General features: G+C 71.4%; 50 protein-coding genes and 1 riboswitch. Of the genes, 14 read left to right on the top strand and 36 right to left on the bottom strand.

The genetic code is table 11. The annotated features are described in order from the left end of the window. Positions 1 to 126: 126 nt before the first annotated feature. Positions 127 to 1572 (top strand): aldehyde dehydrogenase family protein, encoded by a 1446-nt coding sequence (locus KUM38_RS09735; protein WP_217128897.1) that lies wholly within the window; start codon positions 127 to 129, stop codon positions 1570 to 1572. 76 nt (positions 1573 to 1648) lie between these two features. Here the strand turns inward: KUM38_RS09735 and KUM38_RS09730 are convergent, their stop codons facing one another. Then, positions 1649 to 2371: a DUF4190 domain-containing protein gene (locus KUM38_RS09730; protein ID WP_217128896.1), complete on the bottom strand. Its 723-nt coding sequence runs from the start codon at positions 2369 to 2371 to the stop codon at positions 1649 to 1651. A gap of 115 nt (positions 2372 to 2486) precedes the next feature. On the opposite strand from KUM38_RS09730, the gene KUM38_RS09725 reads away from it, so the two are divergent. The 3 genes from KUM38_RS09725 to KUM38_RS09715 all read left to right on the top strand — a co-directional run bounded on the left by KUM38_RS09725 (position 2487) and on the right by KUM38_RS09715 (position 5663). After that, positions 2487 to 3602 (top strand): adenosine deaminase, encoded by a 1116-nt coding sequence (locus KUM38_RS09725; RefSeq protein WP_217128900.1) that lies wholly within the window; start codon positions 2487 to 2489, stop codon positions 3600 to 3602. Between the two features lie 19 nt (positions 3603 to 3621). Further along, positions 3622 to 4332, top strand: coding sequence for a glycerophosphodiester phosphodiesterase (locus KUM38_RS09720; protein WP_217128895.1), 711 nt, complete (start codon positions 3622 to 3624; stop codon positions 4330 to 4332). A gap of 149 nt (positions 4333 to 4481) precedes the next feature. Then, the gene (locus KUM38_RS09715) at positions 4482 to 5663 is read left to right on the top strand and encodes a serine hydrolase (protein ID WP_217128894.1); all 1182 of its coding nucleotides are present in this window, start codon (positions 4482 to 4484) and stop codon (positions 5661 to 5663) included. Here the strand turns inward: KUM38_RS09715 and KUM38_RS09710 are convergent. Both KUM38_RS09710 and KUM38_RS09705 read right to left on the bottom strand, forming a co-directional pair. Continuing rightward, entirely contained in the window at positions 5629 to 6150 is a 522-nt protein-coding gene (locus tag KUM38_RS09710; RefSeq protein ID WP_217128893.1) for a hypothetical protein, read from the bottom strand. The genes KUM38_RS09715 and KUM38_RS09710 overlap by 35 nt on opposite strands. 107 nt (positions 6151 to 6257) lie before the next feature. Then, the gene (locus KUM38_RS09705; protein WP_217128892.1) at positions 6258 to 7697 is read right to left on the bottom strand and encodes a gamma-aminobutyraldehyde dehydrogenase; all 1440 of its coding nucleotides are present in this window, start codon (positions 7695 to 7697) and stop codon (positions 6258 to 6260) included. Positions 7698 to 7904: 207 nt separating this feature from the next. Between KUM38_RS09705 and KUM38_RS09700 the strand changes: the two genes are divergently transcribed. The 7 genes from KUM38_RS09700 (at position 7905) to KUM38_RS09670 (ending at position 14605) form a co-directional block, all read left to right on the top strand. Next, positions 7905 to 8423: an Lrp/AsnC family transcriptional regulator gene (locus KUM38_RS09700; RefSeq protein WP_217128891.1), complete on the top strand. Its 519-nt coding sequence runs from the start codon at positions 7905 to 7907 to the stop codon at positions 8421 to 8423. 2 nt (positions 8424 to 8425) lie between these two features. Next, a complete protein-coding gene (locus KUM38_RS09695; protein WP_217128890.1) occupies positions 8426 to 9799 on the top strand; it encodes an aspartate aminotransferase family protein in 1374 nt (457 codons plus the stop codon). Between the two features lie 217 nt (positions 9800 to 10016). Further along, the gene (locus tag KUM38_RS09690; RefSeq protein WP_217128889.1) at positions 10017 to 10766 is read left to right on the top strand and encodes an ABC transporter ATP-binding protein; all 750 of its coding nucleotides are present in this window, start codon (positions 10017 to 10019) and stop codon (positions 10764 to 10766) included. Then, positions 10748 to 12088: a hypothetical protein gene (locus tag KUM38_RS09685; RefSeq protein ID WP_217128888.1), complete on the top strand. Its 1341-nt coding sequence runs from the start codon at positions 10748 to 10750 to the stop codon at positions 12086 to 12088. Before KUM38_RS09690 ends, KUM38_RS09685 begins: the two co-directional genes overlap by 19 nt. Positions 12089 to 12199: 111 nt before the next feature. After that, positions 12200 to 12607, top strand: coding sequence for a VOC family protein (locus tag KUM38_RS09680; RefSeq protein ID WP_217128887.1), 408 nt, complete (start codon positions 12200 to 12202; stop codon positions 12605 to 12607). A 26-nt stretch (positions 12608 to 12633) separates the two neighbouring features. After that, positions 12634 to 13755, top strand: coding sequence for an LOG family protein (locus tag KUM38_RS09675; RefSeq protein WP_217128886.1), 1122 nt, complete (start codon positions 12634 to 12636; stop codon positions 13753 to 13755). Between the two features lie 148 nt (positions 13756 to 13903). Further along, complete coding sequence (locus tag KUM38_RS09670) at positions 13904 to 14605, top strand: LAETG motif-containing sortase-dependent surface protein (RefSeq protein WP_217128885.1); 702 nt, start codon at positions 13904 to 13906, stop codon at positions 14603 to 14605. A gap of 66 nt (positions 14606 to 14671) precedes the next feature. Here KUM38_RS09670 and KUM38_RS09665 read toward each other — a convergent pair whose 3' ends face one another. From KUM38_RS09665 to rpsB, 10 genes are all read right to left on the bottom strand, one after another. After that, positions 14672 to 15469 carry a maleylpyruvate isomerase family mycothiol-dependent enzyme gene (locus tag KUM38_RS09665; RefSeq protein ID WP_217128884.1) on the bottom strand — a complete coding sequence of 266 codons (798 nt, stop codon included), beginning with the start codon at positions 15467 to 15469 and terminating at the stop codon, positions 14672 to 14674. 24 nt (positions 15470 to 15493) lie between these two features. Then, complete coding sequence (locus KUM38_RS09660) at positions 15494 to 16513, bottom strand: ABC transporter ATP-binding protein (protein WP_217128883.1); 1020 nt, start codon at positions 16511 to 16513, stop codon at positions 15494 to 15496. Then, positions 16514 to 18115: an iron ABC transporter permease gene (locus KUM38_RS09655; RefSeq protein WP_254396938.1), complete on the bottom strand. Its 1602-nt coding sequence runs from the start codon at positions 18113 to 18115 to the stop codon at positions 16514 to 16516. Between the two features lie 47 nt (positions 18116 to 18162). After that, entirely contained in the window at positions 18163 to 19245 is a 1083-nt protein-coding gene (locus KUM38_RS09650; protein WP_217128881.1) for a thiamine ABC transporter substrate binding subunit, read from the bottom strand. A gap of 80 nt (positions 19246 to 19325) precedes the next feature. Continuing rightward, positions 19326 to 19431, bottom strand: a riboswitch (TPP riboswitch). Between the two features lie 35 nt (positions 19432 to 19466). Beyond that, on the bottom strand, positions 19467 to 20579 hold the full coding sequence (gene rlmN, locus KUM38_RS09645) for a 23S rRNA (adenine(2503)-C(2))-methyltransferase RlmN (protein WP_217128880.1): 1113 nt from the start codon (positions 20577 to 20579) through the stop codon (positions 19467 to 19469). 283 nt (positions 20580 to 20862) lie between these two features. Then, entirely contained in the window at positions 20863 to 21861 is a 999-nt protein-coding gene (locus KUM38_RS09640; RefSeq protein ID WP_217128879.1) for a phosphatidate cytidylyltransferase, read from the bottom strand. Between the two features lie 125 nt (positions 21862 to 21986). Further along, on the bottom strand, positions 21987 to 22544 hold the full coding sequence (frr, locus tag KUM38_RS09635) for a ribosome recycling factor (RefSeq protein WP_190098075.1): 558 nt from the start codon (positions 22542 to 22544) through the stop codon (positions 21987 to 21989). A 121-nt stretch (positions 22545 to 22665) separates the two neighbouring features. Next, a complete protein-coding gene (pyrH, locus tag KUM38_RS09630; protein ID WP_030866081.1) occupies positions 22666 to 23424 on the bottom strand; it encodes a UMP kinase in 759 nt (252 codons plus the stop codon). A gap of 191 nt (positions 23425 to 23615) precedes the next feature. Continuing rightward, on the bottom strand, positions 23616 to 24452 hold the full coding sequence (gene tsf / locus KUM38_RS09625) for a translation elongation factor Ts (RefSeq protein WP_217128878.1): 837 nt from the start codon (positions 24450 to 24452) through the stop codon (positions 23616 to 23618). A gap of 156 nt (positions 24453 to 24608) precedes the next feature. Further along, on the bottom strand, positions 24609 to 25511 hold the full coding sequence (rpsB, locus tag KUM38_RS09620; RefSeq protein WP_217128877.1) for a 30S ribosomal protein S2: 903 nt from the start codon (positions 25509 to 25511) through the stop codon (positions 24609 to 24611). 282 nt (positions 25512 to 25793) lie between these two features. Between rpsB and KUM38_RS09615 the strand changes: the two genes are divergently transcribed. Continuing rightward, entirely contained in the window at positions 25794 to 26399 is a 606-nt protein-coding gene (locus tag KUM38_RS09615; RefSeq protein WP_217128876.1) for a M23 family metallopeptidase, read from the top strand. Positions 26400 to 26425: 26 nt separating this feature from the next. Here KUM38_RS09615 and KUM38_RS09610 read toward each other — a convergent pair whose 3' ends face one another. The 17 genes from KUM38_RS09610 to KUM38_RS09530 form a co-directional block, all read right to left on the bottom strand. Further along, positions 26426 to 26983 carry a TetR/AcrR family transcriptional regulator gene (locus tag KUM38_RS09610; protein ID WP_217128899.1) on the bottom strand — a complete coding sequence of 186 codons (558 nt, stop codon included), beginning with the start codon at positions 26981 to 26983 and terminating at the stop codon, positions 26426 to 26428. 91 nt (positions 26984 to 27074) lie between these two features. Further along, the gene (gene whiG / locus KUM38_RS09605; protein ID WP_217128875.1) at positions 27075 to 27917 is read right to left on the bottom strand and encodes an RNA polymerase sigma factor WhiG; all 843 of its coding nucleotides are present in this window, start codon (positions 27915 to 27917) and stop codon (positions 27075 to 27077) included. Between the two features lie 282 nt (positions 27918 to 28199). Continuing rightward, positions 28200 to 29360, bottom strand: a complete 1161-nt coding sequence (gene dprA, locus KUM38_RS09600; RefSeq protein ID WP_217128874.1) for a DNA-processing protein DprA — start codon at positions 29358 to 29360, stop codon at positions 28200 to 28202. Beyond that, positions 29357 to 30982: a YifB family Mg chelatase-like AAA ATPase gene (locus tag KUM38_RS09595; RefSeq protein ID WP_217128873.1), complete on the bottom strand. Its 1626-nt coding sequence runs from the start codon at positions 30980 to 30982 to the stop codon at positions 29357 to 29359. Before KUM38_RS09595 ends, dprA begins: the two co-directional genes overlap by 4 nt. Position 30983: 1 nt before the next feature. Next, the gene (locus KUM38_RS09590) at positions 30984 to 31403 is read right to left on the bottom strand and encodes a YraN family protein (protein WP_217128872.1); all 420 of its coding nucleotides are present in this window, start codon (positions 31401 to 31403) and stop codon (positions 30984 to 30986) included. A gap of 79 nt (positions 31404 to 31482) precedes the next feature. Beyond that, positions 31483 to 31791: a DUF2469 domain-containing protein gene (locus KUM38_RS09585; protein WP_003965949.1), complete on the bottom strand. Its 309-nt coding sequence runs from the start codon at positions 31789 to 31791 to the stop codon at positions 31483 to 31485. A 53-nt stretch (positions 31792 to 31844) separates the two neighbouring features. After that, positions 31845 to 32372, bottom strand: coding sequence for an NUDIX hydrolase (locus KUM38_RS09580; RefSeq protein WP_217128871.1), 528 nt, complete (start codon positions 32370 to 32372; stop codon positions 31845 to 31847). Further along, positions 32362 to 33138 (bottom strand): signal peptidase I, encoded by a 777-nt coding sequence (gene lepB, locus KUM38_RS09575; RefSeq protein ID WP_217128870.1) that lies wholly within the window; start codon positions 33136 to 33138, stop codon positions 32362 to 32364. The genes KUM38_RS09580 and lepB (KUM38_RS09575) overlap by 11 nt, the downstream gene beginning before the upstream one ends. A 33-nt stretch (positions 33139 to 33171) precedes the next feature. Further along, entirely contained in the window at positions 33172 to 34173 is a 1002-nt protein-coding gene (gene lepB, locus KUM38_RS09570) for a signal peptidase I (RefSeq protein WP_217128869.1), read from the bottom strand. Then, on the bottom strand, positions 34085 to 35152 hold the full coding sequence (gene lepB, locus KUM38_RS09565; protein ID WP_217128868.1) for a signal peptidase I: 1068 nt from the start codon (positions 35150 to 35152) through the stop codon (positions 34085 to 34087). The genes lepB (KUM38_RS09570) and lepB (KUM38_RS09565) overlap by 89 nt, the downstream gene beginning before the upstream one ends. After that, the gene (gene lepB / locus KUM38_RS09560) at positions 35145 to 35876 is read right to left on the bottom strand and encodes a signal peptidase I (RefSeq protein WP_217128867.1); all 732 of its coding nucleotides are present in this window, start codon (positions 35874 to 35876) and stop codon (positions 35145 to 35147) included. The genes lepB (KUM38_RS09565) and lepB (KUM38_RS09560) overlap by 8 nt, the downstream gene beginning before the upstream one ends. Positions 35877 to 35921: 45 nt before the next feature. After that, complete coding sequence (gene rplS, locus KUM38_RS09555) at positions 35922 to 36272, bottom strand: 50S ribosomal protein L19 (protein ID WP_004924850.1); 351 nt, start codon at positions 36270 to 36272, stop codon at positions 35922 to 35924. 133 nt (positions 36273 to 36405) lie between these two features. Continuing rightward, a complete protein-coding gene (gene trmD / locus KUM38_RS09550) occupies positions 36406 to 37239 on the bottom strand; it encodes a tRNA (guanosine(37)-N1)-methyltransferase TrmD (RefSeq protein WP_217128898.1) in 834 nt (277 codons plus the stop codon). Further along, a complete protein-coding gene (gene rimM, locus KUM38_RS09545; RefSeq protein WP_217128866.1) occupies positions 37239 to 37790 on the bottom strand; it encodes a ribosome maturation factor RimM in 552 nt (183 codons plus the stop codon). Before rimM ends, trmD begins: the two co-directional genes overlap by 1 nt. Before the next feature lie 109 nt (positions 37791 to 37899). Beyond that, positions 37900 to 38139, bottom strand: a complete 240-nt coding sequence (locus tag KUM38_RS09540) for an RNA-binding protein (RefSeq protein ID WP_003973401.1) — start codon at positions 38137 to 38139, stop codon at positions 37900 to 37902. A 2-nt stretch (positions 38140 to 38141) separates the two neighbouring features. After that, positions 38142 to 38561 carry a 30S ribosomal protein S16 gene (rpsP, locus tag KUM38_RS09535; protein WP_217128865.1) on the bottom strand — a complete coding sequence of 140 codons (420 nt, stop codon included), beginning with the start codon at positions 38559 to 38561 and terminating at the stop codon, positions 38142 to 38144. A gap of 396 nt (positions 38562 to 38957) precedes the next feature. Continuing rightward, positions 38958 to 39557, bottom strand: coding sequence for a hypothetical protein (locus KUM38_RS09530; protein WP_030866134.1), 600 nt, complete (start codon positions 39555 to 39557; stop codon positions 38958 to 38960). Positions 39558 to 40142: 585 nt separating this feature from the next. On the opposite strand from KUM38_RS09530, the gene KUM38_RS09525 reads away from it, so the two are divergent. Continuing rightward, positions 40143 to 40991 (top strand): methyltransferase domain-containing protein, encoded by an 849-nt coding sequence (locus tag KUM38_RS09525; RefSeq protein WP_217128864.1) that lies wholly within the window; start codon positions 40143 to 40145, stop codon positions 40989 to 40991. A gap of 60 nt (positions 40992 to 41051) precedes the next feature. Here the strand turns inward: KUM38_RS09525 and ffh are convergent, their stop codons facing one another. The 5 genes from ffh to KUM38_RS09500 form a co-directional block, all read right to left on the bottom strand. Beyond that, positions 41052 to 42602, bottom strand: coding sequence for a signal recognition particle protein (gene ffh, locus KUM38_RS09520; RefSeq protein WP_217128863.1), 1551 nt, complete (start codon positions 42600 to 42602; stop codon positions 41052 to 41054). Between the two features lie 160 nt (positions 42603 to 42762). After that, entirely contained in the window at positions 42763 to 45204 is a 2442-nt protein-coding gene (locus tag KUM38_RS09515) for a [protein-PII] uridylyltransferase (protein ID WP_217128862.1), read from the bottom strand. A gap of 28 nt (positions 45205 to 45232) precedes the next feature. Beyond that, positions 45233 to 45571, bottom strand: coding sequence for a P-II family nitrogen regulator (locus KUM38_RS09510; RefSeq protein ID WP_004924863.1), 339 nt, complete (start codon positions 45569 to 45571; stop codon positions 45233 to 45235). Further along, positions 45568 to 46908, bottom strand: a complete 1341-nt coding sequence (locus KUM38_RS09505; RefSeq protein WP_217128861.1) for an ammonium transporter — start codon at positions 46906 to 46908, stop codon at positions 45568 to 45570. Before KUM38_RS09505 ends, KUM38_RS09510 begins: the two co-directional genes overlap by 4 nt. Positions 46909 to 47257: 349 nt before the next feature. Next, a complete protein-coding gene (locus KUM38_RS09500) occupies positions 47258 to 48754 on the bottom strand; it encodes a hypothetical protein (RefSeq protein WP_217128860.1) in 1497 nt (498 codons plus the stop codon). 446 nt (positions 48755 to 49200) lie between these two features. On the opposite strand from KUM38_RS09500, the gene KUM38_RS09495 reads away from it, so the two are divergent. After that, entirely contained in the window at positions 49201 to 49866 is a 666-nt protein-coding gene (locus KUM38_RS09495) for a bifunctional DNA primase/polymerase (protein ID WP_217128859.1), read from the top strand. 257 nt (positions 49867 to 50123) lie between these two features. On the opposite strand, the gene ftsY is transcribed toward KUM38_RS09495, so the two are convergent. Beyond that, on the bottom strand, positions 50124 to 51326 hold the full coding sequence (gene ftsY, locus KUM38_RS09490; protein ID WP_217128858.1) for a signal recognition particle-docking protein FtsY: 1203 nt from the start codon (positions 51324 to 51326) through the stop codon (positions 50124 to 50126). Positions 51327 to 51618 lie beyond the last annotated feature (292 nt).

The following is a 51618-nucleotide window of genomic DNA, read 5'->3' as shown; positions in this document are numbered from 1 at the left end:
AAACCGTAGAATCCCCACGCCCCCACCACTACGACTCGGCCAAACTCCACCCCCCGCCCTCCGCCCTACCGTGGACCCAGCAACCCACCCACACACACCCCAACGCGGAAGGGCCGGAACCCGCACATGACTTCCACCACCGCCTTCTGGCTCGCCGGCCGCCAGGCCACCGGCGAGACCACCTTCGACGTCACCTCCCCCTGGGACGGCCACACCGTCGGCACGGTGAGCGTCCCGACCGACGCCCAGGTCGAAGAGGCCGTCTCCGCCGCGTACGCCGTCCGCGAGGACTTCGCCGCCACCCCCGCCCACGTCCGCGCCGCCGCCCTCGACCACGTCAGCCGCCGCCTCGCCGAGCGCACCGAGGAGATCGCCCGCCTGATCTCCGCCGAGAACGGCAAGCCGGTCAAGTGGGCCCGCGGCGAGGTCGGCCGCGCGGTCTCCGTGTTCCGTTTCGCCGCCGAGGAGGCCCGCCGCTTCAACGGCGGCGAGGCCCAGCGCCTGGACACCGACGCCGGCGGCCAGGGCCGGCTCGCCTTCACCCGCCGCTTCCCCAAGGGCGTCGTCCTCGGCATCGCGCCGTTCAACTTCCCGCTGAACCTGTGCGCCCACAAGATCGCCCCCGCGATCGCCGCGGGCGCGCCCATCATCCTCAAGCCCGCGCCCGCCACGCCCCTCTCCGGTCTGATCCTCGGTGAGCTGCTCGCGGAGACCGAGCTGCCCGCCGGTTCCTGGAGCATCCTCCCGGTCCCCAACGACCGCATGCCCGCCCTGGTCCAGGACGAGCGGCTGCCGGTGATCTCCTTCACCGGCTCGGAGACGGTCGGTTACGCGATCATGGACTCGGTGCCGCGCAAGCACTGCACCCTGGAGCTGGGCGGCAACGGCGCGGCCGTCGTCCTCGCCGACTTCGCGAGCGACGAGGACCTGGACCGGGCCGCGCAGCGCATCGCGACCTTCTCCAACTACCAGGGCGGCCAGTCCTGCATCTCCGTGCAGCGCGTGATCGCCGACGCCTCCGTGTACGACCGTCTGCTGCCGCGCATCGTCGCCGCCGTCGAGGCGCAGGTCACCGGTGACCCGAACGACGACGCGACGGACGTCGGCCCGCTGGTCAGCGAGGCCGCGGCGCAGCGCGTGGAGTCCTGGGTCGACGAGGCCACCGCCGCGGGTGCGAAGCTCCTCACCGGCGGCAAGCGCGACGGCGCCTCCTACGCGCCGACCGTGCTCACCGACGTACCGGCCGACGTGACGATCTCCCGCGAGGAGGTCTTCGGACCGGTGCTGACCGTGCAGAAGGTGGACGGCGAGGCCGCGGCCTTCGCCGCCGTCAACGACTCCAAGTACGGCCTCCAGGCGGGCGTGTTCACGCACGACCTGCAGACCGCCTTCCGGGCCCACCGGGCGCTGGAGGTCGGCGGTGTGGTCATCGGCGACGTGCCCTCCTACCGCGCCGACCAGATGCCGTACGGCGGCGCCAAGCAGTCCGGTGTGGGCCGCGAGGGCGTGCGGTTCGCGATGGACGACTACACCTACGAGCGCGTGATGGTCCTGACGGGCCTCGCGCTCTGACCCATCCGGAGAAGGCCGACGGCCCCGAGCCCCGTACAGCGGGCTCGGGGCCGTCGGTCCCTGACGACGGACGCGGTCAGCGGAAGGCGGGGGCGGTGGCGGTGGCGGCCGGGCGGTGGGCGCCGTAGTAATCCTCGTCCTCCCAGCCGTCCTCCTCGCTGTTGATGGCGGCCACGACGCCGATCGCTATCAGGACGATCACGGCGATGCCGAGGACGAGGCCGATGATGCCCGTGATCAGGCCGGCCTGGGCCTGCCCGTGGTTGTCCGCCAGGCCCTGCTCGGCCTTCTGCCGGCCCTTGATGCCGAAGACGACGGCGAGGATGCCGAGGACGACGGAGACCACGCCGTACAGGCAGAACAGGCAGCAGGCCAGGATGCCGAGCACCATGGCCGCGACGCCCATGCCGTTCTGCCGCTGCATCGGCATGCCGGGCCAGCCGTAGCCCGGCGGGTAGCCGGGGTATCCGTAGCCGCCGGGTGCGCCGGGGCCGGTGGGCGCGACGGGCGGCGGAGGCAGCGCGGAGCCCTGGGGGGCGAACGGCGTGGTGCCGCCCGGGGGCATGCCCCCGGCGGGCGGGACGAAGCCCGCGCCCGGCATCCCGGCGACGGTGGGCTGGTCGTGCACGGAGGGCGGCTGCGGCGCGGACAGTCCGTCGGCGACGGTCGGCGTGCCCGGTGCCTGCGGCGGCCGGCCGGCGCCGGACGTGCGGTCCTTGTCCGGTGAGGTCCTGTTCTCCGGGGCCGCCCAGGGGTCGCCTGCTCCCGTGTCCCCGCCCGGCTGCGTCGCGTCCGTCATCTGGAGTTCCCCCCTGGCCCTCGATCGTCCGGCCATGCTACGGCTCCGCCGCCCCGCACCGCCCCGCACCCCCTCCGGCGACCACCTACGATGATCCCGAGTCACCGATCAGCCGATCATCCGCGTCCCGCCGCCCGTGCGGCCCGGGGCGCCGTTCCGGGGAGGAACCTTGACCGACCGTCTCGTCGAGCCGCGCGTCCCACGCGACCTGCACGCCTTCATCGCCGGGCTGCCCAAGGCCGAACTGCACGTGCACCACGTCGGGTCCGCCTCCCCCCGCATCGTCTCGGAGCTGGCCGCCCGCCACCCCGACTCCAAGGTCCCCACCGACCCCGAGGCCCTGGCCGACTACTTCACCTTCACGGACTTCGCCCACTTCATCGAGGTGTACCTGTCCGTCGTCGACCTCATCCGCACCCCCGAGGACGTACGGCTGCTGACCTACGAGGTGGCGCGCGAACTGGCCCGGCAACAGGTGCGGTACGCCGAGCTGACCATCACCCCGTTCTCCTCCACCCGGCGCGGCATCGACGAACGTGCCTTCATGGACGCCATCGAGGACGCCCGCAAGGCGGCCGAGACCGAGCTCGGGACCGTGCTGCGCTGGTGCTTCGACATCCCCGGCGAGGCCGGACTGGAGTCCGCCGAGGAGACCACGCGGCTCGCCACCGACGACCGGCTGCGCCCGGAGGGCCTGGTCTCCTTCGGTCTCGGCGGACCCGAGATCGGCGTGCCCCGCCCGCAGTTCAAGCCGTACTTCGACCGCGCGATCGCCGCCGGGCTGCACTCCGTGCCGCACGCCGGCGAGACCACCGGACCGGAGACGGTGTGGGACGCGCTGAACGAACTGGGCGCCGAGCGCATCGGGCACGGCACCAGCTCGGCCCGCGACCCCAAACTGCTCCAGCACCTGGCCGAGCGGCGCATCCCGCTGGAGGTGTGCCCCACCTCCAACATCGCCACCCGCGCGGTGGCCACGCTCGACGAGCACCCCATAAAGGAGTTCACCCGGGCCGGTGTCCTGGTGACGATCAACTCCGACGACCCGCCGATGTTCGGCACCGACCTGAACAACGAGTACGCGGTCGCCGCGCGGCTGCTGGAGCTCGACGAGCGGGGACTGGCCGGCCTGGCGAAGAACGCGGTCGAGGCGTCGTTCATGGACCCGGCCGGCAAGGCGCGGCTGGCCGCCGAGATCGACGCCTACACCTCGTCCTGGCTCGCCTCCTGACCACCCGCGAAGGGCCGCCATGCAGAACGTGACCGCCGTGGCCCACCGCGGCGACCCCTACCGTGTCCGCGAGAACACCCTCGCCTCGCTGCGGTCCGCGCTCCACCGGGGCGCGGACGCGGTCGAGATCGACGTACGCCTCACCCGGGACGGCGTCCCGGTGCTGCTGCACGACGACACGCTGAAGCGGCTCTGGGAGCACGACCGTCCGTTGCTGTCGCTGTCGTGGGAGGAGGTGCGCGGGGTCACGGACGACGGGGTGCCCACGCTCTCCGACGCGCTGGCGGCGACGGACGGCGGCCGGGTGATGATCGACCTGCCCAGCACGCCGGACGTCCGCGCGGTGCGCCGGGTCGTGGACGCCGTGCGCGAGCGGGACGCCCAGGACCGCGTCTACTACTGCGCCGGCGCCCCCGCCATGCTCGCCGTACGGGCGGCGGACCCGTCCGCCGAGATCGCGCTCACGCGCACGACCCTGGCACCGGCCCGCGCCGGTCTGCTGGAGGCGATCCGGCCGCGTTGGCTGAACTACCGCTTCAGCCTGGTCGACCGCGCCCTGGCGGACCGTGTCCACCACGCGGGCTACCTGCTCTCCGTCTGGACCCCGGACACCCGTCGCTCCATGCGCCGCCTGCTGGCCCTGGGCGTCGACTCGATCACCACCAACCGCATCGACGTCCTGTGCGCGCTGCGTGACACCGGGGGCCGGCCGGGGCGGCGGGCACCTTAGGGGCAACCCCTGACAACTTCCCTGTCCGTCCAGGGAAGTTGATCGGGGGCGCACCAGGGCGGGCGCCCTCCCCGACGACGATCCGGAGGTGACCCGCACGGCCGGAGGATGATCACGTCCTTCCGCCGAACTCCCCCGAGGAGCAGCCGATGCGCCCCCGCCGTCGCACCACCCTTCTCGCCGCCTCCCTCGTCCTCGCCCTGGGCGCGGGCCCGCTCGCCGCGCCCGCGTTCGCCTCACCCGCCCCGTCGGCGCCCGTGTGCGGTACCGCACCGTCCCACCAGGCGTTGTGCGAGGCGATCGAAGGGCTGCCCGACAAGAGCACCACGGCCGCGCTCGTCCGGCTGGGCGGCACCGAGGGCGCCTGGCACGGCAGTTCGGGGGTGCGGGACCTGGTGAGCGGCCGGGCGGCCGACCCGGACGCGCGGTTCAGGGCCGGCTCGACGACCAAGGTGGTGACGGCCGCCGCCGTCCTCCGGCTGGCGGCACAGGGCGAGGTCGACCTCGACGCGTCGGTCGAGCGCTACCTCCCCGGGTTGCTCGGCCCCGAGTTCACCACGCCCGTCACCGTACGGAACCTGCTGAACCACACCAGCGGCATCCAGCCGGGCGTCAGTTGGGGGAACACCTTCGAGGAGCAGTACGCACACCGCTACGACACGCTCACCCCGCGGCGGGTCGTGAAGTCCGCGGTCGCCAAGGGACCGGCGTTCGACGCCGGTGAGCAGCAGCAGTACCTCAACATCAACTACACGATCCTCGGCATGCTGATCGAGAAGGTGACCGGGCGGCCGTACGCCTCCGGGGTGGCGCGGCTCGTGCTGCGCCCCGCCAAGATGTGGCACACGTACTTCCCCGGCACCGACCCCCGCATCCGCGGACCGCACAACCACGGCTACCAGGCGGTTTCCCAGCCGGACGGGACGACCCGGCTCGTCGACGTCACCGAGTGGAACGTGGCCGACCGCTGGGCGGCCGGGGACATGATCTCGACCACCGCCGACCTGGAACGGCTCGTCACGGCCCTCTTCAGCGGACGGATCGTGCCCGAGCCGCAGCTGCAGGAGATGTTCACGGTCCCGACGGGTATCACGGGCGCCTCCTACAGCGCGGGCCTGCAGCGTTACGAGCACCAGGGAACGACCTACTGGCTCAAGAGCGGTGCCCGCCCCGGCTACAGCACGGCGATCGCCGCGACCGAGGACCTGAGTTTCACCCTCGTGTACTCGCTCTCCGACACCGACGCGAAGGACACGACACCGAACCCGGTCGCCAAGCGCATCGAGGCGGCCGCCCTCAAGCAACGGGTGCCGGCGCCGCGTTCGGCGTGAGCGCCTCCAGCCGCTTGATCTTCTCGCGTACGACGTACAGCGGGATCACGCCGAACACGCCGAACGCCATGTCGATGACGCTCCACCAGAAGGGGATGCCGCGGACCGGGCCGCAGATCAGCGCGAGCGGGATGATGCCGGCACAGGCGATCATGCCGAACTCGATGACCCAGATGTTGCGGACGGGGTCGCGGTAGGGGCCGTAGAAGGCGACGGCGATCACGAGGTGCGCGAAGGCGAGCCAGTCGGTGCCGTAGAGGAGGAAGGGGTACTCGGCGTCGGCGGTGTCGAGCCCCTGGCGTACGCGCTCGATCCAGTCCATGAGGGCGGGGAGGTGCTCCGGCGCGGACAGGGACCGGAGCAGGTCCTCGGTCCAGCGCAGTTCGTGCACCAGCGGGAAGGCCGTGGCGCCGCTGAGCACCAGGCAGACGACGAAGAAGACCAGCCAGGCGCGAATGCCCTTGAGCAGGGCGGCTCTGTCGCTCATGGCAGCAGCGTACGCCGAGAGTTGAACATGTTCAAAAACGGGGTCCGCCCCTGGAGACACGTCGGCCCCGGACGGTGCCGCACCGTCCGGGGCCGACGCTTCGGCGCCTATCCGTCGAGGGACGTCATCACGTGCTTGACGCGCGTGTAGTCGTCGAAGCCGTACGCCGAGAGGTCCTTGCCGTAGCCCGACTTCTTGAAGCCGCCGTGCGGCATCTCCGCGACCAGCGGGATGTGCGTGTTGATCCACACACAGCCGAAGTCCAGCTTCTTGGACATGCGCATCGCGCGGGAGTGGTCCTTGGTCCACACCGAGGAGGCCAGCGCGTACTCGACGCCGTTGGCGTACTCGACGGCCTGGTCCTCGTCGGTGAAGCGCTGGACGGTGATGACCGGGCCGAAGACCTCCTTCTGGATGATCTCGTCGTCCTGGTTCAGGCCGGAGACGACGGTCGGGGCGTAGAAGAAGCCCTGCTCGCCGACGCGCTTGCCGCCGGCCTCCACGCGCGCGTGCGCGGGCAGCCGCTCGATGAAGCCCTCGACCTGCTTGAGCTGGTTGGGGTTGTTGAGCGGACCGAACAGGACGTCCTCGTCGTCGGGCATGCCGGTCTTGGTGTCGGCGGCGGCCTTGGCGAGCGCGGAGACGAACTCGTCGTGGATCGACTCGTGGACGAGGACGCGCGTGGCGGCCGTGCAGTCCTGGCCGGCGTTGAAGAAGCCCGCGACCGAGATGTCCTCGACCGCCTTGGCGATGTCGGTGTCCTCGAAGACCACGACCGGGGCCTTGCCGCCCAGCTCCAGGTGGACCCGCTTGACGTCCTTGGCCGCGGACTCGGCGACCGACATGCCGGCGCGCACCGACCCGGTGATGGACGCCATCGCCGGGGTGGGGTGCTCGACCATCAGGCGGCCGGTGTCGCGGTCGCCGCAGATGACGTTGAAGACGCCCTTGGGAAGGATCGAGCCGAGGATCTCGGCGATCAGGACCGTGGAGGCCGGGGTGGTGTCCGAGGGCTTGAGGACGACCGTGTTGCCCGCGGCGATCGCCGGGGCGAACTTCCACACGGCCATCATCATCGGGTAGTTCCAGGGCGCGACCTGCGCGCAGACGCCGACCGGCTCACGGCGCACGATGGAGGTCAGGCCCTCCATGTACTCACCGGCCGACCGGCCCTCGAGCATCCGCGCCGCGCCCGCGAAGAAACGGATCTGGTCCACCATCGGCGGGATCTCCTCGGTGCGGGTCAGCCCGACGGGCTTGCCCGTGTTCTCCACCTCGGCCGCGATGAGTTCCTCGGCGCGCTCCTCGAAGGCGTCCGCGATCTTCAGCAGGGCCTTCTGGCGCTCGGCCGGGGTGGTGTCGCGCCAGCCGGGGAACGCCTCGGCGGCGGCCGCCATCGCGGCGTCCACATCCGCCTGCCCGGACAGCGGAGCGGTCGCGTACGCCTCGCCCGTCGCGGGGTTGACCACCTCGGTGGTCCGGCCGTCGGCGGCGTCCCGGAACTCACCGCCGATGTAGTTGCGCAGACGACGCAGCTCGGTGCTCACTGCAGGCCCTCCTGGTGTTCCTCGTGGGTGTCCGAGGTGTCTGGAGTATCGAGAAATGTCGAGTGTCCAACCTCTGAGACACCCACCCTAAACCGATGGCTGACGTTTTCAACACCCCCACCCGCCCTACTCCTGCGAAATCCGCAAGCTCGGACACCGCAGACAACGAATTTCATCGATCGAGCCTTGCAAAACTGTCGATACGTCGTGCACAGTGGCCCCGTGGCCAGTCGAAGCGCAGACCCGAGGGACTCCCGCGAGTCCAAGAACGGCGGCGGTCCCCAGTTGGACGCCGTCTCCCTCGCCATCATCGAGCAGCTCCAGGAGGACGGCCGCCGGCCGTACGCCGCCATCGGCAAGGCCGTGGGCCTGTCGGAGGCGGCCGTGCGCCAGCGCGTCCAGAAGCTCCTCGACCAGGGCGTGATGCAGATCGTCGCCGTCACGGACCCGCTCACCGTGGGCTTCCGCCGCCAGGCGATGGTCGGCGTCAACGTCGAGGGCGACGTGGAGGCCGTGGCCGACGCGCTGACCGCCATGGACGAGTGCGAGTACGTGGTGATGACCGCGGGCTCCTTCGACCTGATGGTCGAGATCGTCTGCGAGGACGACGACCACCTGCTGGAGGTCATCAACCGACGCATCCGGGCCGTGCCCGGAGTGCGCTCCACCGAGAGTTTCGTCTACCTCAAGCTCAAGAAGCAGACCTACATGTGGGGAACCCGATAACCGTGAGCACCGACCGCACCGAGGACCTCAGCAAGTCCGCGTACGACCACCTGTGGATGCACTTCACCCGCATGTCCTCGTACGAGAACTCCCCCGTCCCCACCATCGTCCGGGGCAAGGGCACCCACATCTACGACGACAAGGGCAAGCGCTACCTCGACGGCCTCGCCGGCCTGTTCGTGGTGCAGGCGGGCCACGGCCGTCAGGAGCTCGCGGAGACCGCCTCCAAGCAGGCCCAGGAGCTGGCCTTCTTCCCGGTGTGGTCCTACGCCCACCCCAAGGCCGTGGAGCTGGCGGAGCGGCTCGCGCACGAGGCGCCGGGCGACCTCAACAAGGTCTTCTTCACCACCGGCGGCGGCGAGGCGGTGGAGACCGCCTGGAAGCTCGCCAAGCAGTACTTCAAGCTGACCGGCAAGCCGACGAAGTACAAGGTGATATCCCGCGCGGTGGCCTACCACGGCACCCCGCAGGGCGCCCTGTCCATCACCGGTCTGCCGGCGCTGAAGGCCCCGTTCGAGCCGCTCGTCCCGGGTGCGCACAAGGTGCCGAACACCAACATCTACCGGGCGCCGATCCACAGCGGTGACCCGGAGGCGTTCGGCCGCTGGGCCGCCGACCAGATCGAGCAGCAGATCCTCTTCGAGGGCCCCGACACGGTCGCGGCCGTCTTCCTGGAGCCCGTGCAGAACGCCGGCGGCTGCTTCCCGCCCCCGCCCGGCTACTTCCAGCGGGTGCGCGAGATCTGCGACCAGTACGACGTGCTGCTCGTCTCCGACGAGGTCATCTGCGCCTTCGGTCGGCTCGGCACGACGTTCGCCTGCGACAAGTTCGGCTACGTCCCGGACATGATCACCTGCGCCAAGGGCATGACCTCGGGCTACTCCCCCATCGGCGCGTGCATCGTCTCCGACCGCCTGGCCGAGCCCTTCTACAAGGGCGACAACACCTTCCTGCACGGCTACACCTTCGGCGGCCACCCGGTCTCCGCCGCGGTCGGCATCGCCAACCTCGACCTGTTCGAGCGCGAGGGCCTGAACCAGCACGTACTCGACAACGAGGGCGCCTTCCGCGCCACCCTGGAGAAGCTGCACGACCTGCCGATCGTCGGCGACGTCCGCGGCAACGGCTTCTTCTACGGCATCGAGCTGGTCAAGGACAAGAACACCAAGGAGTCCTTCGACGCCGACGAGACCGAGCGCGTCCTGTACGGCTTCCTGTCGAAGAAGCTCTTCGAGAACGGCCTGTACTGCCGGGCCGACGACCGCGGCGACCCGGTCGTCCAGCTCGCCCCGCCGCTGATCTCCGACCAGGAGACCTTCGACGAGATCGAGCAGATCCTGCGCGCGACCCTCTCGGAGGCGTGGACCAAGCTGTAGGCCGTTGGAGGTTCCGATCTTCCTTCTGGATGATCAACACCAGCCCCGGTGTCGCCCGTTCGAGTGAGAAACGGGCGTCCGGGGCCGCGTGCTGTCCGGCCTCCCGCCGTGGCCTGCCTAGCGTGCCAGTGACCGATCGGCCCTGCCTTCGTTCCCCCGGACGGGGGACTTACCCGAAGAGCGCACGGCATTTCCGATCCGAACCGAGGTGTACGCCATGGTGGCCCCACCGGACAACGACGTGCTCTGGGCGCGAGCCCTGCACCACCGGTACGACGACGGCTCACCCGGACTGAGCGGGGTCTCGCTCGGCGTCCGGGAGGGCGAGATCCTCGCCGTCGGCGGCCCGCGCGGCAGCGGCAAGACGACACTGCTGCGCTGTCTGTCGGGGCTGCTGCCCGCACGCAGCGGCGAGATCTGGTTCAACGACGTGCCCGTGCACACCATGCGCCCCGCCGCCCGCGAGCGGCTGCGCCGGGACCACTTCGGCTGGATCGACCCGGACCCGGTGCTGGTGCCCGAGCTGAACGTCTGGGAGAACGCCGCCCTGCCGCTGATGCTGCGCGGCACCGGCCGGCGCCGCGCCAGGACGGCGGCCCTGGAGTGGCTGGAGCGCCTCGACATCGGTGACAGGGCCCGCAAGCACCCCGGGGAGCTGACGCAGGCCGAGCGGCAGCGGGTGTGCGTCGCCCGCGCCCTCGCCCCGGCACCCTCGGTGCTGTTCGCCGACGAGCCGACCGCCCCGCTGCACCGCGTCGACCGCGTCCACGCGCTGCGCACGCTCACCACGGCGGCCCGCTCGCACGGCATCGCCGTGGTCCTCGCGACCCACGACGCGCAGACCGCGGCCCTCGCCGACCGCACGGTGTCGCTGCTCGACGGGCGGCGCGTGCGCACCGTCCATCTGCCGCCGATCCCCGGGACGGCCGAGACGGAAGGCCGGGCGGCGTGCTCGCTCTCCGTCTGACCCGAGGCGCCCGTCCCGCCGTCCAGCTGCGCCGTCTCCTGGTCGTGGCCGCGTCCGCGGGCACGGGCTTCCTGCTGCTCAGCGCCCTCGGCCACGCGCTGAGCCACCCCGACCCGTCCGCCTCGGTGCTCCGGCTGGCCTGGTGCGCGGTCCCGATGGCGGCCACGGTGCACTTCGCGGTCGCGGTCGCCCGCACCGATCCGGGCACCCGGCCCCGGCCCGGTCTGTCGGCGATCGGTCTCGGTCCCGTCCGGCTGATGGCGATCTCCGCGGCCACCACGGCGCTGTCCTGCCTGCTGGGCTCGGCGCTGGCCCTGCTGGTCTTCCTCCACCTGCGCGGCGACCTCACCGGCACGCCCTTCGACGGCGCCGCGACGGACTTCCTCGCCGTCGGCCGGCCGCTTCCGCTGCCCGCCGCCCTGACGCTGCTGTCGCTCGTACCGCTGAGCGCGTCGGCGGCCGCGGCGGTGGTGCTGCGGCCGCGTGAGCCGGCGGCGGGGACGGACCGCGCGGGACGGGCGTACAGACGGTTCGGCGCGTACCGGCGTACGGCGGTGCGCGAGTCGTTCGGGGCGTACGGCCGGTTCGGCAAGCAGCTGGGGGCGGCGGCGCGAGGCCGGCGTACGGCCGAGGCGGCACCGGAGCCGGACGGCGCCGCGAACGGTCCCGACAGCGCCACGGACGGTTCCGACAGCTCCGCCGGCACCCCCGCCGACGCCCGGCCCGCCGCGCCGCTCACGCCGCCGTCCGGACTGCCGTGGGGGGTCACGGTGCTGGCGGTGGGTCTGGCCGCCGAGGCCTTCGCGAGCCGTACGGGCGGCGGGGGCGCGCCGGGGGAACAGCCCTCCGCGCTGCTCGGTCTGGTCCTGACCGCCGTCGGTCTGGCCCTGGCCGGTCCCGGCCTCGCCCATCTGTGCGGCAGGCTGCTCCAGACGGCACGGCCCGGCGCGCTGCGCCTGCTGGCCGGGCGGGTCCTCATGACCGAGGCCACGCGCATCGGACGCCCGCTGGGCGTGGTCTGCGCGGTGCTGTCGGCCGCGTACGTCATGACCTCGCTGCACGACCGCGAGGACGCCTTCGACGGCCCGCTCGCCGTGCTCGGGGTGCTGCTGGTGGCGGGCTGCACGACGGCGACGCTGCTGACGGCCGCCGTCGAGGCCAAGCAGGCCCGCGCCGAGACCACCGCCGCGCTGCGGCGCCTCGGGGCGGCCACGGGGACGCTGCGCCGGGCCGCCGTGCTCCGCGCGGGCGCGCTGCTCGCCCTGTTCGGGCCGCTGACCCTGGTCGTGGCCGAGCTGTCGGCGTGGCCGCTGTCCCGCTGAGGCACCGTCAGGGAAACGGTCCGAAAAAAATCTCCACGGACCGATGAGTTCCGCGCGGGCCCCCGGTCTACCCCCACGAACACCACGGAACCGAATGGGAGAGACCCCGCCATGTACCAGCAGATGATCTTCGTGAACCTGGCCGTCAACGACCTCGACGCCTCGAAGAAGTTCTTCACGGAGCTCGGCTACTCGATCAACGCGCAGTTCAGCGACGAGACCGCCGCGTCGGTCGTGATCAGCGACACGATCGTCGCGATGCTGCTGACCAAGCAGAAGTACGCGGAGTTCACCAAGAAGGAGATCGTGGACGCCACGAAGAGCAGCGAGGTGCTGCTCGCGCTGAGCGCCGAGAGCCGCGAGAAGGTCGACGAGCTGGTGGAGAAGGCCGTCGCGGCGGGCGGCTCGGTCACCGGCGAGACCCAGGACCACGGCTTCATGTACGGCCGCGCCTTCGACGACCTCGACGGCCACACCTGGGAGGTCATCTGGATGGACCCGGCCGCGGTGCAGGGCTGACGCGCACACGGGCCTAGCATGGGCGGGTGCAGACGAGTCCCGCCCATGCCGTCCATCACGGGGACCGCGAGATAGAGACGCTCGAGGAGTTCGACGCGATCGTCTCGTCCCGCGGCACGCTCTCCGGATTCCGTGTCCAGTCCGTCGACCTGACCGACCGGACAAGGGAGTTGCTCACCACCGACACCACCGGGGCCGTCTTCCTCGGCTGCCGGATGCGTCCGGACGCGACGGAGAAGCTCCGCGCCGACGGCGCCCTGGTCCTCCCGCCCGTCCCGGGCCTGCCCTTCGACCCCTACCGGGGGCATCTCTACACGCCCGGCGACCTGTTCGCCTCGCTCGACAAGGGCTACGAGGCGACCCCGGACGCGCTGGCCTACGCCTGGTTCCAGCGGACCAAGGCGGACGGCGACATCTTCGCCTCCATGCTGCGCGCGGTCCACGACGACTCCATGTCCGACGCCCTGGACGAACTCCTGCGCGGGGCGCGGGTCGTGGGCGTGATGGGCGGTCACGCGATGGCCCGCGGCACCGAGGAGTTCCGGGGCGCGGCCCGTCTCGGACGGGCGCTGACCCACGCCGGTTTCACGGTGGCGACGGGCGGCGGTCCGGGCGCGATGGAGGCGGCGAACCTCGGCGCCTACGCGGCCCCGTACGACGACGCCGTGCTGGACGAGGCCTGCGGACTCCTCGCGTCCGCGCCCTCGTTCACGCCGTCGATCACCGACTGGGCGCGCGCCGCCTTCGAGGTGCGCGCCCGCTGGCCGAAGGGCAACCACTCGATCGGCATCCCCACCTGGTTCTACGGCCACGAACCGCCGAACGCCTTCGCCTCGCACATCGCGAAGTACTTCGCCAACGCCACCCGCGAGGACGGGCTGCTGGCCCGCTGCAACGCGGGCGTGGTCTTCCTGCCGGGCGCCGCCGGCACCGTGCAGGAGATCTTCGACAACGCGACGCCGAACTACTACGAGTCGCGCGGCGAGCCCACGCCCATGGTGCTGGTGAACCGGGCCCACTGGACGGAGCGGCTGCCGGCCTGGCCGCTGCTGCGGTCGCTCGCGCGGGAGCGTTCCATGGAGGCCCGGATCGCCCTGGTCGACCGGATCGAGGAGGCCCCGGAGGCCTTGAAACGTCTGGGCGGTTAATAAGAAGGCAAAGTCCGGGTCCACTGTAGGCATATGCGTTGACACTACTTATGCGGCGCTTATAGACCTGGGAGCCGCATGGGAATGCTGATGACCCATCAGCATTCCGTCAACCCCCCGCAATTGCATATTCCCGTAAAGGACAAACGTGGCAGTTCTGTCCGTATCCCGCCGCACCGTCGCGCGCTCCGTGCGCGCCCTCGGTGTCGTCTCCGCGTCCGCCGCCCTCGCGATCGGCGTCGCCGGCAACGCGGCGGCCTGCGACATCAGCGAGTTCTCGGCCGACGCCAAGTGCGTCGGTGACAAGGGCGTCATCACCGTCACCGACGTGGACCCGGCCGGCGTCCCCGCCACCATCACCGTGTTCCTGCAGAACAACGGCGCCGACATCAAGAAGATCGGCGAGCAGGTGGTCAAGGGCTCCCGTGAGGGCACCACCATCACCTTCGAGGAGGACTGGAAGCCGAACGCCGAGTACCGCGTCCACGTCGACGCGAAGCCCTACGTCGACGAGGACATCAAGCCGAACCTGGTCACTCCGGCGACGGCCTGCAAGACGGAGGAGAAGCCCCCGGCCGAGGAGGAGCCCAAGCCGACTCCGTCGGAGTCCTCCTCCACCCCGGCCGAGGAGACCGGCACGCCGACCCCGTCGGCGTCGGAGAGCGAGAGCACCGCTCCGGCGGACACCTCGAGCAACGCGCCCTCCCCGGCCGGTGAGTCGAACCTCGCCGAGACCGGTGCCGACTCCAACACCGGTCTGATCGCCGGCGTCGCGGCCGCCCTGGTCGTGGTCGGCGGTGGCGCGGTCTTCTTCGGCATGCGCCGCCGCGGGGCGAACAGCCAGCGCTGACGCCTCACGCACACCGTGGTGGCCCGCCCCCTTTCCCGGGGGCGGGCCACTTCCGTCGCCGGCCGCTCAGCCGAACGTCGCCCGCTCCAGCCAGGACTCCAGCAGCTTCCGGTCACCGAGCACGTCGAGTCCGGGGGCGTCCAGCGGCAGCCGGCGGTAGAAGGCGAGGAGCACGGAGGTGAGCGGGCCGCGCAGGGCGACGGTGGCCTTCTCGTGGCCGCGCCGCCAGGAGACACCCTCCTCGTCGAGCTCGATCACCCACTCCGAGTGGACCTCCGGCCGGGTCTCGGTGGCGTGCAGATGGATGGTGCGCCGGGGCCCACGCAGGTCGTGCACCGTGTCGTCCGGCAGCGTCCGCTGCGCCCACTCCACGATCTCCAGCCACTCGTCGACCGCGTCCGCGGCGATCTCGGGCGCGACCTCGTACGGCAGCCCGGCGGCCAGGGTGGCGTCCGCGCGGTGGACGGTCACCTCGTGCGTCATGCGGCGGGCCCAGAACCCGGCGTTGTGGATCCCGGCCCAGCTCCACACCTTCGCGTCCGGCCCGGCCTCGCGCAGCGCGCCGACGACCAGTTCGCCGGACTCCGCCAGCCAGGCGTCCAGCGCACCGGGATCGCCCCACGCCCCGGGCCCGTCGAACCCCGGCACCCGGTCCTCGGGGACGTCGTCCTCGGCCCCGGTCCGCACCATGACGTCCACCCAGCGCAGGGCTCCGCCGAGATGCCGTACGAGCTGTTCCAGGGACCAGTCGGGCGTGGTGGGCACGGTGCCGGACAGATCGGCGCCGGACGTCACGACCGTCCGCAACCGCCCTACCTGGTGTGCGATTTCCTCGCAGTAGCGGTCATGTGTGAGTGGTGTCATGCCGCTCACCCTAGGCAGCCACGCTCATCCCAGCACGACGATTTCCGCCGCGTCGAACTCCACGCCGACCTCGTCCCCGGCCTCCGGCGCGTCCCTGAGCGCGCAGGCCGCCTCCAGGCGGGGGGCGTCCTCGGGCTGGAGGTGGACGGCGACATGGGTGCCGCGGAAGGTGCGCGCGGCCACCGTGCAGCGCAGGCCCTCACCGGCCGGAACCAGGCGGACACCGGCGGGGCGGACGAGAAGGGGGCGCGTGCCCTGCGGGGCGCCTTCCGGGACGGGGAGCTTGCCCCAGGGGGTCACCGCGGCATCGTCGCCCACCGTCGCCTCGACGACGTTCTCGAAACCGAGGAAGCGGGCCACGAACGCGTCGGCCGGACGCTGCCACACCTCGAGCGGCGTACCGGACTGGGCGATCCGGCCGTCCCGCATCACCACCACCCGGTCGGCCAGCGCGAACGCCTCACCCTGGTCGTGCGTCACGGCGAGCACCGTGGTGCCCAACCGGCCGAACAACTCGCGCAGTTCGACGACAAGACGCTCCCTGAGCGACCGGTCGAGCTGCCCGAGCGGCTCGTCGAGCATCAGCAGCCGGGGGCTGGGCGCGAGGGCGCGGGCGAGCGCCACGCGCTGCTGCTCGCCGCCGGACAGCGCGGCGACGGCGCGTCCGGCCGCGTCCGGCAGTCCCACGAGGTCCAGCAACTCCCGTACCCGATCGGCCTGTTCGGTGCGCGACACGCCGTGCATCCGCAGCCCGAAGGCCACGTTGCCGCCCACGTCCCGCTGCGGGAAGAGCTGGTGGTCCTGGAACATCAGCCCGACGCCGCGCTTGTGCGCCGGCACACCCGACTGGTCCCGTCCGTCGAGCGACACCCTCCCGGAGTCGAGCGGCTGCAACCCCGCCACCGCCCGCAGCAGCGTCGACTTGCCGCTGCCGCTGGGGCCGAGCACGCACACGATCTCGTGCTCGGCGACCCCCAGGTCGACGGCGTCCAGCACCGCCCGCCCACCGAAACGGACGGTCGCGGCCTGAAGGCTCAGCAGCATCTAGAACTCCCCGGTCCGGTCGGTCCGCAGCCGCTCCAGCACGAGCAGCGCCACCGCGCACACGATCATCAGAATCGTCGACAGGGCCATCGCCTGGCCGTAGTTGAGGTCTCCGGGCCGCCCCAGCAGCCGCGCCACGGCGACGGGCAGCGTCGGATTCTCCGGCCGCGCGATGAACACCGTCGCCCCGAACTCGCCCAGCGACACCGCGAACGCGAATCCGGCGGCGATCAGCAGCGCCCGCCGCACCAGCGGCAGGTCCACCTCCCGCCACGCCCGCCACGGCGACGCCCCGAGCACCGCCGCCGCCTCGCGCAGCCGTACGTCCACGGCCCGCAGCACCGGCAGCATCGTCCGTACGACGAAGGGGACGCCGACCAGCGCCTGTGCGAGCGGGACCAGGATCCAGGAGGCACGGAGGTCCAGCGGCGGCTCGTCGAGGGCGATGAGGAAGCCGAAGCCGACGGTCACCGCGGACACGCCGAGCGGCAGCATCAGCAGCGCGTCGAAGCCGCGCACCAGCCGTCCCGCGTCCCGCCGGGTCAGCGCCACGGCCGCGAGCCCGCCGATCACCACGGCGATGGCGGTGGCGGCGACGGCGTACTCCAGTGAGTTGCCGACCGCCTCGATCGGCGCGACGAGGAACACTCCCCCGTCGTCCTCGGTGAGCGTCCGGTAGGAGGCGAGACCCGCGTCGCCGAAGGACCGTTCCACCAGCACCGCGAGCGGCAGCAGAAGCAGTACGGCGACGGTGGCGACGACCGAGCCCAGCAGCGCCCACTGTCCGGCGCCGCGCGGCCGGCGTGCGGTCACCGAGGCGTCCACCAGCCGCAGCGCGGTCTCCCGGCGCCGTACGGTCCAGGCGTGCAGGGCGAGGATCGCGCCCACGGCGACGAACTGGATCATCGTCAGGACGGCGGCCGTGGACAGGTCGAAGATCTCCGAGGTCTGCCGGTAGATCTCCACTTCGAGGGTGGAGAAGGTGGGACCGCCGAGGATCTGCACCACACCGAAGGAGGTGAAGGTGAACAGGAAGACCATCAGCGCGGCCGCCGCCACGGCGGGCGCGAGCGCGGGCAGGGTGACCGACCGCCAGGCCGCGAACCGCGAGGCGCCGAGCATCCGCGCGGCCTCCTCCTGCCGCGGGTCGAGCTGGGACCAGAGCCCGCCCACCGTGCGTACGACGACGGCGTAGTTGAAGAAGACGTGCGCGAGCAGGATCGCCCACACCGTGGTGTCCAGCCGCAGTCCCCACAGTTCGTCGAGGAGCCCGCCGCGTCCGACGAGCGCCATGAACGCCGTACCGACGACGACCGTCGGCAGCACGAACGGCACGGTGACCACGGCCCGCAGCACCTGCTTGCCGGGGAAGTCGAAGCGGGCGAAGACGTACGCGCCGGGCAGGGCGATCAGCAGGGTGAGGGCGGTGGAGACGAGGGCCTGCCAGGTGGTGAACCACAGCACCTGCCGGACGCCGGACTGCGCCAGTATGTCCCCGATCCGCCCGAGCTGCCAGGTCCCGTCGGTCCTCAGTCCGCGCGCGACGATCGCGGTGACGGGATAGGCGAAGAAGACGGCGAAGAACGCGACGGGCACGGCCATCAGGCCGAGCCGCGCCGCGCTCCCACGCCGCCTCGCCGCGGTCCGCGTCACTTCAGTACGAGCGAGGTCCACGACTTGACCCACTGGTCACGGTTGTCGGCGATCTTCGCCGGGTCCATGGTCTCCGGGTCCTTCGCCTGCGGCCCGAACTTCACGAACTCCTCGGGCACCTGGGCGGCCTCCCGCACCGGGTAGACGAACATGTTGAGCGGCATGTCGTCCTGGAACGGCTTGCTGATCAGGAAGTCGAGCAACGCCTTGCCGCCCTCGGGGTTCCGCGCGTTGCTCAGCAGCCCGGCGTACTCGACCTGACGGAAGCAGGTGTCCTCGGCGACACCGGTGGGCGCCGTGGTCGGCTTCGGGTCAGCGTAGATGACCTCGGCGGGCGGCGAGGAGGCGTACGACACGACGAGCGGCCGGTCGGCCTTGGCCTGCTTGCCGCCGGCCGAGCCGGAGAACTCCTCGTTGTAGGCCTGCTCCCATCCGTCGACCACCTTGACGCCGTTGGCCTTGAGCTTCTTCCAGTAGTCCTGCCAGCCTTCGTCCCCGTACTCGGCGGCCGTCCCGAGCAGGAAGCCGAGGCCGGGCGAGGAGGTGGAGGCGTTCTCGACGACGAGGAGGTCCTTGTACGCGGGCTTGACCAGGTCGTCGAAGCTCTTCGGCGGGGTCAGGTCGTGCTCGTCGAACCACGCCTTGTCGTAGTTGACGCAGACGTCGCCGCTGTCGACGGGGGTGACCCGGTGCTTGTCCTGGTCCACCCGGTACTCGTCGAGGATCAGATCGGAGCCCTTCGCCTCGTACGGCTGGAACAGCCCGTTGTCGAGGGCGCGGGAGAGCAGGGTGTTGTCGACGCCGAAGAAGACGTCGCCCTGAGGGTTGTCCTTGGTCAGGATCGCCTTGTTCACGGCCTGCCCGGCGTCGCCGTCCTCGAGGACCTTGAGCTTGTAGCCGGACTGCTTCTCGAAGGCGGCGACGACGTCCTTCGACACGGCCCACGAGTTGTGGCTGACGAGGGTCACGGTCTTGGACCCGCCACCGCTCGCGTCGTCGTCGCCGGACGACCCGCACGCGGACAGCGTGACCAGCCCCAGCCCGACGGCCAGGACCGTGACCTTCTTGGTGATGCCCACTTGATTCCTCCTGGAGTGACCAGGAAGAGACGCGGCCCCGCCCGGGACCCCTCTGCGGAGTCCCGGGCGGGGCGCAACAGCTCGAGTGATGACCGATCTCCCTACCCAGAATGACCTGGGCCAGGTTCGGAGGGTCTGCGGCCGGTGCCGCACTCTCAGCGCTGTGGCGCTCCCCTGTCGGAATATGAAGATGTGCTTACCTCTGGCTTACGCGAGTCACATTACCTCTCGCTCGCGGCGAGCTGACCACACGCCCCGTCGATCTCCTGTCCACGGGTGTCCCGGACCGTCACCGGCACACCGTGCGCGGCGATCGCCTCCACGAACGCCTTCTCGTCCTCGGGACGGGAGGCGGTCCACTTGGAGCCGGGGGTGGGGTTGAGCGGGATGAGGTTGACGTGCACGGGTCGGCCCTTGAGCATCCGTCCGAGCCGGTCACCGCGCCAGGCCTGGTCGTTGATGTCCCGGATGAGGGCGTACTCGATGGACAGCCGCCGCCCCGACTTGGCCGCGTACTCGAACCCGGCGTCGAGCACCTCGCGCACCTTCCACCGCGTGTTCACGGGGACGAGGGTGTCGCGCAGTTCGTCGTCGGGGGCGTGCAGCGAGATGGCGAGACGGCACTTGAAGCCCTCGTCGGAGAACCGGTGGATCGCCGGGACGAGACCGACGGTGGACACGGTGATCCCGCGCTGCGACAGCCCGAGCCCGTCCGGCTCGGGGTCGGTGAGGCGGCGGATGGCGCCCACGACCCGGTTGTAGTTGGCGAGCGGCTCGCCCATGCCCATGAACACGATGTTGCTGAGCCGCGCCGGACCACCCGGGACCTCGCCGTCCCTGAGCGCCCGCATCCCGTCCACGATCTGGTGCACGATCTCGGCGGTGGACAGGTTGCGGTCCAGCCCGGCCTGCCCGGTCGCGCAGAACGGACAGTTCATGCCGCAGCCCGCCTGGGAGCTGATGCACATGGTCACCCGGTCCGGATAACGCATCAGCACGGACTCGACGAGCGTCCCGTCGAACAGCTTCCACAGCGTCTTGCGGGTGGTGCCCTGGTCGGTCGACAGATGCCGTACGACCGTCATCAGCTCCGGAAGCAGCGCTTCCTGGAGCTTGCCGCGCGAGCCGGCGGGGATGTCGGTCCACTGCTCCGGGTCGTGCGCGTACCGCGCGAAGTAGTGCTGCGAGAGCTGCTTGGCGCGGAACGGCTTCTCACCGGCCGCGGCGACCGCCTCCTTGCGCTCGGCGGGCGTGAGATCGGCGAGGTGACGCGGCGGCTTCTTCGCTCCGCGGGGGGCGACGAAGGTGAGCTCACCGGGAACGGGACGGGCCACGGTCGGGCAACTCCTCAGGACGACGGGGCCTGGCAACTCCGCACGGGCGGGGACGACGGCACCTCTGTGCCTGGGCCAGGAGACGACCCGCGCGGGGGGCGGGGACGTACGAAAGGGCCCGCAGTACACCGCGAGCCCTTCCAGAGTACCTGTTCGCCGTCAACCCGATCCGACGAAGATCACCAGCAGCAGCCACACCACCGGAGCCGTCGGCAGCAAGGAGTCCAGCCGGTCCATGCCGCATCGACGTGCGGCTACCGCCGCATGGCGCCGTGGCCTTCCCTCAGCCGGAGCCGACGAACACGACGAGCAGCAGCCAGACCACCGGAGCCGTCGGCAGCAGGGAGTCCAGCCGGTCCATGATGCCGCCGTGCCCCGGCAGCAGCGTGCCCATGTCCTTGATGCCCAGGTCCCGCTTGATCATGGACTCGCCCAGGTCGCCCAGTGTGGCGCTGGCCGCGACCGCGAGGCCCAGCAGCAGGCCCTGCCACCAGCTGCCGCCGTCGATCAGGAACTCCATGCACAGCGCGCCGACGACCATCGCGAAGGCCACCGCGCCCAGCAGGCCCTCGCGGGTCTTGCCGGGGCTGATGCGCGGGGCGAGCTTGGTCCTGCCGAAGCGCCAGCCGACCGCGTACGCGCCGGTGTCGCTGACGACCGTCAGCAGCAGGAAGGTCAGGACGCGCCAAGCGCCGTCGTCGGCGGTGAGCATCATCGCGACGAAGGTCGCCAGGAACGGTACGTAGAACACCGCGAAGACGCCCGCCGTGACGTCCTTGAGGTAGCCCTCGGGCGGCGCCGTCATGCGCCAGACCAGCACCGCCAGCGCGGTGAGCGCCACGGCGACCCACGCGCCCTCGGCCCCCCGGACGTACCCGGCGACGACCATGGCCGCACCGCCCAGCGCGAGCGGTACCAGGGGCGCCTTGATGCCCTTGCGCTCCTGCAGCCGCGACGTCAGCTCCCACAGGCCCACCACCACGGCGACCGCGACCACGCCGACGAAGACCGCCTTGACGACGAACAGCGACGCGACGATCACCACGCCGAGTCCGACGCCGACGCCTATCGCGGCACCGAGATCCCGCCCCGCGCTCTTCTTCTGCGGTGCGGGCGCCGGCTGCGGGGCGTCGGGCATGGGCTCCGGATTCTGCGGCACCTCCCCCGGAAGGGGGCGGGCCCGCGTCGGCTCGTCTCGGAACAGGGGGCCGCTCAGCCGAGCGGTCCCCCGGTCCACATCCTGGTCTCCGCCGTGTTCGGGTACGTCGGGCACGATGGGCATGGGACGCGTGTGCTGCGCGTTGTGCGCATCGTACGCGGGACCCGCCGGAGCGGCCCCCCAGCCTTGCCCGTGGTCGGACGGCCCCCAGTACCCGGTCTGCGGCGTCCCCCAGGAAGAGTCGTTCATCAGACCTCGAGCAGCTCCGCTTCCTTGTGCTTCAGGAGCTCGTCCACCTGGGCGACGTACTTCGCGGTGGTGTCGTCGAGCTCCTTCTCCGCACGGCGGCCCTCGTCCTCGCCGACCTCGCCGTCCTTGATCATCTTGTCGATGGCGTCCTTGGCCTTGCGGCGCACGGAGCGGATGGAGACCTTGGCGTCCTCACCCTTGCCCTTGGCGACCTTGATGTAGTCGCGGCGGCGCTCCTCGGTGAGCTCGGGGAACACCACCCTGATGATGTTGCCGTCGTTGCTCGGGTTGACGCCCAGGTCGGAGTCGCGGATCGCCTGCTCGATGTTGCGCAGCGCGCTCTTGTCGAACGGCGTCACCACGGCCATGCGCGGCTCGGGCACGGAGAACGAGGCCAGCTGGTTGATCGGCGTCGGCGCGCCGTAGTAGTCGGCCACGATCTTGTTGAACATCGCCGGGTGCGCACGGCCGGTGCGGATCGCGGCGAAGTCCTCCTTGGCGACCACGACGGCCTTCTCCATCTTCTCCTCGGCCTCGAGGAGGGTCTCTTCGATCACCACTTGCTCCTGCGTGTCTTGAGTAGGCCCGGCCGCGGCTCCTTTTCAGGGACGGCGGCCGGCTGCGTCGCGTCTTCTTCCTGCACGGTTCCCGACCGGCAGGACATTGTCCATCCCCCGGTCAGTTGCGGCCGGCTTGGTCGCCCACCAGCGTGCCGATCTTCTCACCCTTGACGGCGCGGGCGATATTGCCCTCCTTCAGAAGCTCGAAGACGACGATCGGGAGGCTGTTGTCACGGCAGAGCGTGACGGCCGTGGCGTCGGCGACCTTCAGGTCCCGGGTGATGACCTCGCCGTAGCCGAGCGCGTCGAACTTCACGGCGTCGGGGTTGGTCTTCGGGTCGGAGTCGTAGACGCCGTCCACACCGTTCTTGCCCATGAGCAGCGCCTCGGCGTCGATCTCCAGGGCGCGCTGGGCGGCGGTGGTGTCGGTGGAGAAGTACGGCATGCCCATTCCGGCACCGAAGATGACCACACGGCCCTTCTCCAGGTGCCGTACGGCGCGCAGCGGGATGTAGGGCTCGGCGACCTGACCCATGGTGATGGCGGTCTGCACGCGGCAGTCGACGCCCTCCTTCTCCAGGAAGTCCTGGAGGGCGAGGCAGTTCATCACGGTGCCGAGCATGCCCATGTAGTCGGAGCGTGCGCGGTCCATGCCGCGCACCTGGAGCTCGGCGCCGCGGAAGAAGTTCCCGCCGCCGATGACGATCGCGATCTGCGCGCCGTCCCGTACGACGGCCGCGATCTCACGCGCGATGGCGTGCACCACGTCGGGATCGACGCCCAGGCCTCCGCCACCGGAGAAGGCCTCTCCGGACAGCTTCAGCAGAAACCGGCCGCTTACTTTGCCGTCGTCGCTCTTCTCAGCCTTGGTGGTCATCGTCGGATCCCGCCTCTTTCACGTGTTGCACATACGAAGAAGGCCATTGCCGGTGGGGCGTGGTTCGCATCCCATGCGGCAATGGCCTCCTCGTCAGATCTGCTGTCGTCCGGCACGCGCGCGTGCGTGGACGCGTGTCCGAACGACTGCTGTCGACCCTATCGGGGTCGCGCGCCCGTCGCGGTACGGACTCAGATGCCGACCTTGATGCGCGTGAAGCGCTTCAGGGTGACACCGGCCTCGTCCAGGACCTTCTGGACGGACTTCTTGTTGTCCAGCGCGTAGGGCTGGCCGAGCAGCGTGGCGTCCTTGAAGAAGCCGTTGAGGCGACCCTCGACGATCTTCGGCAGGGCGGCCTCGGGCTTGCCCTCGGCGCGGGTGGTCTCCTCGGCGACGCGGCGCTCGGACTCGACGACCTCGGCCGGCACGTCCTCCTTGGAGAGGTACTTCGGCGCGAAGGCGGCGATGTGCTGGGCGACGCCCTTGGCGATCTCGGCGTTCGGCTTGTCGAACTCGACCAGGACACCGATCTGCGGCGGCAGGTCGGGCATGGTGCGGTGCATGTACGCCGTCACGTAGCCGTCGGCGAACTGGGCGAAGCGGTCCAGGACGATCTTCTCGCCCAGGTTGGCGTTGGCCTCGTCCACGAACGCCTGGACGGTCTTGCCGGCCTCGATCTCGGAGGCGAGCAGGGCCTCGATGTCGGCCGGGGAGGTCTTGACGACGTGCTCGGCGATGGCGGTGGCCACGGCCTGGAACTTGTCGCCCTTGGCGACGAAGTCCGTCTCGCACTTCAGCTCGACGAGGACGCCGGAGGAGTTGTCGTCGGCGATGATCGAGACCACGGCGCCGTTCTCGGCGGAGCGGCCCTCGCGCTTGGCGACGCCCTTCTGGCCCTTGATGCGGAGCGCCTCGACGGCCTTCTCGACGTTGCCCTCGGCCTCGTCCAGCGCCTTCTTGCAGTCCATCATGCCGGCGCCGGTGAGCTCCCGGAGCTTCTTGACGTCGGCGGCGGTGTAGTTCGCCATGAGTCTGTGAGTCTTTCTCGAAGTCTGGAGGTTCGGAGATCTGCGGGATCAGGACCTACTCGAGAGCAGGTGTGCGACGCGCCGCCGATCTACGGGTGAACGGCGGGAGCGGATCCGATGTCACCGCTCCCGCCGTCATCGCCTGTGACGGGGCGGTCAGGCCTGCTCGGCCTCGGCGGCCGGGGCGGCCTCGGCGGCCTCGGCGGGAGCCTCAGCCGGCTTCTCGACCTCGGCCTCAGCCGGCTTCTCGGCCTCGGTCTCGGCCGGAGCAGCCTCCTCGGCCTTCTTCTCGCCCGCGAGCAGGTCGCGCTCCCACTCGGCCAGCGGCTCGCCGGCGGCCTTCTCGCCCTTGCCGGCCTCGGCGACACCGGAGCGGGACATCAGGCCCTCGGCGACGGCGTCGGCGATCACGCGGGTGAGCAGGGTGACGGAGCGGATCGCGTCGTCGTTGCCCGGGATCTTGTAGTCGACCTCGTCGGGGTCGCAGTTGGTGTCGAGGATGGCGACGACCGGGATGTTGAGCTTCCGGGCCTCGCCGACCGCGATGTGCTCCTTCTTGGTGTCCACGATCCAGACGGCGCTGGGCACCTTCTGCATCTCGCGGATACCGCCGAGGGTCTTCTCCAGCTTGGCCTTCTCGCGGGAGAGGACCAGCAGCTCCTTCTTGGTGAGGCCGGAGGCGGCCACGTCCTCGAAGTCGATCTGCTCGAGCTCCTTGAGGCGCTGCAGACGCTTGTAGACGGTCGAGAAGTTGGTGAGCATGCCGCCCAGCCAGCGCTGGTTGACGTAGGGCATGCCGACGCGGGTGGCCTGCTCGGCGATGGCCTCCTGCGCCTGCTTCTTCGTGCCGACGAACATGACCGTGCCGCCGTGGGCGACGGTCTCCTTGACGAACTCGTAGGCGCGGTCGATGTACGACAGCGACTGGAGCAGGTCGATGATGTAGATGCCGTTGCGCTCCGTGAAGATGAAGCGCTTCATCTTCGGGTTCCAGCGACGGGTCTGGTGACCGAAGTGGACGCCGCTCTCCAGCAGCTCCCGCATCGTGACGACGGCCATGGCCGTATCTCCTTGAATTTCTCGGTTGTGCCGCGGATGCCGGACGGCTCCCGCGCCTGACGCCCACGACGCGCCGTTGCCACGAAGGACCGAGGGGCGCTGACATCCGGAGCCCGGCCGTGGCCGGTCCTGATGTCGGGGCGTGCGAAGTCGACCCGGTGGCCCGGGTCGCCACCAGAAGTGTACGGGACCCGCGAGGCGCCGGGTGACGCCGTTGTCCACAAAAGGCCGGTGGTCCACAGGTCCGGGCGGTGATCACGGATGTCCGGAAGGCTCCGCGGCATGCGAAAGAGTGCATTCACGAGGGCGTGTACGCGACTGGTCCTTCTGGTGGTCCTGACCCTGGCGGCGCTGCTGGCCCCGCCGCCGCCGGGTCTGTCCGCGGCGGGGGCGGGGGCGGTGACCCCGACGGGCGAGGACGCCGGGACGCCGGCCGTCGGACGGGCGTGGCCGGTGGGGGTACGGCCGCGGGTGCTGCGCGGCTGGGAACCGCCGGCGACGGTGTACGGGCGCGGGCACCGGGGCGTGGACCTGGCGGCTCCACCGGGGACGCCGGTACGGGCGGTGGCCGCGGGCCGGGTCTCCTTCGCGGGCCGGGTGGCCGGAAAGGGTGTCGTCTCGGTGGAGCTCACCGGCACGGGCGACCCCCCGTTGCGCACCACCTACGAACCGGTCCGCGCGTCGGTGACCGAGGACGACGAGGTGACGGCGGGCGAGGTGATCGGCACGGTGGCCCCCACGGGCTCCCACTGCACGGCCCCGTGCGTCCACTGGGGCCTGCTGAGGGGTGACACCTACCTGAATCCGCTCACCCTGCTGCCCCCGTGGCTCCTGCACAGGGGTCCGTCGAGACTGCTGCCGGTACTGGGGGTGCCGGTGCCGGAGTGAGGGCCCGGGGCCCGGGAACGCGCCCGTCAGCCCCGTACGCCGCGGAGTGCCATCGAGACCGCCGCCTCCGTGATCGCGTCCGGGTGCTCCGCCGCGCCCAGCTCGATGCGGCGCACGGCGGCGTCGACCACGCCCTGGAGGAGCATCGCCGCGAGGCGGGGCTCCGCGTGGCCCAGGCCGGCCAGGGCCTCGACGATCATCGCGACGAGACCGCCGTGGGCCGCGCGGATCTTCTCGCGCGCACCCGCGTCGAGCTCGCTCGCGGAGATCGCGACCACGGCGCGGTGCCGCCGGTCCCCGACCAGTTCCAGCTGCTTGCGGACGTACGCCTCGATCTTGGCCTCGGCACCGGCGGCGGTCGCCATGGCCGCCTCGACCTCCGCCGCCCAGACCGGGAAGTCGACCTCGCACAGCTCCTCGACCACGGCGGCCCGCGAGCGGAAGTACTCGTACACGGACGAACGCGCGAGACCGGTGCGCTCGGCGAGGGCCGGGAAGGTCAGCGCCTCCGTACCGCCCTCGGACAGCAGGGAGCGTGCCGCGTCCAGCAGGGCGGCTCGCTGCATCGACCGGTGCTCGGCCACGGAGGCCGCTCGAATCCTTGGCACGTCATCCACTTTACGGACGCCCCGCCCGCGGCGGCCAGAGGATCGGCCGGCTCTCCGCCGGAACGGCTCAGCGGCCGAAACCCGCCAGCTTCGCGCGCAGCTGCAGCACGGACTTGGTGTGGATCTGACTGACCCGGCTCTCGGTCACGCCCAGCACGTTGCCGATCTCGGCGAGGGTGAGCCCTTCGTAGTAGTACAGGGTGACCACCGTCTTCTCCCGCTCGGGCAGTGTGTTGATGGCCCGCGCCAGGAACCTCCGCAGCTCCCGGTCCTCGGCCACCTCCACCGGATTGTCGGCGGCGGTGTCCTCCAGGGTGTCCATGAAGCTCAGCTGGTCGCCGCTGTCGCCCCCGGCGTGCAGCAGCTCCTCCAGGGCGACGACGTTCGCCAGCGACAACTGGCTGAAAACCGCGTGCAGCTCGGCCACCGTGATGCCCATCTCGTCGGCGACCTCGCTCTCGGAGGGGGTGCGCCGCAACCGCGCCTCCAGCGTGGCGTAGGCGCGCTCCACGTTGCGCGCCTTCTGCCGTACCGAGCGCGGGATCCAGTCCAGTGCCCGCAGCTCGTCGATCATCGCGCCCCGGATACGGGTGATCGCGTAGGTCTCGAACTTGATCTCGCGGTCGACGTCGAACTTCTCGATCGCGTCGATCAGCCCGAAGACCCCGGAGGAGACGAAGTCCGCCTGGTCGACGTTGGGCGGCAGCCCCACACTGACCCGGCCGGCGACGTACTTCACCAGCGGCGAGTAGTGCAGGATCAGCTGCTCCCGCAGCCGTTCGTCCCCCGTCGCCTTGTACGACCGCCACAGCTCGTCGAGCGTCGAGGGAGCGGGCGGTCGCACGCTGCCACCGTCGCGGGCGGCTGGGGGGATCGCCGCCCGGTCGGACCCGGAGGTGTGCTGGGGCATTCGTCGCCTTGTGCCGTTCTGCCGTGGACTGGTGCTGCCTGGGTGCGCCGTCTGTCCGATGTCTGGGTGCCTGTCCTTGCCTGTCCGTGTCGGGATCCTCGTGAGCGTAGCGTGACTGCGGCGTCGCGGTGTGCGAAGAAGCGAGGTAGGACCGTGCGCAGATTCGTTCCGGGTGCCGTCCCGCCGGGGCACACCCGTCGCTCTGAGTGATCGACGGGGTAGCCCAACTGGCGTGAATTTCAAGGGGTGTGGGGGTTCCCCCGGACGGCCGAACACGCTGTGTCAGCGAGGCTCGGGACCGTCCCGGACCGGCGTCATCGCCTGGCGCGTCAACTTCCAGCCGTCGTCGTGTCGTTCGACGTAACCAAGTGCTCGTAGTTCGTACAGTCTCGCGATCGCGTCGTCCGGGGTGGTCTGCGCGGTGAGCGCGATCTCCTCCGGCCGGGCCGTTCCGCGCCCCGGCAGCGCGGCGAGGACCTGCCGTCCGGCCGGGTCGAGCAGGTCCCGGGGCAGCACCGGTCCCCGGCGTTCCGGCGCGAGTTCGCCCATGTCGCCGACCAGCTCGACGACCTCGGCGGCATCGGTGACCAGCACCGCGTCCTGTCGCAGCAGTTCGTGCACCCCGGCGGAGAGCCCGCTGGTGGCCGGCCCCGGCACCCCCATCGTGTGGCGTCCCAGCCGCTGGGCCGCCCGGGCGGTCACCAGTGAGCCGCTGCGGTGGGCGGCCTCGACGACGACGGTGCCCCGGGTGAGCGCGGCGATCACTCTGTTGCGGAGGATGAATCTGCTCGGTGTCGGGTGATCGCCGGGCGGCAACTCGCCGACGACGAGGCCCTGTTCGGCGATCCTTCCGATCAGTCCGGTGTGGCCGCGCGGATAGGGCCGGTCGACTCCGCAGGCAAGTACGGCGATGGTGGCGCCGCCCGCGCCGAGGGCGCCGCGGTGGGCGGCGCCGTCGACCCCGTAGGCGCCGCCGGAGACCACGATCCAGCCGCGTTCGGCGAGGCCGGCGGAGAGGGTGGCGGCCATGTGCGCGCCGTACTCGGTGCAGGCACGGGCGCCGACGACGGCGACCGAGCGCAGCGCCCACATCCGCAGGTCCGCTCCCCCGCGCACCCACAGCCCGAGCGGCCGGGCGTCGCCCAGGTCGTCGAGCTGTCCGGGCCATTGCGGGGTGCCGGGACCCACGAAGCGCACCCCGGCGTCCCGCGCGACGGCGAGGTCCCTGTCCGGTTCGGCCCGCTCGGCCCGGGCCAGTAACCCGGCCCACCGCTTGCCGCTCGCTCCCGGCAGCGGATCCCCCCGTTCCCGCAGCCGTCGCACCACGGCGTCCACGCCGAGCTCCCGCACCCAGCGCCCGCCGGTCTCGTCACCGGGTTCGAGGACCCGGGTGAGGAAGACCCGGCCGAGCAGTTCGCCGTCGGGTCCGTCCACGGCGCTCACACCCCCGCCCCGACGGTCATGGGCACCCCGCGCGGGACGCCGGTGCGCAACTGCAGGGCGAGGGCGACGTCCGCGGCGTCGGGCCGCTCGTGGCCGGCCAGGTCGGCGACGGTCCAGGCGACCCGCAGGACCCGGTCGAGTCCCCGGGCGGTGAGCACGCCCCGTTCCAGGCTCCGTTCGGCGTCGTCCATGGCGCCGGGGGCGGCGTGCCAGCGGCTGCGCAGTTCCCGTCCGGGCACTTCGCTGTTGGTGCGCCACGGGGTGCCGGTGAGCCGCGCCGCGGCGCGGTCCCGGGCCGTCCGCACCCGGTCGGCGACCGTGGCGGTGCTGTCGCCCCGGGCGCCGCTCGCCGTCAGTTCGTCACGCGTGACGCGGTCGACCTCGACCCGCAGGTCGACCCGGTCGAGCAGCGGCCCGGACAGCCTGGCCTGGTAACGGCGGATCGCCGAGGGCGGGCACTCGCACTGCTCGTTCGTCCGCGAGAAGCGCCCGCAGGGGCACGGGTTGGCGGCGAGCACCATCAGGAAGCGCGCCGGGAAGCGCACGACACCGGCGCTGCGCGCGATGATCACGTGCCCGGCCTCCAGCGGCTGCCGCAGGGCGTCCAGGGCCTTGCTGCTGAACTCCGGGGTTTCGTCCAGAAAGAGCACGCCTCGATGCGAGAGGGACACCGCTCCCGGCCGGGCCGTACCGGGGCCGCCGCCGACGAGTGCCTGCATGGTGGCCGAGTGGTGCGGGGCGCAGTAGGGGGCCGTGTCGATCAGGGGTTTGTCCAGGGGGAGCAGTCCCGCCACCGAGTGCACGGCCGTCACCTCGAGCGAGGCCTGCCGGTCCAGCGGCGGCAGGATCGACGGCAACCGCTCCGCGAGCATGGTCTTGCCGGCGCCCGGCGGTCCTTCCAGGAAGAGATGGTGTCCGCCCGCCGCGGCCACCTCCACGGCCGTCCGCGCCGCGAGCTGGCCCACGACGTCCGCGAGGTCATGGCCCTGGTCGTGCGGTGCCGCGCCGACGCCGTGCATCCCGGTGTCCGCTCCGGTGCCCGGGGCGCGCAGCCCCGCCAGCAGCGGGTCGGGCCACGCCTGCTCCCCGGTGTCCTCCTCCGGTACGGGTTCGTCGGTGAGCACCGCGATCAGCTGGCGCAGGCTGCGGATGCCCAGGACGGAGATGCCCGGCACCAGCGAGGCCTCGGCGGCGGCGCACTCGGGCACCACCACCTGCTCGTATCCCGCGTCGGCCGCGGCCAGTACGGCGGGCAGGATGCCGCGCACCGGCCGCACCCGGCCGTCGAGGCCCAGTTCGCCGATCATGACGATGTCGCCGAGCACCCGCGGATCGATCCGTTCGGCGGCGCCGAGCACGGCGCAGGCGACCGCCAGGTCGAAACCGCTGCCGGCCTTCGGGACCGACGCCGGGCTGAGCCCCACGGTGAGTTTCTTCTGCGGCCACTCGCCGCCGGAGTTCACCACGGCCGCCCTGACCCGGTCCCTGCTCTCCGTCAGGCTCTTGTCCGGCAGCCCCACCAGGGTGAAGGCCGCGATCCCGGGCTCCAGGTCGGCCTGGACCTCCACGACCACGCCCTCGACGCCCACCAGCGTCACCGAGCACGTGCGCGCGAACCCCATGTCAGGCCACCCCCCGGACGTGCTCGACCACGGGTGCGCCGCGGGCCGGCAGCAGCACGCCGACCAGGTCGATGCGGACCCCGCCGGGCGGCGCTCCCCCGTGTTCCCGGAGCCAGCGTTCGGCGAGGTCCCGCAGGCGGTCGGCCTTGGCCGGCGTGACCGCCTCCATGGGGTGCTGGAAGGGTCCTGCCCTGCGGGTCTTCACCTCGCAGACGACCAGGGCGTCCCCGTCCCGGGCCACGATGTCGATCTCGCCGGTCCTGCCGCAGCGCCAGTTGCGCTGCAGGACCGTCATCCCGCACTGGGTCAGCCGCCGTGCGGCCAGTGTCTCGCCGTACCTGCCGAGTGCGCTGCGCGCCTGATGTGCGTTCTGTGCGTTCTGTGCGTTCATGTCGGCACCACCTCCGGCGCCAACGGTCACGCATCCCGCCCGACGGAGTGGATCTTGGTGCAGAACTCGGCGACTGTGGACAACTCCGTCACCCGCACGAGTGCGCCGGTCACCCGCCCGGCAGCTCCAGATCGCTCTTGTTGAGCTCCTCGATGTTCACGTCCTTGAACGTCAGGACGCGTACCTGCTTCACGAACCGGGCCGGCCGGTACATGTCCCAGACCCAGGCGTCCGCCATCGACACCTCGAAGAACACCTCGCCCTGGACCGAGTGCACCTGCATCTCGTAGTCATTGGTGAGATAGAAACGCCGCTCGGTCTCGATCACGTATTTGAACAGACCGACGACATCGCGGTACTCCCGGTAGAGCTTGAGCTCCATCTCGGTCTCGTACTTCTCGAGGTCCTCGGCGCTCATGGCATGTTCCCCTTCAGCCGTGCGATCCCACCATTGTGCGCCAGTCCCGGGAGTCACTGGACGATTTCGGTGTCCAGGGTCACGGGTCCGGCCGGGGGACCTTCGTCGAGCAGCGTGCGCAGCAGCTCGGCGAGTCTGGTCGGATACACCGTCTCATGTGCCCGAGCGAGTTCCGGGCACGTCCACCAGCGTGCTCCGGCGACACTGCGCCGCTCCAGCTCGGTCAGCGCCGTGGCCGCGGTCGCGGTCCGGGTGGTGCGGGCGAGGTAGTACCACTCGTCCTGGTCCCAGCGGCGGCCGGCGAACGGGAAGGAGCACCTCCGCCGCCACAGCACGGGTCCGAGCTCGACCTCGGTGATGCCGGTCTCCTCGGCGAGTTCCCGCAGGGCGGCCTGTTCACGGGTCTCGTCGCCCTCCACGCCACCGCCGGGCGTGAACCACCAGTCGTCGGCCGGATCGTCCGGTTCATGGCCGTGCAGCAGCAGGATGCGGTCCCGCGGGTCGAGCAGGACGACCCGGGCGACCCTGCGCAGTCCGCCCCTGTAGGAGTCCTCGGCCGCCGGGACGGGCTCAGCGGGCACCGGCGGTCCCCACGTCGGCCCGGGTCCGGGACGCGCCCGCCCGCTTGGCGAAGGGACCGTACGCGGCCCCGCCGAGAATGAGCACGGCACCGGCGATCACCAGCGCGACGACGGTCCTGAGCGGCCCCGGCGAGGAGAGCGCACCGAGCTGTTCGAAGCCGGTGGGCGCCTCGAGCATGCCGTTCATCGGCCAGACCACGGCGTCGACCCTGGCCTGGACCGCGCCACGGGAGACGGTGCCGCCGGCGGCGTCGGTCAGATGGGCCGTGGAGTCCAGCGACCCGGAGCGCTCGTCACCGAGCAGGAACAGACGCCCCTCCGGCACGGTCACCTCGGGGATGGCGCCGAACTCGGCCGCCGTGCCCCCGGCGAGGTACGGCTCGTCGATCTCCTTGCCGTTGACCTCCAGCTTGCCGTCCCGGCAGCAGGAGACCGTGTCACCGCCGACGGCGACCACCCGCTTCACCATGGGGGTGTTCGACCAGGTCGCGTCCGTGAAGACGATGACGTCACCGCGGCGGACGTCGCCACCGTCGATGCGCTCGGCCAGTACCCGGTCACCGGCACCGATCGTCGGCGCCATCGACGGGGTGGGCACGGTGTACGGCCGGTACAGCACCGCTCCCCAGACGAATCCGCCGAGGAACAGCACCATGCCCAGGGCCACGGCCAGCCCGGACAGCCGCTGCCCGGTTCGGCCACCCGCCCGGGCGGTGCCCGGGCCGCCGTTGCCGGGGACCGTGCGCGTCGTGCTCTGACCACTCATGGGCGGCACCCTACCCGGCGGTACCGGACCGGGTCAGCCCTCCCGGCGGCCCTCTCCGGCGCCGTACCGCCGGCGCCGCCAGAGCACCAGCGGCACCGCGCCCGCGAGCGCGAGTCCCTGGGGCGCGGCCGTCAGGACCGCGGCGGACGACGGTCCGGCGGCCAGGCCGGGCTGGTCGAAGGTGTCCGGGACGGGCAGGTTGGTCCAGCGGTTGACCGGCCAGGCGATGACGACGGCGCGGCCGACGACCTTGTCCACGGGCACCATGCCGTGATTCTTGTCGGCCTGGTTGTAGCGGGAGTCCCGGGAGTTCTGCCGGTGGTCGCCCATGACCCAGATGTGGCCCTCGGGGACCTTCACCTTGAACTGGCCGCCCTGGTCGTCCTGGCTGCACGGGGTGTTGCCCGGATACACATAGGGCTCGTTCAGCGCCATGCCGTTGACCTTCAGCGGGCCGGTGCCCTTGCACTCGATCGTGTCACCGCCGACTCCGACGACCCGCTTGATCAGGTCCTTCTCCTCCGCGGACGGCATCAGACCGATCCAGCTGAGGGCCTGCTGCAGGAGGTTCGGGTCGGGCGTCGGCTCGCCGGCCAGCCAGTTGTCGGGGTCGTGGAAGACGACGACCTCACCGCGCTCGGGCTCGGAGCCGAACCAGGGGGTGAGCTTGTCGACGAGCACCCGGTCGCCCTGCTGGAGGGTGTTCTGCATCGAGTCGGAGGGAATGGAGAACGCCTGCACCAGGAACGTCTTGATCAGCAGCGCCAGCACCAGCGCGATGCCGATCAGGATCGGCAGTTCCTTCCAGAAGGAGCGGGGCTGATTCGCCTGGGGGGTGCCGTCGCCCGAGCCGCCTCGCGCCGTGGGGGGCTGATCGTCCCCGGTGCCGTCCCTGGATCCGTCGCCGCCACCCGCCGGGGAGTCGTTCCCGGAGGTCACGAAGTCGTCAGCCGCCGGACCCGCCGCTCCCACGGGACGCCCGCGGTGCTCCTCGCCCTCGCGCCCGGACCGTGCGCCAACCGCCGCATCCCCCACGCCAACTCCTCACTCTCTGCCGCCGCCCGCACCATGCCCGGCGCAGGCCCACCACTCCCATAACGAGCGGGAGTTCCGCAGGGCTCGGGAGCTGGACCATTCCATCGGGATCGTCCGGGGCAACCCTATGCGACAGCGGGGCGGCAGCGGTCGACCCGGACGCCGAGTCCGACACGGACGCGTAGGTCGTCGGCTCCTCCAGCGTGCTCCAGTGGCCGAGCGGCCAGGCGATGACCACGGCCCGGCCCACCACCTCGTCCTCGGAGACGGTGCCGCCGTAGTCGGTGTCCTGGTGGGTGCGGGAGTCGGCGGAGTTCGCGCGGTGGTCGCCCATCACCCACAGCCGTCCCTCGGGGACGGTGACGTCGAACGGAGTCGTGGACGGGGCGTTGCCGGGATACAGGTAGTCCTCGTTCAGGGGAACGCCGTTGACGGTGACCCGGCCCTGCTTGTCGCAGCACTGGACGCGGTCGCCGCCGACGCCGACGACCCGCTTGATCAGGTCCTTCTCGTTCTCGGACGGCAGCAGTCCGATGAAGGTGAGCCCGTCCTTGATCTGCTTGATCCCGACGGGGTCGTCCTTCTGCGGCGTGGTCTGCTCGTCCTGGAGCCAGCCGCCGGGGTCCTTGAACACGACGACGTCCCCGCGCTGCGGCTTGGAGCCGAACCACGGGGTGAGCTTGTCGACCAGCACCCGGTCGCCGATCCGGATCGTCTGCTCCATGGAGCCGGACGGGATGACGAAGGCCTGGACGAGGAACGTCTTCAGCACCAGCGCTATCACGACGGCGACACCCACGAGGAGGGGGATCTCCTTGACGGCGCTGCGCCTGCGGCGCCGCTTGACCTTGCGCTGGAGCTTGCGCCGTTCGGCCCGGCTTCGTCCGGGGGCCGGCCCGGACGCGCGGCGGGAACCGGTGGGCAGCAGATTCTCCGCGGCGCTGTCCGGGGCGCCGCGCGGTTTGCCGCGGTTACCCATGGGTGCCCTCCGCCGCGTTCGTCGCCGGGTCGGGCACGCGCGCGTAGGCGTCGGGCCGGTGCAGCCGGGTGGCGCGGCCGAAGGGCCAGACGATCCCGTCGACGCGGCCGATCACGCTGTCGACGGGGATCATGCCGCCGCCGGGTGAGCCGAGGTGGTCACGGGAGTCGCTCGAATCGCTGCGGTGGTCCCCGAGGACGAACAGGCGCCCGTCGGGCACGACGACGTCGAAGGAGACCGTGGAGGGACTGTCACCGGGGAACAGGAAGCCCGACTCGTCGACCGACCGGCCGTTCACCCGGAGCCTCCCCTCCCCGTCGCAGCAGACCACGTGGTCCCCGCCCACCCCGACGACCCGTTTGACGTAGTCGGCGTCACCGAAATACCCGGTGCCGTCGAACACGATCACGTCACCGCGCTGCGGCCCGGTGCCGAAGCGGTATGCCACCTTGTTTACGAGCACGCGGTCCCCGACCCTCAATCCGTGTTCCATCGATCCGCTGGGGATCTGGAACGGCCGCGCCACGAACGCGTTCAACGCCAGCGGGAACAGCAGACAGAGCAACAGGGTCAGGGTAATCCGCCCGCCGGGCAGCCATCGCGTGAGGCGCGACACCAAAGCGGAACGCGACCGCCCCTCCGGCCCCGCCGTCCCCGAAGTGTTCTCGGGTCCGGCCGGGGGGAGGGAGCGGTCGCGCTCCGTCGGCTGTGCTTCGGTGTCCATCGGGGCCAGATGCTATCCGGCCGCGATATGACGCCGGTAAAGCGCTCAGTTCTCGCGCTTCTCCTTGATCTTCGCCGCCTTGCCGCGCAGCTCGCGCAGGTAGTACAGCTTGGCGCGACGGACGTCACCGCGGGTGACGAGCTCGATCTTCTCCACGATCGGGGTGTGCACCGGGAAGGTGCGCTCGACGCCGACGGAGAAGGAGACCTTGCGGACCGTGAAGGTCTCGCGCACGCCGGCGCCCTGGCGGCGGATGACCACGCCCTTGAACTGCTGCACACGGGAGCGGTTGCCCTCGATGACGCGCACGTGGACGTTGACGGTGTCGCCGGGACGGAAGGCGGGGACGTCGCTGCGCAGCGACGCGGAGTCGACGGAGTCGAGCAGGTGAGACATTTCGTCTGCTTTCTTCGCTGATGCCGCAGGTCATCAACGGCAACTAGAGGCTGGAGTCAGAGCCGTGCGTTTCGGGACGGGCGTCGTGTCCCCCTGCGGCAGGGGCGCACTCCGGACGACGCACAGCAGCGGCCTATTCTTCCACGCCGTCGGTCCTGCGCCAAAATCGGCCGTACGGCTCGCCGGCGGGATCCGGTTCCCAGCCCAGGATGGACAGCATCTCGCGGTCCTTCTTGTCGAACGCCTTGGGATCGCAGCGCTCGATGAGGTCGGGCCGGTGGGCGGTGGTCCGGCGCAGCGCCTCGTCGCGCCGCCAGCGGGCGATCTTCCCGTGGTGGCCGCTGAGCAGCACGTCCGGGATGCCGCGCCCGCGCCACTGCGGCGGCTTGGTGTGGACGGGCCCCTCCAGAAGGCTCGCCATGGCCCCGGGGGCGAAGGAGTCGTCGCGGTGCGACTCGGCGTTGCCGAGGACGCCGGGGAGCAGCCGTGCGACGGCCTCCGTGACGACGAGGACCGCCGCCTCGCCGCCGGCCAGCACATAGTCGCCGATGGACACCTCGTACACGGGCATCCGGGTGGCGTACTCGTCGATGACGCGGCGGTCGATGCCCTCGTAGCGGGCCGGGGTGAAGACCAGCCAGGGGCGCTCGGAGAGCTGGACCGCGAGTTCCTGGGTGAAGGGGCGGCCGCTGGGGGTGGGGACGATCAGGGCCGGCTCGCGGGAGCCGGTCTCGTAGCCGTCCGCCAGGACCGAGTCGAGCGCGTCGCCCCACGGCTCGGTCTTCATGACCATGCCGGGGCCACCGCCGTACGGGGTGTCGTCGACGGTGTTGTGCCGGTCGTAGGTCCAGTCGCGCAGGTCGTGCACGTGCACGTTCAGCTGTCCACGCGCGCGTGCCTTGCCCACGAGGGAGACGTTCAGCGGCTCCAGGTACTCCGGGAAGATCGTGACGACGTCGAGCCGCATCACGCCTCGTCTCCGGAGTCCCGGGAGGAGGCGACCTCAGCCCGGTCGTCGATCAGACCCGGCGGCGGGTCGATGACGGCCCGCTGCTCCTCCAGGTCGATCTCGGTGACGATCTCCTCGACGAACGGCACGTACACCTCGGTGCCGTCGGGGCGCTCGACCACGAAGAGGTCCTGGGTGGGCAGGTGCGAGATCTCGGTGATCCGGCCGACCTGCTCACCGTCCCGCGTGACGACGTCGAGGTCGATCAGCTGGTGGTCGTAGTACTCGTCCTCGTCCTCGGGCCGCTCGTCCGGGTCGACGTCGGCGATGAGGAGGGTGTTGCGCAGGGCCTCGGCGCCGTTGCGGTCGTGGACGCCCTCGAAGCGCAGCAGGAGGCGGCCGCTGTGGACGCGGCCGGTCTCGATGGTGAGCGGCCCGACGGAGGCGGGGTCGGTGGTCAGGACGGCGCCGGGCCCGAGCCTCAGCTCCGGTTCGTCGGTGCGGACCTCCACGGTGACCTCGCCCTTGATGCCATGGGCGCGGCCGATGCGCGCGACTACCAGCTGCACTGTGCTTGATCTCCTGTCGAACTGCGACGAGCCGCTCACGGCTCGTACGACTGCGGGCCGGGGACGGCCCAGTGGCCTTCCCCGGCCCGAGCCGGTGCTGCGTTCGGCGTCAGCGGACGTGGTCCACGTCGACGAGGTCGACGCGGACACCGCGGCCGCCGATGGCGCCCACGACGGTACGCAGAGCGCGTGCGGTGCGGCCGTTGCGACCGATCACCTTGCCGAGGTCGTCCGGGTGGACCCGGACCTCGAGCACCCGCCCGCGGCGCAGGTTGCGCGAGGCGACCTGCACATCGTCAGGGTTGTCGACGATGCCCTTCACGAGGTGCTCGAGAGCCTCCTCGAGCATGCTCAGGCCTCGGTCGACGCGGACTCGGCGGCGGCCTCGTCCTTCTTCTCAGCCTTCTTCTTCTGGGTGATCGCCTCACCCTTGCCCTCGTCCTCGCCGCCGAGCGCCTCGAAGGACGGGCGGGCGGGCTTCTCGGCCTGCTGCAGCAGCGGAGCCGGGGCGGGCTCGCCCTTGAACTTCTGCCAGTCGCCGGTCTTCTTCAGGATGGCGAGCACGGGCTCGGTCGGCTGGGCGCCGACACCGAGCCAGTACGCCACGCGCTCGCCGTCGACCTCGATCACCGACGGGTTGTACGTCGGGTGGTACTTGCCGATCTCCTCGATGGCCCGGCCGTCACGGCGGGTACGGGAGTCGGCGACGACGATGCGGTAGTGAGGCGAACGGATCTTGCCCAGACGCTTCAGCTTGATCTTGACTGCCACGGGAGTGGGTTCTCCTGAAATTGACGTGGTTGGGCACGGCGGGATGTGCCGCGTGGGGTTGCGGTACCCGAGTGCCCGATGGACGCGTCAGCCGGAGGAGAGAGGGGTCCTGTGCGACTGTCGAGTACAGCTAGCCATTGTGCCACACCCTGCGGGGCTTGTTCGGCGGGGGTGAGCGTGCTTCAGGGACACCCGGCGGTGGTGCGGACCGGGAGTGAGCCGCACAGCCCGGCGCCTGCGGGGTGCCTCCTCCGAAGGGGGCACCCCCAGTGAAGGGGGCACCCCCAGCTCCCTGGGGGTGCCCCCAGGCCCTGGAGGGGGCGGCACGACTGCCCGCAGGGGCGGCGCGTGCGACGGCACCCCGTGTCTCCGGCACCCACGAGATGCCGGGGACGATCAGCTCGCCGCTGCCACCACTTCCGGGATGCGGAAGGGCTTCCCGCAGCCGCCGCAGACGATGGGGGCCTGGGCGAGGACCGAGGGAACGACGCGGACGTTGCGGCCGCAGTCGCAGACGGCCTTGACGCGGACGCCGCCCCCGGAGGAGCCGTGCCGGGCGGCCGGGCCGCGGAAGCTGCGGGCCGTGTCGCCCGCGGTCGCCGCGGAGTGGGCCTTCAGGGCGCGCTGGAGGCGTTCCGTCGTCGGACGGTAGCGGCGCTTCGCCTCGGGAGTGAGCGTGACCAGTGAGAAGCCGCTGCTGGGGTGCGGCTCCTCGGGGTGGTCCAGGCCCAGTTCCTCGGCGATCGCGAGGAATCTGCGGTTGTGGTAGCGGCCGGCGCGGGATGTGTCGCGTACGCCGCGCGCGGCGGCGACGCCGTGGACTGCCTCGTGCAGCAGTCGTTCGAAGGAGAGTTCGTGACCGCACGCGGACGACGACTCCCCGATCAGGGACTCGGGCGCGGCAAGATCGGGCAGCTCGGGGTGGTACCGCTGAATGTCGGCCCACGCCTGCGCCAGCTCTGCGGCGAGAACAGGTGGTGTCTGTGTCGTGCTCACGTAACGACAACGAGCCTGGGTGTCCCTGTGTTCCGATTCCGGGGCATCCCAAATAATTTGCACGTACCCGTCAGTTGCCGCTGATGCGTCCTGACGAGTACGGGTGCGCTGATCTGCGGAGAAGCCTCGCAGCTCACCTCAAGGTGGTGCGTAGGCTGACGTACGCCCCCGCGCGTAAGCGGTCTCGGCACGCCGGTGCGCGTGAGGCTCGCGGATGCGCAAGAGGCGTTTCGGTCGCTCTCGCGGAGACACGGCGTCCGGCTCGGCGGGCACGCCACGGGCGCGACGTTACCGGGTCCGCCCTCGCGGCCGCGCATCGCCCCGCCACAAGCCGCTCCCGGCTTCGTCGACCTTGGCCGGAATCGGCGTACGGGTGCCTTCGTCATGGCGGACCGGGCGGCCCGGGATTACCGGAATGTGAATTCTTGCCACTGGCACAAGCCGACTGCCAACCGCCGCCGCATTCCACTGGACGACACGACGAGGGCGGAGTTTCCTGGCATACGGGGGGTGTGCGGGGCGCACTGCACGGGGGCCAGGGAATCGGGCACTGCGGCAACTCTCGGCTGATTGGGGCGCTTACCTATGACACCTACGCTCGTGCGGCAGCACCCGCCTCGCACGGGGGCCGTCCCCCGTGTGGACCTGCGTGCACGCGCGCGTGACTGGTCCGAGATCCAGGAGCGGATGCTCGTACCGCTCTACGAGGCCGTCTACGAGCGACTGGACGTGGGACCCGCGACACGACTGCTCGGCCTCGGCTGCGGTTCCGGGCTGGCCCTGCTGATGGCGGCCTCGCGCGGCGCCGCGGTCACCGGTGTCGACACCTGTGCCGACCGGCTGGCCCTCGCACGGGAGCGGTTGCTGCCCGACGAGCGGGACGCACGCGCGCGTGACGACACCCGGATCGTGCACGGCGCGCCCGCACAGGCCGCTCGCACGGACGCGTACACCGTGGTGACCGCCTTCGAGCCGATCGGCTGCCTCGCGGGCGACGCGGAGAGGCTGGCCGATCTGCTCGCCGAGGCGGTGCCGCTCGCCGGGCGCGGAGCGGCCGTGGTGCTGGCCGGCTGGGGTCCGCCGGAGCGATGCGCCACGGCGTCCGTGCTCCGGGTGGCCGCCAAGCTGGCGGAGCCGCTGCGCGGCGCGGGCACCTGGCGCCCCACGGACCGCGACGACCTGGAGCGGGTCGCCGCGCGGGCGGGGCTGCGGCCGGACGGCTCCGGGCGGGTGGCCTGCCCCTTCGGCTACGCCGACGCGGACAGCGCGGTACGGGGGCTGAAGTCGACCGGGCTGTTCGACCCGGCGGTCACGGCCACGGACCAGGCGCAGGTCGACAAGGAGCTGGCGGAGGCCCTGCACCCGTACCAGCGGCAGGACGGGACCGTGTGGATGCCGAACGTGTTCCGGTACCTCGTCGCGCGCGTTCCCTGACACACGCCACCGGGGCGCCCCCTGGGATGAGGGGACGCCCCGGTGCCGTACGACAGGTTCTCAGCCCATGAACTTCTTGAACTCGTCGGGCAGCTCGAAGTCCTTGCCGCCCTGCTGCGGCAGCCCGAAGGCGTTGCCACCCTCCGCGGCGGCGGCGCGGCGCGCGGCCTCCTCCTGCTCCTGCTGCTTGCGCTTCATCGGGTTGCCGGAGCGCTGCTTGCCCTTGGCCTGCTTCTGCTTCTTCTTCTGCCGGCCCGGACCGCCACCCATGCCCGGCATCCCGGGCATCCCGGGCATGCCGCCGCCCTGAGCCATGCGGGACATCATCTTGCGGGCCTCGAAGAACCGCTCGACCAGGTTCTTCACCGCGCTGACCTCGACACCGGAACCCTTGGCGATACGGGCACGGCGCGAGCCGTTGATGATCGTCGGCTCCTGACGCTCCGCCGGGGTCATCGACTTGATGATCGCGGCGGTGCGGTCGACGTCCCGCTCGTCCAGGTTGTTGATCTGGTCCTTGATCTGGCCCATGCCGGGCAGCATGCCGAGCAGCTTCGAGATGCTGCCCATCTTCCTGACCTGCTCCATCTGGGCCAGGAAGTCGTCCAGGGTGAAGTCCTGGCCCTTCTTCGACGCCAGCTTGGAGGCCATCTTCTCGGCCTCTTCCTGGCTGAACGTCTTCTCCGCCTGCTCGATCAGGGTGAGCAGGTCACCCATGTCGAGGATGCGGGAGGCCATCCGGTCCGGGTGGAAGGCGTCGAAGTCGTCGAGCTTCTCACCGTTGGACGCGAACATGATCGGCTTGCCGGTGACCTGCCGGATCGACAGCGCCGCACCACCGCGCGCGTCACCGTCGAGCTTGGAGAGCACCACGCCGTCGAAGCCGACGCCGTCGCGGAAGGCCTCGGCGGTGTTGACCGCGTCCTGACCGATCATCGCGTCGACGACGAAGAGGATCTCATCGGGGTGAACGGCGTCCCTGATGTCCGCGGCCTGCTGCATCATCTCCTGGTCGATGCCCAGGCGGCCGGCGGTGTCCACGATCACGATGTCGTGGACCTTGGTCCGCGCGAAGTCGATGGAGTCCTTGGCGACCTTCACCGGGTCGCCCACGCCGTTGCCCGGCTCGGGCGCGTAGACGGCGACGCCCGCACGCTCGGCGACGACGCTCAGCTGGTTGACGGCGTTGGGGCGCTGGAGGTCGGCGGCGACCAGCACCGGCGAGTGGCCCTGCTCCTTCAGCCAGTGGCCGAGCTTGCCCGCGAGGGTGGTCTTACCGGCACCCTGCAGACCGGCCAGCATGATCACGGTCGGCGGCTGCTTGGCGAAGCGCAGGCGGCGGGTCTCGCCGCCGAGGATGGTGATCAGTTCGTCGTTGACGATTTTGATGATCTGCTGCGCCGGATTGAGCGCCTTGGAGACCTCGGCACCGAGGGCGCGTTCCTTGACGTTCTTGATGAACGCGCGGACGACGGGCAGGGCCACGTCCGCTTCCAGCAGCGCGATACGGATCTCACGCGCCGTGGCGTCGATGTCCGCTTCGCTCAGCCGGCCTTTTCCGCGGAGGTTTTTGAAAGTCGCGCTGAGGCGGTCGGAGAGAGTATCGAACACGGCGGCGTCGGTCCTCGGGGTCGGGGGCGAATCTGGGCTGCCCTCCAGGGTATCCGGCCCGGCAAGTAAATCGCCCCCGCCCGCTGAGGTCAGCAGGCGGGGACGGAAACCCCGCGTCGGCGGGGAGCGCATCCCGTAAACGCATGACGTGACCAGAAGGTCACGCCCGCAGCGCCTCCTCCAGCTTCCGCGCCACAGCCACCGCCTCCTCTTCCGGCAGAGGCACACCCTGCTCCTGCGTCACGTAAAAGGCATCGACCGCGTTCGCCCCCAGCGTGCTCACATGCGCACTCCGCACGCGCACCGCCGCGTCCTCCAGCGCCCGCCCGATCCGGAACAGCAGCCCCGGCGCGTCCTGCGCGCGGACCTCTATCACGGTGGCGTGCCGGGAGGCGGCCGGGGCGACCGTCACGCGCGGCGGCGGCGCCACCACGCCCCGGCGGCGCGGGTAGGCGGCGTCCCGTTCGGCGAGCCGGCCGGCGATGTCCAGGGTGCCGTCGAGGGCGCGTACGAGGTCCGCGCGGAGCCGGGCGGCCTGGGGCAGGGAGCCGTACTCGGCGGCGACCCGCCAGTCCAGCAGCAGCACGGAGCCGTCCACGCCGTCCGGGAGGTCCAGGGCGCGCAGTTCCGCGGTCCGTACGGTCAGCCGGTGCATGGCGAGCACCCCGGCCACGGCGGGCAGCACGCCCGCCTGGTCGGGTACGGCGATGCGCAGTTCCACGCCCAGCGGCTCGGGACCGCCGGAGGGCTCGGCGGGCGGCTCGGTCCGGGCCCGCAGGGACAGCACCGGCGCGCCCGTGGCGACGGCCTCGATCGCGAGGCGCTCCTGTTCCGCGGTGGGAAGGGCTTCCCCGGGCCCGTCCGGGGCGTCTCCGGACAGCACGGCGGAGACCCGTTCGACCAGGTCGGCGACGAGCGAGGCGCGCCAGGACGACCAGGCGGCCGGCCCGGTGGCGAGGGCGTCCGCCTCGGTGAGGGCGTGCAGCAGTTCGAGGGTGCCCTGGGCGCCGACGGCGTCGGCGACCGCGCGTACGGTGGCGGGGTCCTCCAGGTCGCGCCGGGTGGCGGTCTCGACGAGCAGCAGATGGTGGCGTACGAGGGTGGCGATCACCGTGACGTCGTGCTGGTCGAAGCCGATGCGGGCGGCCACGTCCCTGGCGATGACCTCGCCGGCCACCGCGTGGTCGCCGGGCCATCCCTTGCCGATGTCGTGCAGCAGCGCGGCGACCAGCAGCAGGTCGGGGCGGCTGACGCGGCGGGTGAACGCGGAGGCGCGCACGGCGGTCTCGATGAGGTGCCGGTCGACGGTCCACAGGTGCACGGCGTTGCGCTGCGGGCGGCAGCGCACCCGGTCCCAGTCCGGCAGCAGCAGGCTGACCAGGCCCTCCGCCTCCAGCGCCTCCCAGACCTCGACGGTGGGGCGGCCGGAGCCCAGCAGGGTCACGAGTTGTTCCCGGGCCTCGGCGGGCCACGGCGTGGGCAGGGGGCGCGCACCGGTCGCCATGCGCCGTGCGGCGTGCAGGGAGAGCGGGAGCCCGGCCTGCGCGGCGGCGGCCGCGGCGCGCAGGGGAAGCACGGGGTCGCGTTCGGGGCGCGCGGCACGGGCGAGCACCACCTCGCCGTCGTGTTCCACGACCCCTTCGGCCAGCGGGGAACGCTCAGGCGTCGGCTTCCCGCCGCTCCACATGGCACGCAGTCGGGGCCGCACCGCGCGGGAGCGCAACACGCGTCCCACCTCGCGCCAGGTGACGTCACCGGCGTAGGCGATGACCCGCGCGGCCTCGTAGACCTGCCGCAGCAGCGCGTCCGCGTCGAGCACGCCCAGTTCGGCCGCGACCTGGTCCTGTTCCTGGAGCGCGAGCCGGTCGGTGGCGCGCCCGGTCGTCAGGTGCAGGGCGTCCCGTACGTCGAGGAGCCGGCGGCGGGCGTCGGCGAGGCCCTCGCGCGGGGCGTCGGCGAGCCAGGAGGCGGCGACGGCGCGCAGCGCGGTGGCGTCGCGCAGTCCGCCGCGGGCCTCCTTGAGGTCGGGTTCCAGGAGGTACTGCAGTTCACCCTGGCGTTCGGCGCGTTCCTCGCACAGTTCCCGCAGGGCGGGGAGGCGTTTCGGCGCCTGGTTGCGCCAGTCGGCGAGGACCGCCGTGCGCAGGGCGGTGGTGAGGCCGAGGTCACCGGCGATGTGCCGGGCGTCCAGCAGCCCGAGCTGGACCTTGAGGTCCTCGCCGGCCGTCTTCCGGGCCTCGGCGGGGGTGCGGACGGAGTGGTCGAGGGCGAGGCCCAGGTCCCAGACGGGGTACCAGAGGCGGTCCGCGAGGGCGGCGACCGCCTCGGGGTCGCCGCCGTCGTGCAGCAGGAGGAGGTCGAGGTCGCTGCGCGGGGACAGCTCCGCGCGCCCGTAGCCGCCCACGGCGACCAGGGACACCCCGCGCGCCCCCTCCGTGCCCGCCGCGAACAGTCCGCCGAGCCAGTCGTCGGTGAGGTCCGCGAGGGCGGCACGGCGCGGCGGCCCGGACCGCGCCTCCTCGGTGAGAAGGTGCAGCCGGGCCGCCGCGTAGCCGCTGGGTCCCGAGTCCTCTGTCTCGTCTCGCATGTCCGTCCCCGTCACCCCGCGGCTCCTGTTCCGTTCGCCTGCCTCAGAGCGCGTCCGGACCGCGCTCGCCGGTCCGCACCCGTACGGCCGTCTCGACCGGGACCGACCAGACCTTGCCGTCGCCGATCTTGCCGGTGCGGGCCGCCTTGACCACGACGTCGATCAACTGCTCGGCGTCGTCGTCCTCGACGAGCACCTCGATGCGGATCTTGGGCACCAGGTCGACGGTGTACTCGGCGCCGCGGTAGACCTCGGTGTGGCCTCGCTGGCGGCCGTAGCCGCTGGCCTCGGTGACGGTCAGGCCGTGTACTCCGAAGGCCTGCAGGGCCTCCTTGATCTCGTCGAGCCGGTGCGGCTTGACGACGGCGGTGATGAGTTTCATGCGTCCACCTTCTTGCTCTCGGCCGGGGCGACGGGGGCGGTGACCGCGGTGCGGGCCGCGCCGCCTCCGGCGCCGCTGAAGTCGTATGCGGTCTCGGCGTGCTCGGCCTGGTCGATACCGGCCACCTCGTCGTCCTCGGAGACTCGCATACCGATGGTCTTGTCCAGGAGGAAGGCCAGGATCGCGGAGACGACCAGGGAGTAGGCGAGGACGCCGAAGACACCGGCGCACTGCTTCCAGAACTGGTCCAGGCCGCCGCCGTAGAAGAGGCCCGCGACGTCGGACTGGCCCTTGCCGGTGGCGAAGAGGCCGACGAGCAGGGAGCCGAGGATGCCGCCGACGAGGTGCACGCCGACGACGTCGAGGGAGTCGTCGTAGCCGAGCTTGTACTTGAGGCCGACGGCCATGGCGCACAGCACACCGGCGATGACGCCGACGGCGATCGCGCCGAGCGGGGAGACCGCGCCGCCGGCCGGGGTGATGGCGACCAGACCGGAGACCGCGCCGGAGGCGGCGCCCAGCGTGGTGAAGGCGCCGTGGCGGATCTTCTCGTAGGCGAGCCAGCCGAGGACGGCGGCGCCGGTGGCGACCTGGGTGTTGACGAACATCAGCGCGCCGACGCCGTCGTCGTTGCCGAGCCAGGAGCCGGCGTTGAAGCCGAACCAGCCGAACCACAGGAGACCGGCGCCGAGCATGACCAGCGGGAGGCTGTGCGGGCGCATCGGGTCCTTCTTGAAGCCGATGCGCTTGCCGATCACCAGGATCACGCCGAGCGCGGCGGCGCCGGCGTTGATGTGGACCGCCGTACCGCCGGCGAAGTCGATGACGCCGAGCTCGAAGGCCCAGCCGCCGGCGCCCCAGACCCAGTGCGCGACCGGGAAGTAGACGATCGTGGCCCACAGGGCGACGAACAGCGCCCACGCGGTGAACTTCACGCGGTCCGCGAGGGCGCCGCTGATCAGCGCGGGGGTGAGGACGGCGAACATCAGCTGGAAGACCAGGAAGACGAAGACGGGGATGGTGTAGCCGTCCCAGAGTTCGGTGAGGCCGATGTCGCTGAGGCCGACCCAGTCGGAGTTCCAGCCGATGACGCCCCCGGAGTCGGTGCCGAACGCCATGGAGAAGCCGTACAGCACCCACAGGACGGTGACGATGCCGAGGCTGATGAAGCTCATCATCAGCATGTTCAGGGTGCTCTTGACGCGGACCATGCCTCCGTAGAAGAAGGCCAGACCCGGGGTCATGAGCATCACCAGGGCGGAACAGATGAGCATGAACCCTGTGTTGGCGGCGGACAGCGTGGGCGCGTCTGCGGCCAGGGTGATGGCTGGTGCCATCGGCGTCTCCTCGTCGTTGGTACGGCCCCGTGCGGGCGAAGCCTCGAGCGGATTGAGGGGTGGGCCGGTTATGCGCCATGAGATTGGCGCAGCGCCGTTTCGGTGGAAGCCCCTCGTTGTTTCGCCGCCGTGACGAAGGCACCCGGCGTGTTACGGGTCGGTGAACCGCCGGATCCGGGGCGCGCCGATCGTTATCGTGGCGCAACCTTCGGTGCCCGGCGGTGAGCCGCGGCCGGGCAGACGCACGACCGGCCGCGGCCGGCCTCCGAGTGACCTGGCATGGGGGGAGCCGAGTCGGGCAGTTCGGGAGGGCTGGCCGCGGCCGGGGCCTAGCGGTACCTCGGGGGTGTCAGACCGCGTCCGCGGTCTCGGGCAGCTCGATCGCGAGCCGCTCGCTGAGTTCGACGACTTCGGCGAGGTCCCCGAAGTCGCGTACGGCGGTGTCGACCGTCTTTCGGATACGAGTGTTGACGCGTTCGGAACGGACCTTCTTGGCCGCCTTGATGGCGTCGGTGGCGAGAACCGCGCTCTGCTCGGGCTCGCTCTGCAGCAGGTGGACGGTGGCCATGCCGATCAGGTTGAGGGCGTAGGAGCGCTGGTGCTCGCCGCCCTCCCGGCCGAACAGCTCCACGGCCCGCCGCATCAGCGGCTCGGCGAGCGAGGCGTACGTGGGGCTGCGGCCGGCGACGTAGGCGAGGTCACGGAAGGAGTGGGCGTTCTCCGCGTACAGCTCGGCCTCGGAGAAGAAGCCGATCCAGTCGGCGTCGGGCTCGTCCCACTCGTCGGCCTCGGCGAAGGTGTCCTCGGCCATCCGCACCGCCCGCTTGCACCGGCCGGGCTGGCCCATGTTGGCGTAGGCGCGGGCCTCCATCGCATACAGCATCGACTGGGTGCGCGGGCTCGCGCAGTCCCGGCTGCCGTACTGCGCGAGGTGGATCAGCTCCAGGGCGTCCTCGGGCCGGCCGAGGTGGATCATCTGCCTGCTCATGCTGGACAGCACGTACGAGCCGAGCGGCCGGTCCCCGGCCTCCTTGGCGGCGTGCAGGGCGAGCACGAAGTACTTCTGCGCGGTGGGCTGGAGCCCGACGTCGTACGACATCCAGCCGGCCAGCTCGGCGAGTTCGGCGGCGACCTTGAACAGGCGTCGGGTGGTGGCCTCGGGCTGGGGTTCCTGGAGCAGGTCGGTCACCTCGTGCAGCTGTCCGACGACCGCCTTGCGGCGCAGGCCGCCGCCGCACTGGGCGTCCCACTGCCGGAACATCACGGTGGTGGTCTCCAGCAGGTCCAGCTCCGGCTTGGACAGCCGGCCGCGGGCGCGCGCGGAGGAGGACACCGGGTCGGCCTCGGGCCGTGGCAGCGGGACGGACGGGGAGGGGACGAGCCAGCGCTGCATGGGCTCGATGAGGGACGGGCCCGCGGAGAGGGCCAGCGAGCTCCCGAGGAAGCCGCGCCGCGCCAGCATCAGGTCGCTGCGCGAGAACTCGCTGAGCAGGGCCACGGTCTGCGGGCCCGTCCAGGGCAGGTCGACGCCGGTCGTGGAGGGTGCCGGGCGGGTGGTGCGCAGGCCCAGGTCCTCGACGGGGACGACGACGCCGAAGCGTTCGGAGAACAGTTCGGACAGGATTCTGGGGATCGGCTCGCGCGGGTTCTCGCCGTCCAGCCAGCGGCGCACGCGCGAGGTGTCGGTGGAGATGTGGTTGGCGCCCAGCTGGCGTGCCCTGCGGTTGACCTGGCGGGCGAGCTCGCCCTTGGACCAGCCGCTGCGGACGAACCACGACGCGAGCAGCTCGTTCGGGCGTTTCTCCGCACTCGCAGCGCTCGTCCCGCCACCGCCGTTGCCGCTCACTGGAACGCCCCCATCCCTGAAGACCACTTGTCGCCGAGTGCGCCAAGCCCTATCAGAATGCCGGTTGTCGGGGCCGCCCGTCCGACGGTTGTCACCCTTCGAACGGAAAGCCGAGTTGCCTCCGGCATACCCACGAGTGCATGTGCCCCAAGAAGCCGTGCACACACAGTAACCCTATGATCACTCGCCTCACCATGGCGGAACCGCAATCGCCACCATTCGCCACCCCTTCGAATGAACTCACCGTTGCCATCCCGCGATTCACTTGACACGGGACAGCCACAAGCGGGTGCAGCGATGCATCGAAGGGCGCGCATCGCCGGACGCACCACCCCAGGCGCTTCGGGGCGCCGGTTGAGTGGAGCGGCACCGGGAAGCTGGAAACAGAGAGTCACCTACCGCGTTCGATGCGTGACCGTCGGTACGTCGGACCCGTTGGAGGGGGCATGGGCTTCACGATCGGCATCAGTCGGGGCATCCGCGACATCCGGTCCGGCTCGCGTCGCCGGAGCCGCTCCTCGGACGGCACCGTCGTGGCGGAGTACACCGGACTGTGGGGCTGGGAGGTGGTGCCGGGCGTCCGGGCCGCCGCGGGCGCCTGCTCCTGCGGCCGCGCCGACTGCCGGGCACCGGGCGCACATCCGCTGGACCGCGCGCCGGTGATCCGCGCCGGGGCCCCGCTGGACGAGGTGACCGCGATCTGGTCGGAGTTCCCGGGGGCCTCGCTGATGCTGCCGGTCGGGCGGGCGTTCGACGTGATCGAGGTCGCGGAGGCCGCCGGACGTCACGCCCTGGCCCGGCTGGAGCGCATGGGTCTGCCGGTCGGCCCGGTCGCCGCCACCCCGGACGGCCGCGCCCACTTCTTCGTCGCCCCCGGCGCCGCCGCCGCACTGCCCGAGCTGCTCTACCGCATGGGCTGGGACGACCCGGCCGCCCTGGACCTGCACGGCCTCGGACCCGGTACGCACATCACGGCACCGCCGTCCGACCGGGGCGACCTGGGCCCGGTGCGCTGGCTCCGCTCCCCCGCCCTGGACTCGGCGTCCCGCCCACCGGAGGCCCGCCTGCTGCTCGGCACGCTGGCGTACGTGGCACACCGCTCGGGAACCTAGCCGCCGTCCCCGCGGGCAAGTCGTGCCTCCCCCAGTGCCTTAAAGGCCTGGGAGGTACCCCCAGGGGCGGCACGGGTGGGCTGGGGGTACCCCCTCTGGGGGAGGTACCCCGCAAGCGCCGGGCCGCACGACCACCCCCGGCCCGCACCGACGCCGCGCGCCCCCGGACACGGCGAAGCGCCCGTCCCCCGGTCTGCTCGGGGGCGGGCGCTTCTTCGCGTCTGCCGCATCCGTCCGACGGAGTCGGAGTCAGAGCCTCACTCCCCGATGAGGGCGTCCACGAACGCGTCCGGCTCGAACGGCGCCAGATCGTCCGCGCCCTCGCCGAGCCCGACCAGCTTGACCGGCACGCCCAGCTCGCGCTGCACGGCGATCACGATGCCGCCCTTGGCCGTACCGTCCAGCTTGGTGAGCACGATGCCGGTGATGTCGACGACCTCGGCGAAGACCCGGGCCTGCACCAGACCGTTCTGACCGGTGGTGGCGTCGAGCACGAGCAGCACCTCGTCCAGCGGGGCCTGCTTCTCCACGACCCGCTTGACCTTGCCGAGCTCGTCCATGAGGCCGGTCTTGGTGTGCAGCCGCCCTGCGGTGTCGATGAGCACGGCGTCGGCGGCCATCTCCTTGCCCTCCTTGACCGCGTCGAACGCGACGGAGGCGGGGTCACCGCCCTCCGGGCCGCGCACGGTGTGGGCGCCGACCCGCTCGCCCCAGGTCTGCAGCTGGTCGGCGGCGGCGGCACGGAAGGTGTCGGCGGCACCGAGCACGACGGTGTTGCCGTCGGCGACCAGGACGCGGGCGAGCTTGCCGGTGGTGGTGGTCTTGCCGGTGCCGTTGACGCCGACGACCATCACGATGCCGGGGCCCCCGGCCGCGTTCTCGGTGTGCACGGTGCGGTCCATCTCGGGGCCGACCAGCGTGATCAGCTCCTCGCGGAGCAGTCCGCGCAGCTCCTCGGGGGTGCGGGTGCCGAGCACCTTCACGCGCTCGCGCAGCCGCTCGACCAGCTCCTGGGTGGGCTGCACACCGACGTCGGCGGTGAGCAGGGTGTCCTCGATCTCCTCCCAGGTGTCCTCGTCGAGGTGCTCGCGGGACAGCAGGATGAGCAGGCCCTTGCCCAGGGCGTTCTGCGAACGGGAGAGACGGGCCCGCAGCCGGACCAGACGGCCGGCGGTGGGCTCCGGGATCTCGATCTCGGGAGCCTCTGCGGCGGGCGGTTCCTCGATGACGACGGGACCCGCGCCCGCCGGAAGATCAACCTCCTCTATGGTGCGCCGCGGTTCCTCCCGCGGCGTCTCGGCCTCTTCGCCGACGTGCGGTTCGGCCGGAGGGGCGGTGATGTCGGGCGCGGCGGGCGGCGGCGGGGGCAGCGGCTTCCTGCGCCGACTGCCGACGATGAGCCCGCCGAGCGCGCCGAGCACGACCACGGCGATGACTACAGCAAGGATGACGATGTCCATAACAGCCCCAGTATGGCGTGACCTCCCGCAAGGCCGTTCGTTCTACGCGCGGGGTCCGCGAAGGCGCGCCTGATACCCGGTCCCCGGGGAGAACACGCCGCCGCCCTTGCCCGGGTGACCCGGGCAAGGGCGGCGGTGAGGGTACGGGGAGAGGGACGGCGGGGACTTGAGTCCTTCTCCCCGGACTTGGGGGAGGCTGGTGCTCAGCCCATCTCCTCCAGCGACTTGCCCTTCGTCTCCTTGACGAACTTCAGGACGAACGGGATGGAGAGCGCGGCGAAGAGCGTGTAGA

Origin of the sequence: Streptomyces sp. AC558_RSS880 (genome assembly GCF_019049255.1) — a bacterium.
Taxonomy (GTDB): Bacteria; Actinomycetota; Actinomycetes; order Streptomycetales; family Streptomycetaceae; genus Streptomyces.
This window is presented reverse-complemented; position numbering and strand designations above follow the sequence as displayed.

What these genes read in the sequence shown, in the direction of transcription:
- whiG (WP_217128875.1), bottom strand. Translation starts at nt 27,917, where the DNA reads ATGCCCCAGCACACCTCCGGGTCCGACCGGGCGGCGATCCCCCCAGCC.
- lepB (WP_217128867.1), bottom strand. Translation starts at nt 35,876, where the DNA reads ATGGACACCGAAGCACAGCCGACGGAGCGCGACCGCTCCCTCCCCCCG.
- KUM38_RS09505 (WP_217128861.1), bottom strand. Translation starts at nt 46,908, where the DNA reads ATGGCACCAGCCATCACCCTGGCCGCAGACGCGCCCACGCTGTCCGCC.
- trmD (WP_217128898.1), bottom strand. Translation starts at nt 37,239, where the DNA reads ATGCGGCTCGACGTCGTCACGATCTTCCCGGAGTACCTGGAGCCGCTG.
- KUM38_RS09735 (WP_217128897.1), top strand. Translation starts at nt 127, where the DNA reads ATGACTTCCACCACCGCCTTCTGGCTCGCCGGCCGCCAGGCCACCGGC.
- KUM38_RS09495 (WP_217128859.1), top strand. Translation starts at nt 49,201, where the DNA reads ATGGGCTTCACGATCGGCATCAGTCGGGGCATCCGCGACATCCGGTCC.
- ftsY (WP_217128858.1), bottom strand. Translation starts at nt 51,326, where the DNA reads ATGGACATCGTCATCCTTGCTGTAGTCATCGCCGTGGTCGTGCTCGGC.
- KUM38_RS09690 (WP_217128889.1), top strand. Translation starts at nt 10,017, where the DNA reads ATGGTGGCCCCACCGGACAACGACGTGCTCTGGGCGCGAGCCCTGCAC.
- lepB (WP_217128868.1), bottom strand. Translation starts at nt 35,152, where the DNA reads ATGGGTAACCGCGGCAAACCGCGCGGCGCCCCGGACAGCGCCGCGGAG.
- pyrH (WP_030866081.1), bottom strand. Translation starts at nt 23,424, where the DNA reads ATGACCACCAAGGCTGAGAAGAGCGACGACGGCAAAGTAAGCGGCCGG.
- KUM38_RS09715 (WP_217128894.1), top strand. Translation starts at nt 4,482, where the DNA reads ATGCGCCCCCGCCGTCGCACCACCCTTCTCGCCGCCTCCCTCGTCCTC.
- KUM38_RS09585 (WP_003965949.1), bottom strand. Translation starts at nt 31,791, where the DNA reads ATGAGCGCCGAGGACCTCGAGAAGTACGAGACCGAGATGGAGCTCAAG.
- lepB (WP_217128870.1), bottom strand. Translation starts at nt 33,138, where the DNA reads ATGAGTGGTCAGAGCACGACGCGCACGGTCCCCGGCAACGGCGGCCCG.
- KUM38_RS09525 (WP_217128864.1), top strand. Translation starts at nt 40,143, where the DNA reads ATGACACCTACGCTCGTGCGGCAGCACCCGCCTCGCACGGGGGCCGTC.
- KUM38_RS09680 (WP_217128887.1), top strand. Translation starts at nt 12,200, where the DNA reads ATGTACCAGCAGATGATCTTCGTGAACCTGGCCGTCAACGACCTCGAC.
- KUM38_RS09720 (WP_217128895.1), top strand. Translation starts at nt 3,622, where the DNA reads ATGCAGAACGTGACCGCCGTGGCCCACCGCGGCGACCCCTACCGTGTC.
- KUM38_RS09660 (WP_217128883.1), bottom strand. Translation starts at nt 16,513, where the DNA reads ATGCTGCTGAGCCTTCAGGCCGCGACCGTCCGTTTCGGTGGGCGGGCG.
- rplS (WP_004924850.1), bottom strand. Translation starts at nt 36,272, where the DNA reads ATGTCTCACCTGCTCGACTCCGTCGACTCCGCGTCGCTGCGCAGCGAC.
- KUM38_RS09640 (WP_217128879.1), bottom strand. Translation starts at nt 21,861, where the DNA reads ATGCCCATCGTGCCCGACGTACCCGAACACGGCGGAGACCAGGATGTG.
- KUM38_RS09730 (WP_217128896.1), bottom strand. Translation starts at nt 2,371, where the DNA reads ATGACGGACGCGACGCAGCCGGGCGGGGACACGGGAGCAGGCGACCCC.
- KUM38_RS09665 (WP_217128884.1), bottom strand. Translation starts at nt 15,469, where the DNA reads ATGACACCACTCACACATGACCGCTACTGCGAGGAAATCGCACACCAG.
- KUM38_RS09595 (WP_217128873.1), bottom strand. Translation starts at nt 30,982, where the DNA reads ATGGGGTTCGCGCGCACGTGCTCGGTGACGCTGGTGGGCGTCGAGGGC.
- KUM38_RS09510 (WP_004924863.1), bottom strand. Translation starts at nt 45,571, where the DNA reads ATGAAACTCATCACCGCCGTCGTCAAGCCGCACCGGCTCGACGAGATC.
- KUM38_RS09615 (WP_217128876.1), top strand. Translation starts at nt 25,794, where the DNA reads ATGCGAAAGAGTGCATTCACGAGGGCGTGTACGCGACTGGTCCTTCTG.
- KUM38_RS09540 (WP_003973401.1), bottom strand. Translation starts at nt 38,139, where the DNA reads ATGCTCGAGGAGGCTCTCGAGCACCTCGTGAAGGGCATCGTCGACAAC.
- rpsB (WP_217128877.1), bottom strand. Translation starts at nt 25,511, where the DNA reads ATGGCCGTCGTCACGATGCGGGAGCTGCTGGAGAGCGGCGTCCACTTC.
- KUM38_RS09655 (WP_254396938.1), bottom strand. Translation starts at nt 18,115, where the DNA reads ATGGCCGTGCCCGTCGCGTTCTTCGCCGTCTTCTTCGCCTATCCCGTC.
- tsf (WP_217128878.1), bottom strand. Translation starts at nt 24,452, where the DNA reads ATGGCGAACTACACCGCCGCCGACGTCAAGAAGCTCCGGGAGCTCACC.
- KUM38_RS09710 (WP_217128893.1), bottom strand. Translation starts at nt 6,150, where the DNA reads ATGAGCGACAGAGCCGCCCTGCTCAAGGGCATTCGCGCCTGGCTGGTC.